Raw genomic sequence first — 57,671 nt, forward strand, 5'->3', positions numbered from 1 at the left:
ACAAAGCGTCCTTAGATCCTGACAAGGCCAAAGCACTAGAGGATATAAAGAGCAATATCTCGCAGACGCTATCCACGGCTTCCTCTGATGGCATCGTGCCTTATAGCAGCTCGCATTTAGAAGGGGCCGCCAGCGAGACCATTATTAGCGGAGGTCATAGTATCCAAGAGACCCCAGAGGCGGTGCTCACCTTACGTAAGATATTGCATCAGCATTTACGCCAGCATCCGCCGCAGCAGCGACAGCAAAATTAGCCACAACTGTAGCTGACTCATTGTTACCAGCGGCGCACCGAAACCTGCTCTACCTTAAGCGTATCAGCTATAGTGTGTGTCCGCTAATGTGCCCTCAATAGCCTGTTGTACCGGCTTAAAGCTACGTCTGTGCTCAGGCAATACACCCAAGCGAGCAATGGCTTCAACATGCGCTTTCGTAGGATAGCCTTTATGCCCCTCTAAGCCATAGCCTGGATATCGAGCCCCATCTGCAATGAGCTGTCTGTCGCGGTACACTTTGGCTAAGACACTGGCCGCGGCAATGGCGTTATGTCGTGCATCGCCTTTGACCCAAGCTTCAGCGCAGACCTTGACCATACCTGCTGGCTGTGTGACCGTCATATCTGCTAAGCAAATACCATGTGTTGCCAATCGCACCTCATCCAAATCAGGTACTTTATTGCCATCAATCAGCAATTTAAACCCGAGTGGTGTTGAGGGTGCAGTCGGCAATTCAGATGCATCACGCCACACTTTGGTAATCTCAACCATCAGCTGCTCACAAGCTACGCGCATCCCTAGTATAGTGGCTTGCAGGATATTAATCTCATCAATGACGCCAGCAGGCACTTCTACGATCAGATAAGCCAAAGCATGCTGCTTTACCGGTTCAAATAGCTTTTCTCGCTTACGCTCAGTCAGTTTTTTGGAATCGGTCAATATCGCAAGCGGTGTGTCTTGTAGTAAGCCTACCTCAGTCTCCCCAGACCAAGCTTTTGGCAATATCGCTGCTGCCACTACCACACTACCGTATAAAGGGCCACGACCGACCTCATCTACCCCTATTTCAAACTCAAACCCACCAGATTGACTCTGATTGTCTGGGCTAAATAACGCCTTGGTATTTATCCGCCCGCTTAAATGAAGCGGTGATGATAAAGGCAGCTCTAAGTTGGCTTGGGCCGTACCTGTGCTTTGCGAGGAAGAATAAATACTTTGTTCAATTACCATCATAACCACAACATCTTTTTATGAATTAATTTTTTGTCCGCTACGATAATGGCTGACCATTTAACCGCTGATTTTGATAATCATGCCAGGTGTTGATGACTGCTGACACTGGGGTTTGACTGCTTTGTTGCTTCAGCCAAGCGGTGGTCTGTGCTAAGCGATTAAGCTGCTCATCATAGACTCTGGTACGCATCAGGCGGGTTACTGCACGGCAAATACTGTCTCCTGTCGCTTGATCCTGAATAAGCTCAGGCACAATTTGCTCACCGGCCAAAATATTGGGCAGGGACACATAAGGCACCTTGACCAAACGACTGGCAATGGCATAGGTGAGTTTTTTCATTTGATACACCACCACCATCGGACGGTTAAGCAGCATAGCCTCTAAGGTAGCCGTACCAGAAGCCAGCACAATCATGTCGCACATAGCCATGATAGACTGACTAAAATCAGCCTTAGTCTGACTTTCATCATAGGCCACAGCCACTGCTGCCCGTAGCGACTCGTCTTGACGATCGATTAAATCTTGCACGATATATTGATGGTTTTTATCGACGGTCGGTATCACAAAGCATAAGTGCTCATCGACCATTAATAAGCGGGCCACAGCATCTAACATTAACGGCAAAATGGCATTAATCTCAGAGCGCCGAGAGCCTGGCATCAGGCAAATCATAAGACTGATATCCTCTTTACGCTCAGCAAAAAAGCTGTGCAGCTCAGAGTTATTCCACACCAACTCTCGGCGCTGCTCAAGTGTCGAAATCTCCACCAGCTCTCTGGGCAGATTATGCAGCAGCGGATGACCCACACAGATGGCCGGATGATTGTGACGCTGATATACCTCAAGCTCAAAAGGAAATAGACACAGCACCAAATGCGTGGCTTGCTTGATGGACTCAATACGAGACTCACGCCAAGCCCAAATTGAGGGGCTGACGTATTGCACACAAAATATACCTTTGGGCTTGAGCTTTTTGGCCACACGTAGGTTAAAATCTGGCGCATCAATACCAATAAACCAATCAATATTGGCGTGAGCAAATGCCTGAACCAACTCTTTACGCGCTTTGAGCAAATCAGGCAGCTGTGACAACACCTCCACCAGGCCCATCACCGCCAAGCGCTCTAATGGAAAAAGCGACTGCAGACCTTGCGCCTTCATTTTTGGTCCGCCCACACCTACCCAGACTACATTGTCATATAGGTTATTCATCTGCGCCATAAAATCTGCGCCCAAGCTGTCTCCTGAAGCCTCACCAGCCACAATACCAATCACCAGAGGCTTACTTAGTGATGCGTCAAAAGAGGATGTTGAGAGGGGCTGACTTGCAGCACTTGCTAGCATGGCAAACTCTACTTTTTTATCAAATGGACCTAGAAATAATCAGGGACAAACCCAGCAGCGCCCCTGTGTAAATATAGGCACCAGTATAACAAATTTTTGTCTTACCTATTCCTCATATAAAGCAATTAGCCACGCTTAGCACTTGTCAATCTTGAATTAACCCCCCATAATAAAGTTAAGACGATAAATAGGTGTTGCCTTAATTTGTGATAAATATCCACAGCTTACTGCCCATCTGAGCTTTGTGCTACAGTAAGACGGTAGAGCAAACTTATTTATTCCAATTAAGCCCTTTGATTTATATTTGTTAAGTCATATTTCACATTCAAACCGTTATTCTTGTAACGTTATACCAATAATTAATTTAGCAACTATTTTAACAATACTCTAAACTAGGCAAACCGATTATGACCACAACATCGACTACCCACACAGCAGACATTGACGACGTGAATATTGAACAGTTTATCCCGCTAATTACACCCGCCAGTCTTAAAGCTGAGTATCCTTTATCAGAAGCCGCCTATAACACTGTACTTACCGGCCGTACCACCATCCAAAATATCCTTGATGGTACTGACAAACGCCTGTTAGTTGTTGTGGGTCCCTGCTCTATTCATGATGTCAAAGCGGCTCATGAGTATGCAGATAAGCTGGTGAAGCTGGCCGATGAGTTAAAAGACAGCATCTATATTGTGATGCGTGTTTATTTTGAAAAACCGCGCACCACTGTGGGCTGGAAAGGCCTAATTAATGACCCTGACATGAATGACAGCTTTGATATCGAAAAAGGTCTGCGTATGGCACGCAAGCTGTTATTAGACTTAAATGAAAAAGGGCTACCTTGTGCCACAGAAGCGTTAGACCCCAACACCCCGCAGTATATGCAAGACTTAATCAGTTGGTCGGCCATTGGTGCGCGCACCACAGAGAGTCAAACTCACCGTGAAATGAGCTCAGGCTTATCATGTCCTGTGGGCTTCAAAAACGGTACCGATGGCGGTATGACAGTCGCTGTCAATGCCATGAACGCTGTAAAATCTGGTCACAACTTCTTAGGCCTATCCAGCGATGGCCAAGTGTGTATCATTAAGTCAAAAGGTAACCCTTACGCGCACGTGGTACTGCGCGGCGGTAATGGCAAACCTAACTATGACCAGTCCTCGGTTGAACAGGCTGAGAACGAGCTTGAAAAAGGCAATGCTATGGTCAAGATTATGATTGACTCAAGCCATGCCAATTCAGGTAAAGACCCATACTTACAACCCATGGTTATCCAAAACGTGGCTGAGCAAATCAAAAATGGTAATAAATCGATTATGGGCCTGATGATTGAAAGTCACTTAAAAGGTGGTAATCAAAAGCTCACCAGCGACCCAAGTCAGCTTGAATACGGTAAGTCTATCACTGATGGCTGCTTGGACTGGGACAGTACGGTTGCCTCTTTACGCAACCTGCGTAACACCATTAAAGAGGTCCTACCTTCACGCTAACAGCAGACTAAGATTAAAAAAAACGCCTAACTTGATGTTAGGCGTTTTTATTTGCAGATAACGATAAATGACACATAACAGCGTGTATGATGCTGCTCTAGCCGGCCTTAAGTAAGGTCTGCAAACTTTCGGTGACATTCTTAGATTTGATCTGGCTGCTAAGCTGCTGTAGCTGCTGCTTGGCTTGCTCACGCATCGGCTCAGCGAGGGTGTACCAGCGCGATAAAGCTTGTAATAGACGAGAAGCCAATACTGGGTTTGTCTCATCAAGCTTTCTAACGACAGAGATATACAGCTGCACCCCTTGCGGCGTCCATAGCTTGGTCGGCTGAGCGGCAAAGCTACCTACCACAGCACGAATTCTATTGGGCGTACCCCAGTCAAAGTCCTTACGCTCAATCAAGCCGGCAACTTCTGCCACACTGGCATTGTCATCACTGGCCTGTACGCTAAACCACAAGTCCATCACCAAGGCTTCTTGATTAAAGCGCTGATAAAAGTCGGCTAACATCTCAGCTTTATCAGGGTGCTGGTGATTGACCATCGCACTTAGGGCACCCAAGCGTTCGGTCATACAGCGTGCATTATCATACTGAGCTTTTGCCCAGTCATGGGCCTCATTTATACCTGCGGTAAGTGCCATATCCAGCACCACATTACGTAGTGCCCGTTGGCCACGCGCCTCTGGCGTATCTTGGTACTGCGTAATAGGCAGCTGCTCATAAATCTGTGTCCACTGCGCCTTCAGAATATCAGCCAATTGCTGCTTTAAGCCTTGCCATTTTTGTTTCATTTGCTCAGGCTTATAGTTGGTATTGACCGCGGTGGCAAGCTCACGCTCAGCAGGAATGTCCAAAATTCTTGCCGCCAGCATGGCATCAGTCTGAGCCAAGCTTAAAAAGGCCTTTTTCACCGCCTCCAGATAAACCGCAGGGTCTTTTTGATTCAATAAAATCTGATTGACCAATGCCTGAGCACTTTGCCACTGGTTAAAGCCATTGGTCTCATGGGCCAACAAGAAGGCCAAATCCTCGTCACTGTGCTCAAAGCGCATTTGTACCGGTGCACTAAAGTCACGCAGTAATGATAAGACAGGCTCAGCGCCATCCACCGTAGCTAGGTTGTCAAACACAAACTGCTGGCTGTCCTCATCGAGCATCAAGAGACGCTCTGCAATGATGGCGCCCGTGCGTTTATCAAACACCGCAGCGTTGATAGGAATCGGCAAAGCTTTTGGGGCATCGTACCCCTCTACTTGACGAGTCTTCTGCGAGAGGCTAACGGTCAGCTTGCCCAGTTGGGTCTGCTCATCGTATTGATAATTTTGATGGCCACTCACCTCAGGGGTGCCGGGCTGGGTGTACCAGTCGATAAAGTGCTCAACCGATTTACCTTGTGCGCTTAACGCCGATAGCCAGTCCTCAACAGTCACTGCTTGACCATCATAACGCTCAAAGTAAGTATCTGTACCCTGACGGTATTTTTCACCTAAGGTATTGGCCAACATACGCACCACTTCAGCGCCTTTTTCGTACACAGTTGACGTATAAAAATTATTAATCTCAACAAAGCTGCTCGGACGAGGCGGATGCGCCAGTGGGCCTGCATCTTCACTGAACTGATGGGCACGCAACATAGACACATCATCGATACGCTGCACTGCTGGCGACTGATGATCTGCTGAGAATGACTGATCGCGAAAGACGGTCAAGCCCTCTTTTAAACACAATTGGAACCAATCCCGGCAAGTGACTCGGTTGCCGGTCCAGTTATGAAAATACTCATGCGCAATAATCGATTTCACGCTAAAACTGCGCGCATCTGTGGTCGTCTCAGGACTCGACAGCACACAAGAGGTGTTAAAGATGTTTAGACCTTTATTCTCCATCGCACCCATATTGAACTGGCTCACCGCAACAATCATATAGCGGTCTAAATCATACGCTCGGCCGTAATTTTCTTCATCCCACTGCATAGAGTCTTTTAATGCCTGCATCGCCACATGACATTTATCGATATCATGTGCTTTGGCATAAATCTCAAGCTTGACTTCACGGTCTTCGATGGTGGTATAGCGGTCTTCTAATACTGCCAAGTCAGCAAACACACAGGCAAATAAATAGCTTGGCTTTTTGCTGGTATCATGCCAAACGGCATAGTGACGCGAGCTGTCCTCTGCCACTTCACCTGACTCAATTAAGTCGCCGTTAGCCAGTAAGGTGGGGAACTTTTTGTCCGCCTCCAATCGAGTGGTAAATACCGACAGCACATCAGGGCGGTCAGGGTAATAAGTAATCTTGCGAAATCCTTCAGGCTCACACTGAGTCACGAACATCACATCATCGCCCTCGCCGGCAATATACAAGCCTTCAAGCTCGGTGTTTTTTTGTGGTTGATGACGAACGCTTATCTTAACCACAGCGGTATCCGGCGCATTGGCAATCACCAGCTGGGTATCATCTAACTGATACTCTGATGGCTGCAATGGCTGATCATTAATACTAATAGCCGTTAAGCTCATATTTTGACCAAATAAAACCAAATCACCTTGGTGTTGGCGACTCATATTCAGCACACTGTCTACGGTGGCATGATCCTCAAACAGCTTAATATTTAAGTGTACAGAATCCACAGCGAAGCTTGGCGGGGTATAGTCTTTGAGATAAATCTTGTTGACACTACTACTCATAAGGTTCTCTTTTTTTTAATTGCAATGATCAAGAGGCAGGGATTGTTGACTGTTCAATGCGATGTAATCGCTCATTGAATACTTAGCAAGCCACAGTTAAGCGTTGCATTTATAGCCATAAGGCTTATATTGTAACACTCAGCATATTTTCAAGCTTATTGTAATAGACTGCGGCCACCCTACCCAAGTTTTTAAAAGGTTTTAAAGAGTTTTTATGATGTCAGCCCCAACTTCCCAGCTCGAAGCTTTGACCCAGCATATCGCTCAAATCATTACCCATTTAGTTGAGCAGCAGACCGTCGATAGTGATAACGCCTCAAACAAAACCGCAGCTGGTTTTGAGCTTTTATTAATCAGCAACACTGATCATACCAAGTCTGTGGCTAAAGCACTTGAGACAGGATTTAAAGATAAGCTTGATTTGGCGATTACCACCCATAGTCCCCAAGACTTTGTACAAATTAACTTTAATAAGCGCTATGATTTGGGCTGTTTTATTGAGGGGAGTTTAATTGACAATCAGCCATTGCAGCCATTAACCCCTCTAGACACCGATACCCTAAAACTCATCGCCACTCGATTAAGAGATTTGTTTGCTGAACAAAGCTTGCTGTTTTTAGCCGTCAGCGGCCACTGTGGTGGGCCGGATAAATCTGATGGTGTCACTGATAAGTTTAGCCTTAATGATTTGGGCTATACCTTACTGCCTATTACTGAGTCCGCTGACTGTAATAGCCACTGCTGGCAATTTAATTTGTATGATTACAAACGCCAGCCGGATTGGCTAAATGCCAGATTCTGGGCCAACCCAGAAAACTTTGACAAATACCGCTGGTAAAGCAGGCCTAATACGGATAATGAGAAGAATTGCGTAGCGAATCATCCCGCACTGCTATAAAATGCTTGTTATCTTTATTAAACTTTGTCACTATTCTAATCTGTCTAATATCACTTTACAGTAAGACTACTTACATAAAATAACATCTTCTGTGAAATGTGCTATATTTGCAATAACGAACTATAGGCTTATTCAAGCTACCAAACACTCATAAATCATGACTTAACGGCAGTGATGCCATTGCCAGTACCCATGAGTATTTAAAAAATGAGTATTTAAAAATTAGGTGTGCAACGATTTAATAACTAACGCAATGAGTGGCCTTAAATCATAGCAGGCTATGTTTAGTGCCCCATTTTGAGTAATCTGAGGAAAAAATATGTATTCAACGCTTAAAATTTCAGCCATTAGCCTAGTGTCTGCCGCCCTATTGGTTACCACCGGCTGTGCCAGCAAGTCTAACACTTCAGAGTTCGTGGTAGCGCCTATGGCTGTACCTGGTAACGCTGCTTATCAAACTGGGCCACTGGTCACCAACTCGGAACAAGTCCAAGCCGATGCTCAAAACGTGCGTAGCGTCGTACGCTTTGCTTTTGATAGCTACGACATTGATGCAGAAGCGGCCAATATCTTAGATGAGCAAGTCGCTTTCTTATCAAGCCATCCAGATGCCAGAGTATTGGTCGCAGGCCATACCGATGAGCGCGGCAGTAGCGAATACAACCACGCTTTGGGTGAGCGCCGTGCACAAGCCGTTAGAAGCTACCTAGCTTCAAAAGGCATTATGGATGCACGCGTTGAAACCATCAGTTACGGCGAAGATCGTCCTGTGGCTGCAGGTTCTGATGAAGCCTCTTACAGCCAAAACCGCCGTGCTGAGCTGTCTTACTAAGCTAAGAACCCCGCTAGTCACTGTCACTTATTAAGTTAGCAGCCTAGCCGGTAACCAGTAAGTAAGTAAGTAAGTAAGTAAGTAAGTAAATAAATGACCAAATAAATAACCAAATAAGCAAGTCACTTAACCGTTATAGTGGCCAATAAACATAAACCCAGCTTTTGCTGGGTTTATGTTTATTGACAGCTACAGAACTTCGTATCCGCTATCCCACCTTTTTTATAAATAAGATAAGACAGTTTAAATTAATGCCATCTAATACCTTTTATGACAAACCGAGCTTAGCCTTATATGACACACAATTTTGGGGCATTAATCTCCAAGGCCAGCCTTGCGCAGTCGATGATAAAAAAGCCTGTGTCTGGATAGCCAGCTCTTTTTTTGATGCGACACTCTCAAGCGCCTCTTATAACCATCTATCAAAGCCCTCTGAAAAGACCACCTTGCATACGCTACAAAAACAGGCCGTGCGTCAGCTGTTTCATAAGCTACTTAACCAATTGTCTATTGCTAATGAATGTGTCAATAATAAGATAGATAGGCAAACTACCGCTACTTGCAACTTAGGTATCGTAGATAACCGTGGTGCTATCCCTCCTCAAACCGCCTTAGATACAAAGCTCAGCTTAGATGAGTCACGCTATCCTTATCGGCTGCAGCCTTTAGGCCATACCCTAAGCTTTTCTCATTCTCAAAATACGGTGGCTTGTGCACTAAGTACTGTAGGGGCTATCGGCATAGATATCGAACAAAACCCCATACCCACCAAGATTGGTCAAAGATTTTTTTCACACGATGAGCAAAGCTGGCTGCAGCAGTTACCGATCACTGAGCAGCAGCAAGCGCTAAATCTATTATGGATGCTAAAAGAGGCTCACGGCAAATACCAAGTGGCGGCCAGTGCCACAACCGCAAATCTCATGCACGCTTTAGGCGCTGACTTATTATTGCCAGCTCAAGCTTTAATAGATATGGCACAGCCGCCCAACGCCTTGTCTCTAGCAAGTGTTCACCACGCCAGTAACAACTCTATCGAGTCTAGCCGGCAATATCTATATCATCCAAGACATGCTTGGGCGGTGGTATATGATATGGGTTCGGCCTCATAACGTTAATAAATTAAAGGCTTTAATAAATAACAAGCACAAAAAAACGACCCCGAGAGGTCGTTTTTTTATCGCCATAAGATAAGCAATTATTAGAAGCGGTAAGTTACACCAGCTTTAACGATTGGGTACCAGATGTTGTCATCTTCGATTTCTTTCTTAGCGGCTTCTTCTAACGCTACATCACCAGCACTAGATTTAACATCAGCTTTCATTTTACCCATGTAAGCTGCGCCTAGCTCGCCGAATAGACCCCAGTTTTGATTGATATTTGGACGGTAGCCAACAGTTAAGTATGGAGCAAGTTTGTTTTTGTTTTCAATTTCAACATCAACAGTTTCACCATTATTGATGGTGAACGATTCACCATCAATTTTAACTCGTGCGCTATCACCAGTAGGAGTTAAAGAAGCTTTAATTTTATTATCAGGAACTAAGATACCAGTACCCACTGTGAAGTTAGTAGCCCATGGACGTAAGTTTACACCGATGTATGGGTTGCTAGCGTCGATATCATATCTCATATCGCCTTCGAAGTTACCCCAACCGTCGCCTAATACTTTACCCCAGTTGATCCAAGAATCGCTAGCGTCTAAGTCTTTAGTACCGTCGTCGTTGTAACCGTTCCAACCTGCACTTAATTCAGTAGTTTCGTTTAGACCCCAAGCGATGTTAGCACCGTAACCTAAAGTACCAATCTCAGCACTTACAGCAGCTGGATGAACTGCAGTGTTGAATAAAGTTTTGCCAGTACCCACTAAAGCGCCTGTCGTGTTAGCGATAACACCAGCGTTTTGGTCATACTGATAACCAACTGGTTGCGCATCAGTAACTACTACGACGTCGTTACCAGCTTGAGTGTTGTCAACAACAACCGTGTTAGCAGCCATAGCTACTGATGAACCTAGTACTGCAGCAGTGATTGCTGTTAATTTAAAAAGTTTCATAACATCTCCAAAGTATAAACTTAAATGAACCGTAAATTAAGAGGCCACAATCTAAAAAGCAACTTAAGCCATCATCTATATTGGATCTGTGCAAATTCAAATATCAAATTTAAATACAATGCACAGTTCTATATAAATCACTTAAGTTGCTCGTCCATGAGACACCCTATTGAGGTTTTCGTATCAATATGCGCCTATTAAACACTTTTTTACAATTAAAGTCATCCCCCAAAAGTTACCTTTTAATAGAGATTCTGTAATTTTTACTTAAAGTTTGTAAGTGGACCTACTTATCTTGACGCCTAATTGGATGCTCTTTATTGAAAATAAATCACGCTCAAGGCACATCATTAATGCTAACACAGCAGATGACTTTGAGCCTCATTTCCATTACAATAGGCAGCTGCCGAGAGGTGTTGCGTCGGTTCAGCAAAATCAAGCGATATAGTATAGCATGTATTTTATTGTTGGTTAAGCTTTACTGTCAGGCTCGGTTAGCCCTTATTAAATAGCGTTACAAAAATAGATTGAATTGATAAACCAGTATTCTGCTGCTGACCCTGCGTTCGCAATAGATTAAGCTGATTTTACTAAATTCATACGCTTTGGTTGCTATTGGCAAACAACGACACCTGCGTTTTCTTCCCCTTAATTTTTTTATTTTCTACCAAGGAGCTCGAGATGGACGCAGTGTCTAACGTCGATTCAAAAACCAATTTAGAAAACTTCCATGACTATAAAGTCGCCGATATCAGCCTAGCCGATTACGGCCGCCGTGAGATTGCTTTAGCTGAAGCTGAAATGCCAGCCTTAATGGGCCTACGCAAGCGCTACAGCGAAGCACAGCCTCTAGCAGGTGCCAAGATTCTTGGTTGTATTCATATGACCATCCAAACCGCCGTACTGATCGAAACTTTAGTCGCTCTAGGTGCTGAAGTACGCTGGACATCATGTAATATCTTCTCAACTCAAGACCATGCAGCAGCGGCTATTGCGGCCAGCGGCGTACCGGTATTCGCTTGGAAAGGCGAAACTGAAGAAGAGTACGAGTGGTGCTTACGTCAACAATTATTTGTCGGCGGTGAAGACAGCGGCCAGCTTTGGGATGCCAACTTAATCTTAGATGATGGCGGTGACCTAACAGCGCTGATTCACAACGACTACCCACAAATGCTTGAGACCATCAATGGTATCTCAGAAGAGACCACCACTGGGGTACATCGCCTAATCGATATGCTTAATAAAGGCACTCTAAAAGTACCTGCCATTAACGTAAACGATGCGGTTACTAAGTCTAAAAACGACAACAAATATGGTTGCCGTCATAGCTTAAACGATGCCATCAAACGTGCCACTGATATGTTACTTGCCGGCCGCCGTGCTCTGGTAATCGGCTATGGCGATGTGGGTAAAGGCTCAGCGCAAAGCTTACGTCAAGAAGGCATGATTGTACGTGTCTCAGAAGTAGACCCTATCTGTGCTATGCAGGCCTGTATGGACGGCTATGAGTTAGTATCTCCCTATATTGATGGTAAAAACACTGATTCAGCAGAAGGCATCAACACTCGCCTATTACAAGACACCGACCTTATTGTCACCACGACAGGTAACTATCATGTGTGTGATAAGCACATGCTTGCTGCTCTAAAATCAGGCGCTGTGGTCTGTAATATCGGTCATTTCGACACTGAAATTGACACTCAGTTCATGCGTGATACTTGGAACTGGGTAGAAATCAAACCACAAGTTCACCAAGTGTATCGCTCAGAAGATCAAAGCGATTACCTCATCTTATTGGCAGAAGGCCGCCTAGTAAACCTAGGTAACGCCACCGGTCACCCATCACGTGTCATGGACGGCTCATTTGCCAACCAAGTCTTGGCTCAAATGTACTTACACCAAGAAAAATTCTCTGAGCTACCCGCTGATGAGCGCGCTAAGGGTCTATACGTAAAAGTATTACCAAAAAAACTTGATGAGGAAGTAGCCGCCGCTATGGTAGCTGGCTTCAATGGCGTTATGACCCAACTAACCCCAGAGCAAGCAGAGTATCTAGGTGTGCCGGTTGAAGGTCCATTTAAAGCTGATGACTATAAGTACTAACCTTAAACCTTTTTAGTATTTAGCGTTAGACAGTAGACGGGTTACATTAAGGGCTGAGAAATGAATAATTTCTCAGCCTCTTATTAAGGCCCTCTTTATTTTATTAAGGCGCTGTATATTTTTTATCAAGGACAGGACATGAATAAGCCAAGATTCTCGTTTGAGTTTTTCCCCACCAAGACCAGTGAGGGCGTAGAAAAGCTCTGCCAAACTTTTGATGCTTTAAATGAATTGGCGCCCAGTTACTTTTCAGTCACCTATGGTGCTGGCGGTACCACGCGTAACCGTACCTTAGGTATCGTAGAGACGCTACAAAATCGCGCCAACACGCCTATTGCCCCGCACATCTCCTGTATTGGTGATGACAAAGTACAGATCTCAGAGTTATTAGACTTCTATAAATCCATCGGCATCAACCGTATGGTTGCGCTACGCGGTGATTTGCCTTCTGGCCAAGTGGGCATGGGTGAGCTGCCTTTTGCAGTAGACTTAGTGCGTCATATCCGTGAACACAGTGCTGACCATTTTCATATTGAAGTTGCCGCTTATCCCGAAATGCATCCTCAAGCCAAAAGCTTCGACTTTGACATTCAAAACTTGGTGAATAAATTTAATGCAGGCGCAAACTCAGCCATTACTCAGTTTTTTTATAACGCTGAGAGCTATTTATACCTACGTGATGCGCTAGAAAAGCGCGGCGTAGATACTGACAAACACAACCTTGTGGCCGGCATCATGCCCATCATTAACGCCAGCAATCTGATTCGCTTTGCTGACAGCTGCGGCGCTGATATCCCTCGCTATATTCGTAAGCAATTGGCTGACTATGGCGATGACCGCAAGGCCATTCGTGAATTTGGCTTTGAGGTGGTACACCGCTTATGCGAAATCTTAATCTCTGAAGGCGTTCCTGCCCTTCATTTTTATAGTATGAACCGAGTGGAACCCAATAAGCGTCTCGTTGAATCTTTAGGGCTATCTTCTGTCAGCACACAGGCTTAATCAAATGCGTCGTTTTTTTTACAACTCAAGCTTGCACCATACCGCATCTATTGAGGCTTTGCATCAACGGCCATTAGGCGACTCACTATGCTTAACCGATGACATTTATCACCATTGGTGCCGAGTGCTACGTGCCAAAGTTGGTGAGCAAAGCTGGATATTTGACGGGCTTGGTGGTCAAAGCTTGGTTGAGCTTGAAAGCATTGATAAAAAATCAGCCACAGTCAAGATTATCCATCAAGATACTGCTGAAAATACTTGCAACTATCATAGCACCATAGCCTTGGTCATGAGCCGTGGGGATAGAATGGATTATGCCATTCAAAAAGCCACTGAACTTGGGGCAACCACCATTCAGCTACTGACCAGCCAGCATGGCGAAGTACGCCTCAAAGCCAATCAGGTGGACAAAAAGCTCAGTCACTGGCAGCAAGTGGCGTTATCCGCCAGTGAGCAGTGCCGGCTCAATCGCCCCACCTTAATCCTGTCTCCACTGAGTATTGAGCAGTGGCTTCAAGGTGAGATGGGTGCGGTACATCACATGGTGCAGCACTTATATGACGCAGACTATTATCAGTCGTATCTACAGCAGCCTATCCTACCTTTGGTATTGGCGGTGCCCAGTCAACAAGAACAACAAACCCTAGATGTTAACGCTCAAATAACCGATCACTTTGCCTCGGCTAATATAAAGGGCACTAACCCTGACTCTACGGCAGCCTGCCTCCCCCGCTTTGACATTCTCATTGGCGCAGAAGGCGGCTTATCTGAGGCTGAATATCAATTGGCACGCAATACCGGCTACTTGCCGTGGCAGCTGGGCAACCGTGTCCTACGCACCGAGACTGCTCCTGTGGTGGCACTGGCCACGTTGATGTACATCAGTACCAACGCCGCCCAGAACTAACTTGCAGAGCTAACTTTAAGTGACTTGCTGTCGCTTCGACAATAGTGGCCTATTTATCACAGCTCTATTGGTTTTCTTTGTCACTTCTGCTCAGTCTTACTGCTCATTATCCCGCCCTATTCCTATCCTTATTCTTATCCTGACACTTCTATATTTCATTGCTGCATTTGGCCTCGCCGCTTAATAAGACGGGGTCAAAACAGGTGCTCACCCCTGTTTTTATATACAGAATTTACTGTTTTTTTGGATGTAAAAACCATTCGATGGCTAATTCAATATATTTTTTGTGACCCATAAGTCTGTGCAACTGCTTGTAAAATAACGGCTTAGCATCTATCTTTTACCTGAAAAGTTTTTATCAGTGATAGCGATAGCCATAGCTTATATTTAGCAGTTATAGTCTTTACTTATAATTTTGTCTCTGCCTATCTGTGGCTGCTGACATTGATAGTTAACAAATTATATAGCTTGTACCCCAAATCATTTTTTATTGATATACCTACCCGGTCTTCAACTGTACTTATTTAAGTGCCCGCTGGTCAGATAAGCCAAAGCGTTAGTGCAAACAATATGATTTGTTCAGTCTAAACCTCTAGGTTTTCAACCAAACTATTATCATTTAAGGATAGCCTCATGCAATATAAAGCCCCTCTTCGTGACATGCAGTTTGTTTTACATGAGCTTTTAGACAGCACTGCACATTACCAAAGCTTAGCGCCATACCAAGAGGTAGAGCGTGACATTATTGACAGTTATATTGAAGCGGCTGCCAGCTTTGCTGAAAACGAAATTGCCCCTTTAAACCGCAGCGGTGACGAAGAAGGTTGTCAATTCAACAATGGCGAGGTAACTACACCTAAAGGCTTTAAAGAAGCTTATAAACAATACTGTGAGCTAGGCTTTGCAGCGCTTGCTGCTGAAGAAGAATTTGGCGGTCAAGGCATGCCGTTCTCCTTAGGTACTGTGGTTAACGAAATCATGGGCTCAGCCAACTGGTCATTCTCAATGTATCCTGGCCTATCTCATGGCGCGATTGCCACACTTGAGCACCACGGTACGGATGAGCAAAAAGCCATTTACTTAGAAAAAATGGTCACCGGTGAATGGTCAGGCACCATGTGTCTCACCGAAGCGCATGCCGGCTCTGACTTAGGTATTATCCGTACAAAAGCAGAACCTAAAGGCGATGGTACTTATGCCATTACCGGTCAAAAAATCTTCATCTCAGCCGGTGAGCATGATATGACTGATAACATCATTCATATTGTATTGGCCCGTTTACCAGGCGCCCCTGAAGGCACCAAAGGCATCTCACTATTTATCGTACCAAAAGTGAACGTTAACGCTGACGGCAGCTTAGCGGAGTGCAACCAAGTCACTTGTGGCTCAATTGAACACAAAATGGGTATCAAAGCTTCTGCCACCTGTGTGATGAACTTCGATGGTGCGACCGGTTACTTAATTGGCCCAGAAAACCGTGGCCTAAACTGTATGTTTACCTTTATGAACGTGGCGCGTATCGGTACCGCCGTTCAAGGTCTGACTGCATCAGAAGTGGCATTCCAAGGCTCGCTAGAATATGCCAAAGAGCGTCTGGCCATGCGTTCACTATCTGGTGCTAAAGCGCCAGAGAAAGTAGCCGATCCTATTATCGTGCATCCGGCTGTTCGCAACATGCTATTGACCGAAAAAGCCTTCGCTGAAGGTGGACGCGCCTTAGTTTATTATTTGGCCATGTTTGCTGATACTGTGGCCAAAGGCACAGGCGAAGAGCAGCAGTACGCGGATCAAATGCTGTCTTTATTGACGCCAATTGCCAAAGCATTCTTAACAGAAACTGGCTATGAAGCTGCCAACCATGGCGTTCAAGTATATGGTGGTCATGGCTTTATCCGCGAATGGGGTATGGAGCAAAACGTACGTGATACCCGTATTGCATGCTTATATGAAGGCACCACTGAAATCCAATCTTTAGACCTATTGGGCCGTAAAGTATTGGGCTCACAAGGTAAGATGCTGGCCAACTTTACCAAAGTTATCCATAAATTCTGTCAAGAACATCAAGACAATGAAGCGATGGCTGAATTCATTGCCCCTCTTGAAAAGCTAAATACTGAGTGGGCTGAATTAACGGCTCGTATTGGTGAGCAAGCGACCAAAAACCCAGATTCAGTAGGTGCCGCTGCCGTAGACTACATGTACTTCAGTGGCTATGTGACCCTAGCTTACTTATGGGCACGTATGGTTGCTGTGTCTCAAAAAGCATTAGCTGATGGCACCACAGAAACCGGTTTTTATGATGCGAAAATCAAAACCGCTCACTTCTACTACAGCAAGTTATTACCACGCACTCGCACTTACGTAGCCCGTATCGAGTCAGGCGCTGAGCCTTACATGAGCATGGATGTGGATCAGTTTGTTTTTTAATAAACTACTTCTATGATTAGGTACTCATAGCCGCTATATAGCTAGGCCAATAAGTGCTACTCTTGAGACAGTAGCACTTATTTTGCCCGCCCTATCGGTATCAGTCTATGTGCTGCTCTCTGTACTACAACATCAGCGACTCTTAAAAGTCGGTCTGTCAAAGCTGACTGTACAAAAATTTGTATCTATAAGTGACCAAACCGTATTCAAGCTTTGTTATAAGCTAAACTTAGCTCAGTACAATTCTAAAAATATTAAAGGACTTTTTATGGCTATTTATAATCCCCCCTTAGATGAAATGCGTTTTATGCTAAACGACGTTTTTGACGTTGAAAAATTTTGGCAAGCGAACGAAAACCTAGCTCACGTTGATATGGATACTGTCAACATGGTGCTAGAGGAGATGGCTAAGCTAACAAAAAACGTATTGTTGCCGCTTAATCGCACCGGTGATGAAGAAGGTGCTACTTACCAAGGTGATGGCGTGGTTACCACACCTACCGGCTTCAAAGATGCTTTTAAGCAGTATGCAGAAGCCGGCTGGATTGGTCTGGGCGGTGACCCTGAATACGGCGGTCAAGGCTTCCCTAAAATGGTGACCATGTTAACTGAAGAAATGGTTTTCACCGTCAACCAAGCTTTCGCTCTTTATCCTAACTTATCTGTTGGTGCAACCCTTTGTCTATTAGCATCAGCTTCTGAAGAACAAAAGCAAACCTATCTTGAAAAAATGTACTCAGGCCAATGGGCCGGCACGATGTGCTTAACTGAGCCGCATGCTGGTACTGACTTGGGCATCATCAAGACCAAAGCTACCCCTAATGAGGATGGCAGCTACGCTATCTCTGGTACCAAAATCTTCATTACAGGCGGTGAGCATGACCTTACTGAGAACATCATCCACTTAGTATTGGCCAAAACCCCCAATGCCCCAGAAGGGTCTAAAGGCATCTCTTTATTCGTCGTGCCTAAATTCATTGTGAATGCAGACGGTAGCTTGGGTGAGCGTAACGCATTGGCCGCAGGCTCTATCGAACACAAAATGGGTATCAAAGGCTCAGCCACTTGTGTGATGAACTTTGATGGCGCTAAAGGCTGGATGGTTGGTGAAGAAAACACAGGCCTTGCCTCTATGTTCGTTATGATGAACTATGAGCGTGTGACTATGGGCTTACAAGGCTTAGGTGGCACTGAGCTTGCCTATCAAAATGCAGCAGCTTATGCTCTAGATCGTGGCCAAGGTCGTAGTGACACTCAAATCCAAAGCCCTGAGAAGCCTGCTGATGCGATTATTCACCATGCAGATGTCCGCCGTATGTTGTTAAATGCACGTGCTAATGCTGAAGCGTCACGCTGCTTTGCCATGTATGTCGCAAAACAGTTGGATGAATCTAAATTTAGCATTGACCCTGAAAATGCCAAAGCAGCCGCAGCGCGCGTTGCCTTATTAACCCCTATCGCTAAAGCTTTCTTAACTGACAAAGCGTTAGAGGCTACGGTAGATTGCCAGCAAGTATTTGGTGGTCATGGTTATATTCGTGAATGGGGCATGGAACAGATTGTCCGTGATACCCGTATCTCTCAAATCTACGAGGGTGCTAACGGTATTCAGGCTCTGGATTTATTAGGTCGTAAGATTGCGCGCAACAACGGTCAGTATCTTGAGAATTTCTTAGCCGAAATCCGTGACTTTGTGGCCAACATGAAAGCTGACCACGAAATCAAGCAAGCCACGCTAAATGCTGCTGAAACCATTGAAGAGCTAACTAAGACAGTACTGACCAACATTAGCACGCGTAAGAGCGAAATCAACGGCTGTGCGGTAGACTATCTACACGCTATGGGTTATCTGTGCTACGCCTTTATGTTTGCTATGATGGTTGAAGCTGCTCATGACAAAGAAGGTGAGTTCTACGCCAACAAGCTAAAACTGGCCACCTATTTTGTCGGCCGTATCTTGCCACGTATCAAAGCACACGCAGATATGGTAAAAACGGGCAGCGATCCTATCATGGACTTTGACTTAGACTATTTTGAACAAAATATTAGCTAATTATTTAATACAGCTTTAATTTTCTTAAAATAAGCTATAATTAACCCTCAAATTAGCAAGAAGACAGCTCTCGTAGCTGTCTTTTTTGTCGTAGTGTGTTGCGGTTTTTTTGGTAATAAAAAGTTGCAATAAGTTTGTTGATTTAGCGGGTTGCGACGGGCTATATGTCATTAAAGTTATTGTAATTTTTAGGACTTTAAGATACCTTCACTCTATCTGATCGAATAAGGGTAACTAAGTGGCAGAATTAAAAGATATTTTGCATAAAATAAATGCACTAAGCGACACCCCTGAGCCTTATGTGCTCAAAAGATTAATTGATACTTTGCGAGTATCAGAGACCGAATATAAAGACAACCCAGCCTGTATTAATGACCAGATTCGAGCGCTGAATGAGCTGCTACGTAAGCATCCAGAATACGCCAATGGCTTGGCCATATTCGTGTTGACCTTACTAAATAAATACCACCGCATGTCGCTATTTACCGATACTGGTATCTTATCAGATCAAACCTTCTCCAATAGCCTTATGCGCTTAATTGGCCACCGCTTTGTGCCCCTGCTTCCAGAAGATGATTCTATTGTTGAGCTTGTGGCTTATTTATTCGATGGCAAACACGATGAGCGTTGGCTTGCCAGCATCGACAGCCGGCTATGGGATGAGCTGGTCGACTTGGTGATGGTCGATGACGCACACTCTGACTTGGTTGCTACCGCAAAAAACAATATCTTAAATGCCATGGTCATTTTATCTTACCGCGTGAGTGGCATAGGCCTGCACCCTGATTTAATGAAGGCCTATCCGCAGATGCTCGACTATTCTGCTGCCTTTGTGGCACAAAACCAAGAGGCGGTATTGTTTGCCAATGAGTATCGAGAAGCGCATCAATTAGACAACTACAAAGATGTGACACCGCGGCAGCAAATTGACCCTGCCCCACTATTGGTGATGCTTGAGCAGTGCGATAATATCGTGAGTACGGTACGTAAGCGTATTTATAAGACAGGTATCTCAATTCGCTTGACCAATATGCTGCTGCGCCTTGAGCAAAGCCTAAAAAGAATGCGCATCTTAAGTGAGCTGCTCGCTGATAATCACAAAAATCGTGACCGCGCCATCATTGAGCTGGCACAAGCCATTATCGTCAGTGTCAAACGCCGCTACAGCATTGGTTATTTAATCAATAACAACACCAAGCTATTGTCACGCAAAATCACTGAAAATTCGGGTCGTGTCGGTGAGCACTACATCAGCACCGACAAATCCGGTTATAAAAAAATGTTTAAGATGGCGGCGGTTGGGGGCTTTATCATTGCCTTTATGGCCACCATAAAAATCCTGTCTTACGACCTAGATTTGGCGCCTATGAGCCGAGCTTTTGTGAACAGTATGATTTACGGCCTCGGCTTCGTGTTTATTCATATTATTCACGGTACGGTGGCTACCAAGCAGCCTGCCATGACCGCAGCCGCTATTGCCTCTACCATCTCTGACAGCTCGGGCAAGAAGTCGCATCAATTGGCCAAGCTATCAGAGCTGATGGTTGACATCATACGTACCCAATTTATCGCCATCATGGGTAACGTCCTTATTGCCATGCCACTGGCGCTCATTATCTCCTTTGTTTGGCTACAAGTCAGTGGTGAGCCGATGATTGGTGGCGATAAGGCAGAACACTTATTGCATGATTTAGACCCTTTTCATTCCTTAGCTATTTTTCATGCTGCCATCGCTGGGGTGTTCTTATTTATGTCCGGCCTGATCGCCGGTTATTATGACAATTTGGCTTTATTTAACAATATCGGTGAGCGTATCAGCCGTCATAAGTTATTGCTTAAGTTTTTGCCAAAACACTCAGTTGAGCGCTTAGGGGTTTTTGTCGAAAACAACTTAGGCGCCATTATGGGCAATTTCTTATTTGGTGTGTTTTTAGGCAGTACTGCCACCGTCGGCTTTATCTTTGGTATGCCGCTTGATATTCGCCATATTGCCTTTGCATCAGCTAACTTCTCACACGGAATGTTCAATATTCCAGCCGATGACTTTGGGTTTGGTCTGGTGATCATTTCACTACTTGGGGTGGTTTTAATCGGTATTACCAACTTATTGGTCAGTTTCTCGCTGGCTATGATTGTGGCCTTACGCTCTAAAGGCGTTGAAGTGGTCGAGTGGAAGACGCTAAGTAAGCTGATGTATACCCATCTGTTTACCCAGCCCCGTGATTTCTTTTTACCGCGTCCTGAGCCGATGAAATATGCCAAAATCGACAGCCAAGGCTATATGATTCATGAAGATACCAATAAGACTCAAAAAAACAAGCTATTTCCCAAACACTTCGCCGTGCGTCGTCTGTCAAGTGTACGCATCATGCCTGAGGGCGTCGGTATCGATGCCAAGCGCTTAGAGGAAGCCGCTCAAAAAAATGAGTTCCAACAAAAGCTGGATCATATCGGTGATCAGCCGCCCACAATTGACAAAAAAGTGGTGGTACTTGATGATGCTGAGTTTGAACTGGTGAGCGCAGAAAGCTTAGGCGAGGTCACAGAGGTTATGACGCCTATTGGCGAGACCGAAGATATAGACCCTGCTGCCCCAGAAAAACAGGACAAAACCAAAAATGCCAAAACGCCCTTACCTAAGCCCAAAAACCCTCCCAAACTGCCTGAGTAATTCGCAAGTTTGGGGGCATGAGTATCACTGCTAACTGTGGTTATTTATGTCCTACAAACCCTACACAATACCTTGTGCTGCTTGGGCTACTATAGTCTGACCTATTGGGTGTAAAACATCTTCTATGATCCGTCACATAAGACACCATGCGATACTGTGTGTCTTTAGCGATGACACCCAGCATAAATTCACTATAAAAAAGGGAGGGCAAGATGGCCCGTTTACAAGACAAAGTTATTATTATTACTGGTGCAGCACAAGGTATGGGCGAGACCCATGCTCGCCTGTGTCTGACAGAGGGCGCAAAAGTGGTTCTCACCGATATTAATGCCGAAAAAGGGCAAGCATTGGCCGCTAAGCTTGGTGATAAGGCACTATTTATTAAGCATGATGTGACCGATGAAGAGGATTGGCAGCACGTTGTGAGCACCACAGAAGCGCATTTTGGCCCCGTTGATGTCTTGGTTAATAATGCCGGTATTACTATGGCAAAGTCGCTATTAGACACCTCATTAGATGAATACCGCCGTATTCTTGAGATCAACCAAGTCTCGGTATTTTTAGGTATGAAATCTGTGGTACCTTCAATGAAAAAGAGCGAGCATGGCTCTATTATTAACATCTCTTCTATTAATGGATTGGTCGGTGGTGCTATCGGCTATACCGACTCTAAGTTTGCCGTGCGCGGTATGAGTAAGGCGGCCGCTTTAGAGCTGGCGCAGTATGGCATCCGAGTCAACTCCGTGCATCCTGGAGTGATTGCCACCCCTATGATTATGCAAGGCGACACCAAGACAGCCGTAGAGAATTTCGCAAAAAGCATCCCTCTAAAACGGGTGGCTCAGCCTGAAGAGGTCAGCGCCATGGTACTGTTCTTAGCCTCCGATGACTCTAGTTACTCCACCGGATCAGAGTTCATCGTCGATGGTGGCTTAACTGCTCAGTAAATACTCAGCAGCGCCTTAAGTGACCTAAGCTGTGTTTTGGTCAAAAAAATACGATATTATCAACTAAGATAACATCGTATTTTTTATGCCTGTCATTGACTAAAGATAAGCTTAGGTCTGGCATTTACCCCTTGTGTGCTGCAGTCCCTAGTCTTTAGGGCAGCGCTCAGAGGCACTAAATATCTTGCCATCTTCTAAGCGATAAGCCACCAAGCAATTGCCCCACACGCAGCCACCATCTAAAGCTCTGGCACTAGGCAAATCCACCTCGGCCTTTAACGCTGCCCAGTGACCGAACAATATCTTACGCTCACGTGGCACTTGCCACTCAAACCAAGGCCGAAAATCAGCAGGCATCTCATCGGTTAAGCTTGACTTAAAGTTAAACTCAAGCGCACCATCTTTTTTGCACAGACGCATTCTTGTGAAGTAGTTGGTAATGGCGCGAATACGAGTAAAGCCATTAAGGTGCTCTGACCACTCATCGGCCTCACCACTATAAAGCTTAGGCAACACTCGGTTTAATTGAAACAAGCTACTAGACAGCTGCGTTTCGACTTCACGGGCATAGCGTTTGGCCTGTTTGATACTCCAGTGTGGTGGGATACCGGCATGCACCATCACTGTGTGCTCGTTTGGACAAAGCAGCAGCGGCTGGCGACGCAGCCAATTTAACAACTCGTCACAATCAGGTGCATTAATAATATCTTCAGTTTTGTCCTTCTTTTTTAAAGGTGCAAAACCACGCCAAACCGCAATTAAGTTGATATCGTGATTGCCCAGTACCGTGGCAGCAGCGCCCTGCTCACACAGATTTTTGACATGGCGCAAAGTTGACAATGAGTCCTCGCCACGTGCCACCAAATCGCCGACAAACCATAGCTTGTCTTGCTTTGGGTCAAAATCTATCTTATCTAACAACTCAAGATAAGCGGCATAACACCCTTGTAGGTCTCCGATTACGTACTCGGCTCGGTACTTCATAGCATCACTCTATATTAATTGATAGTATTTACTCTTATTGCAGGTGAGTTTTTATAGCAGACACTCTGTGAACCGCTTGTTTTGTTTATTGGACATAAAACACGATAAGCATCTATCAGCCAGCCTACAGCTGCTCTTGCTCTGCTTGCTTAGCAATCACCAAGTTACTGAGCGCCACAAAATCATTCACATCCAAAGTTTCAGGACGCGCATTGCCATCAATGCCTATGCTCGCCAGATCCTCATCGGTCAACGTGGGCATGAGTGAGGACTGTTTAAAAATAGCACGCAAGGTTTTGCGGCGATGATTAAAGGTTTCGCGCACCACCAAAGCGAACAGTTTTTCATCGTCAGCTTGCACCGGCTTCACCTGATGTGGGCGCAGACGGAACACAGCACTGGTCACTTTTGGTGGCGGATTAAAGGCGCCTCTGGGTACCGTTAATAAATATTGGGTGTCACAAAAATACTGCATGATTACCGATAAACGGCCATATATTTTACTGCCCACTTCTGCGGTAATGCGCTCCACCACCTCTTTTTGTAGCATAAAATGCATGTCTTCAATAATATCGGCATACTCAAGCAAGGTGAACAACAAGGGCGTTGAGATATTGTAGGGCAAGTTACCGACCACACGCAGTTTTTTTGGAGTTTCACTGTCAGCATCATACAAGCTATGGTAATCAAATTGCATCGCATTGGCATTCACGATGGTGAAATTTGGATGACTGTTGGCCCCAATACGGATGCGTAAACTGCCTGCCAAGTCACGATCAAGCTCAATGACGGTCATCGCATCAACTTGCTCTAGCAGCGGCTCAGTTAAAGCGCCCATCCCTGGTCCAATCTCAACCAAGTTATCATCACGATTAAGCCCAATAGCGTCAACAATTTCACTGATAATACTGGCATCATGCAAGAAGTTTTGCCCAAAGCGTTTGCGAGGCTGGTGCTTGGCTGCCCGCTGCAGGGTATTGTGTAACGGATGTTTTGTAGTGTCTGATTGCGTCATAAGTCGATATTTATCAATTAAAAAAGGATTTAGTGTAGCATAATTTGCAGTGCTAAAGCGTGAGCTTGTGGCTAAAAAGCTCAGCTTACTTCTGCTGTGAGTGGACCATTGCCTCAGCCATGATAAGCGCTTGCCACAAGCTGCTGCTACTTGGCTGAACATCACTTGTGGCCGAATTGCCTGCCAAATCAAGTGCGGTACCATGATCCACCGAGGTACGGATATAAGGTAGGCCTAAAGTTAAATTCACCGTATCTCCAAAGCCGTGCGACTTTAACACCGGCAACCCTTGATCATGATACATGGCAATCAACGCATCACAATCTTGTAAGTGACGGGTGGTAAATAAAGTATCTGCAGGCATGGCCAGTGAAATATTCGCCCCTTGCTGCTGAAACTCACGCAGCACCGGATTAATAATATCCATCTCCTCAGTGCCCAGATGGCCGTCTTCTCCTGCATGTGGATTAAGGCCACAGACTAAAATCTTAGGATTTGGCAGGCCAAACTTTTGGCGCAAATCATTCAAAACAATGCGCACTGTCTGACGCACATTGTCTGCCGTTATGGCATCAGCCACTTGTCTTAGGGGCATATGAATGGTGACCAAGGCTACTTTCATGGCACTATTGGCCAGCATCATTACCACTTTTTGGCAGCCACTTTTTTGCATAAAAAACTCAGTATGGCCGGTGAACATACCGCCATCTTCTAAGGTAATACCGGCATCTATTAGCACCGATTTTTGCAGTGGCCCGGTGACAATGGCACTGGTAGCCCCTGACGCTGCCCATTGATGCGCAATTTGTAACTGCTGAACCACCATGGCGGCGTTATTGACATTAAGTTGTCCGGCCACCACAGGCTCAGCACAGCCCACGTGCAGCAAATAAAACTGCGGTAAAGCGTTGCCTTTTGTCTGCCCTGATATCTGCTGCAAGTCATTTACCGACTCAATCCGCTGCCAAAGCGGCCCGCTTAGCTTAGAGACACCGCTACCATAAATAAGCTCAAAGCGCTGCTGTAAGGCGGACTCATCAGCCAACACGATTAACGGATAGCTCAGCTCGCCTAATTTTTGCTGCATGGCCAATTGTAATAGGATGTCCATCCCTATCCCCGCTGGCTCGCCTGTGGTAACCACCAACGAGGCACTGCTAGGTTTGATATTGATAGAGGAGGTTTTGGTCAGCGGATAAGTTGTGCTCATAAAGGTGGCCTTAATGGTCATCGCATGGATGACATATAGTGATGGTTTTTATATTTGCTGTTAAATGCTGCCAGATGGTTTTAAGCCGTGGCGGTATTAAATTTAGAGTGGGTTTTTGGCTAAAACAATTGTTAATTGTGCCTCATTTTTTAAAATAGCAACCCTTTTATGATAACAAAATCTGGCCTGAACCAAGCTTCAATGTGATAAACTTCTAGCCCTAATATACAGCAGCAAAGACAGCAGTGCCGTCATCAAGGCTTGTGTTAATCTAGCCTACTGCCTCAAAAGCATATATTAGCTTAGCCCTTTAAATATAGAGCAATACCCACCATATACCACTCTATCTTCTATTAAAATTATAATGTTTATTGCGTAAAGCCTCACTGTCCCTTAGCTTCTTGCCAGCCCAACATGGCCAAGCTTATTTATATTGTAGCCCCCTGATAAAGACCCGAAAATTATGGCCGATAGCAAAAAGAAAACCGCCCCACAACAGAACAATGATGTTGGCTTAACTGATCTACTTAGCCAGCAGCCACCCCATAATATTGATATCGAAAAAGCGTTGATTGCCTCTTTAATGAGCATTGAGGAATCTTTTGATAAGATTTCTGACATCGTCTCAAAAGATGACTTCTACGCAGGCCGCCATCAGCATATTTTTGCCGCCATTTCGCATTTGGCATTAATTAATGAGCCTTACGACACAGTCATGGTGCATGACTGGCTAAGCTCCCAAAAACTGCTCAAGCAAGCTGGCGGCGAAAGCTATCTGGCAGATATCTTAACCCAAAGCCCCGGCACCTTATTTAACCTAACTGCCTATGCACAGCGGGTGCGTGAGCTGTCTACTTTACGCCAATTAATAACCACTGGCAATGAGATGCTAGCACTCGCCTATGACCCACGTGAGCGCGGGGTGAGTGAAATTCTTGACACAGTAGAGTCTAAAATCTTCGCCATTAATGAGCAGCACAACAAGCGGGCTGAGCAGCGAGGCCCGGTGGATATCGGCTCAGTACTGGTCAACGTCGTCGAACAAATGGATGAGCTTAAAAACAATCCAGACGGTATGATTGGTCTTAAAACCCCCTTTACTGAGCTCAACAACAAGACCCAAGGCCTACAACCTGGGGATCTTATTATCGTCGCCGCCCGTCCTTCTATGGGTAAGACTACCTTTGCGATGAACTTAGCCGAAGGTGTGCTTTTCCACGAAAACCTACCCGTGGTGGTGTTCTCAATGGAGATGCCAGCTGAATCTATTGTGATGCGTTTGCTGTCCTCTTGGGGTCAGATTAACCAAACCAGTCTGCGCTCTGCCCAAATGAATGAGGATGAATGGGCACGCATGATGAATGCTATTACCCATTTGCAAGACAAAAACCTATACATCGATGACAGTACCGCCCTTCCGCCCTCTGAGCTGCGGTCACGTTGTCGCCGTATTGCCAAAAACCATGATGGCAAAATGGGTATGGTGGTGGTTGATTATCTACAATTGATGAAAGTACCCAGCTTAAGCGGCAACCGTGTGGAAGAGATTTCTGAGATTTCTCGAAGCTTAAAAGCTTTAGCCCGTGAATTAAACTGCCCAGTGATTGCCTTATCACAGCTGAACCGAAGCTTAGAGAACCGTCCTAATAAACGCCCTATCATGTCTGACTTGCGTGAATCAGGCGCCATTGAGCAAGATGCGGATTTAATTACTTTCATCTATCGCGATGAGGTTTATAATGAGAACTCAGATTTAAAGGGTGTGGCAGAGATTATTATCGGCAAACAGCGTAACGGCCCTATTGGTACCGTTCGCCTTGCCTTTGAAGGTCAATATACTCGCTTTATTAATCTAACGCCGGATCATTATATGGCCGATGCCAGCTTCGAAAATGATGAGTAGTCGTTAGCCGCCTATACAGATCTGACTCATCGTGTTGATGGGTTTTCCTTGAGCTACTTAACGTATTGTTTAGTAGCTCCTTTTTGTTTTTAACGTTCAAAACCTTAATCTAAGAGAGTTTAAAACCAAGTTATGTTTCATTTTTTAAACGATTATAGCGAAAGCGCCCACCCTGACATCATCACTGCCATGCACGATGCCCACTTACAACAACATAAAGGCTATGGCTTCGATGAGTACTCTGAGCGGGTACGCGACCAAATAAAAGCACAGCTGTCTGATCCAGATATTGCCATTCACTTTGGTATCACAGGCACTCAGGCCAACTTGGTATGCATCGATGCCATGCTGACCCCTATTGATGGCATCATTGCCTGTGATACCGGCCATATTGCGGTCAATGAGGCCGGCGCTATTGAGGCGACAGGACACAAAGTTATTTTGGCGGAGTCTAAAGATGGCAAATTGACCATAGAGGCCTTAGATAAGGTGCGAGTTCGCCACAGTTTCACGCCGCATGTCGTGCGTGCCAAAGCCGTCTATATCTCCAACACCACAGAGCTTGGTACCGTATATAGTTATCATGAGCTTAAGGCCATCTCAGATTATTGCCGCAAGCATGATATGTATCTATTTATGGATGGGGCACGGTTGGGTGCTGCCATTGCCAGTAGCCATGCTAATCCTAATGATAAGGACATGAGTATCGCTGATTATGCCCAGCTAACCGATATATTTTGGTTCGGTGGCACTAAGATGGGGGCTATGTTCGGTGAGATTTTGATCATTCCTAATAAAAAAATCGCCACCGATTTTAATATTTACCTAAAGCGTCATGGCGGCTTAATGGCCAAAGGCTATCTTCTGGCGTTACAATTTGAGGTATTGTTAAAAGACAACAAATATCTTGAGCTGTGCCATCATGCCAACACTATGGCCAAAAAGTTAGCGGAAGGCATCCAATCTTGTGGCATTGAGCTATTTGTTCCTGCTCAAAGTAACCAAGTATTTGCACTTATGCCGCAGGCGCTGATTGCCACCTTAAAAAATGACTTCGAATTTTATGAATGGGAGCAGCTAGATAACGGCTTTAGTATCGCCCGCTTGGTCACCTCTTGGGCCACACCTGAGATTCAAGTGGATCGATTCGTACAACTGTTACAAAAGGCCACCTCGAATAACTAAATCTTGCTATGAACGCAACCAATTGTTTTTGTATGATTAAGTAGAAACCTGTATAACATATAAGTGCTGCATTAGGGCACTGAGCATAGCCTTAGTGGCTTTGTAAGTGCCCATTTATCATCAACAAATTTGGTTTGCCAAACTTGGCTGACTCGTTATTTTTTCTTAAATTCGTCAGGAGGTCGCTTATGACCCAGTCTCAAGATATCGTGCTGTATCGCGTTGATAATCACATTGCTACCCTTACCTTAAACGACCCAAAAAGCCTTAACGCATTTAGTACCCCGCTAAAAAATGCTGTCATACAAAGTCTAGAAGAGGCGAATAATGATGAGCAGGTACGTGTCATTATTTTACAAGGCTCAGGTGGCAACTTCTCTAGTGGCGGCGATATCAAAGAGATGATCTCTGAAGGCCTTGATAAAGAGACGCTCTCAAATAAATTGGCAGCCATGGTCACCGGTGCCGGTGAAGTAAGTTTGCTGCTGCGTAAAATCCATAAACCTATTATTGCTAAGCTAGAAGGTGCGGTGGCAGGCGCGGGTATGAACTTGGCCTTAACCTGTGACTTTCGTATCACAGCAGACAATGCCAAATTTGTCCAAGCCTTCGTCCATATTGGCTTGGTGCCAGATGCCGGCGGCGTGTACTTATTAAATCAGCTGGTGGGGCCAGCTAAGACCACTGAGCTTGTCATGCTGGGTGATAAGATTACTGCCAAAGACATGGCGGATTTAAATTTAGTCAATGACGTGGTCAGCGCCGATGAGCTGGATGATGCCGTGTTAAAGCTTGCCAATCGCCTATGCGCCCTGCCTAGCAAGGCATTAGAGACTATGAAGCATCTGCTTAACACCCACGCTTATATGGGTCTTAATGAAGCCTTAGATATGGAAGTGCATCAGCAAGCTAGACTGGCCAAAACGGATGACTTCATCGAAGGTATCACGGCTTTTATCGAAAAGCGTAAGCCGGTTTATAATCAGTCGTGTGATTCTTGACCGAGCTGTTAAGCGATAGCTAAAGCAGTAAAAATAGCCGTTAAAAAAGTCACCGATTAATCGGTGACTTTTTACTGTCTGCACCTGCAAAATTACGACTGACTCAATGGATTATTGCGATATTATTGAGCCGCACGATAAGCATCCAGTGCTGCTTTTAAGCGCTTAATTCCTTCAATAATCTGCTCATCATCTAAGCTTGTGAAGTTTAGACGCATATAGTCTTTATATTCTCCTGACAATGAGAAGGCTTCACCTGGCACGTAAGCGACATTATTATCAATGGCATATTTAAGCAGATCCATCACGGCCACGCCCGGTACACGTACCCAGATAAACATACCGCCATTGGCTGGTGCCATCTCAACCTCATCGCCTAAATAAGTATGAATGGCCTCTACCATGCATGATTTCTTAGCAGAATAGGTCTGGCGAATGACATCAATATGGGCATCTAAGTCATTGGTGGTGACATACTGATACAGCAGCTCCTGCACAAAGGAGTTAGTGTGCAAGTCAGCTGCTTGCTTGGCGATGACCATTTTAGCCAACACAGGCTTAGGTGCAATTACCCATCCCAATCTAAATCCGGGGACAAATACTTTAGAGAACGAGCCCATATACACTACATGCTCAGGGGCCAGTGCATAAATCGGACGAGTAGTCATACCTTGAGTATTTGGATCATCAAACAATAAGGCGCCATAAGGGTCATCTTCTAGCATCAGCTTGCCGCTATCTTGTAAGATATCGGCCACTTGCTGACGCTTATCAGCAGAATAAGTTAAACCCGTTGGGTTTTGGAAGTTTGGAATACCATAAAAAAACTTACTGTCTGACTGCATCATGGTAGTGCGAAACTGATCGGTATCTATTCCATCCTCTAACAGTTCAACTTCTTTAAACTCAGGCTGGTACATACGAAAAGCTTGGATTGCCCCAAGATAGGTCGGCGCCTCCATTACCACGCCATCTTGTGGGTTGATATAGATTTTGCCAAATAAATCTAGTGCTTGCTGTGAGCCGGACACAATCATCACTTGATCTGCATCGACTTGTACATCATGAGCATCTGAGAAACGCTTAGCAATCCACTGGCGCAGGCCTAAGTGACCTTCAGTGGTGGTATACTGAAAGATACCATTGTCTTGGCGGTCAAACATGGCATTGCTGGCATCTTTGATGGTCTGATGTGGGAACAAGGTAGGATCTGGTAAACCACCGGCGAAGGAGATAATCTCTGGTTTAACCGTTAACTTTAATATTTCGCGGATAAATGAGGGTTTTAATCCGTTAATCACCTCTGAAAACTCGTACTGCATATCGCTCTCTTTTTATAACAAGTTGGGTTGACTGGCGTAGATGGGCTTATAATTGCTAGCGTGCTTTTTTGGGCCAGTATTTGACGTAAATTATTATCATAAGCCAGTATATAGAACCCGCCATTCATACGTCTAGCAGCAATTGTAACCGCTACAGCTAAAGCCAACTCCCCTTATTAAGTTCTGCTGTCTAAAGCGGATGCTTAGATGAGCGGCAGTTCACACTATTGAGGCACTGCAAACAAAAAACTGCTATCTAGACGAGCAAAAAAAGGCCCCGCATCCTAAGGATACGGGGCCTTTTTGTTTAACGACGTTTTGCTTAATAACGAAGCGTTTTTCAGGTCATATTATGACAATTGCGCCACGTTAATTTTATCCGCCTCTTCGGTATACTCTTCCATACGGTCGAAGTTCATGTAACGATATACTTCACCGCCCATGCTGTTTAGCATGCCAGCGTACTGCTGATACTCTTCGTTAGTTGGCAGCTTACCAAGTACCGCAGCAACTGCCGCAAGCTCAGCTGAAGCTAGGTATACGTTAGCGCCTTGGCCCAAACGGTTCGGGAAGTTACGAGTTGAGGTAGATACCGCTGTAGAGTTTGGTGCAATACGTGCTTGGTTACCCATACATAGCGAACAACCTGGCATCTCAGTACGTGCGCCGGCTTGTGCGTAAGTATTGTAGTAGCCCTCTTCCATTAGCTGGCGTGCATCCATCTTAGTGGGTGGTGCAATCCATAGACGAGTTTTCAGGCTACCTGCTGGTACTTCTTGTAGCAGTTTACCTGCCGCACGGAAGTGACCGATGTTGGTCATACAAGAACCGATGAATACTTCATCAATCTTGTCGCCAGCGACGTCAGATAAAGTCTTGGCATCATCTGGATCGTTCGGGCAGCACAGTACAGGCTCTTTGATTTGGCTCATATCGATGGTCATATCGATGGCGTATTCAGCATCAGCATCAGCACGCATCAAGCTTGGGTTCTTCAACCACTCGTGCATCGCTTCGATACGACGGCTTAGCGTACGAGCATCGCCGTAGCCTTCAGCAATCATCCACTTAAGAAGCGTGATGTTTGAGTTTAGGTACTCAGTAACTGACTCTTCAGATAAAGTGATGGTACAACCCGCTGCACTACGCTCAGCTGAGGCGTCTGATAGTTCGAACGCTTGCTCTACCGTTAAGTCTTCTAGACCTTCAATCTCTAAGATACGGCCGTTAAACTCGTTGATTTTACCTTTCTTATCAACGGTTAAATAACCTTCTTTGATCGCTTGTAATGGGATCGCGTGTACTAGGTCACGTAGGGTGATACCAGGCTGACGCTCACCAACGAAGCGAACACGGACAGACTCAGGCATATCTAGTGGCATAACACCCGTCGCTGCTGCGAAAGCTACCAAGCCAGAACCTGCTGGGAATGAGATACCCATTGGGAAACGAGTATGCGAGTCACCACCGGTACCAACAGTATCTGGAAGAAGCATACGGTTTAACCATGAGTGGATGATACCGTCACCTGGACGTAAGCTGACACCGCCGCGGTTCATGATGAAATCTGGTAGTGTGTGCTGAGTTTCAACGTCAACTGGCTTAGGATAAGCGGCTGTGTGACAGAAAGACTGCATCACTAGATCTGCTTGGAAACCTAAGCAAGCTAAGTCTTTTAACTCATCACGAGTCATAGGACCAGTGGTATCTTGCGAACCAACCGTGGTCATCTTAGGCTCACAGTACATACCTGGACGTACACCTTCCATACCACATGCTTTACCAACCATCTTCTGAGCTAAAGTAAAGCCTTTATCAGATGACGCAGGCTGCTCAGGTTTTGCAAATACGTCTGAATGCTCAAGACCCATGTATTCACGAGCGCGGTTGGTTAAGGCGCGGCCCACGATTAATGGAATACGACCACCGGCACGAACTTCATCTAGTAAGGTATTTGAGTTTAGTTTGAAGGTTGATAGTACTTCATCTGAGTCATGCTTAGTGATTTTACCCTCATAAGGATAAACATCAAATACATCGCCCATATTGATGTTATCAACAGCTACATTTTCAATCGGTAGTGCACCTGAGTCTTCCATCGTGTTATAGAAGATAGGCGCAATTTTGCCACCCAATACCAGACCGCCAGCACGTTTGTTTGGCACGTTAGGAATATCATCGCCCATTAACCAAAGTACTGAGTTGGTAGCAGATTTACGGCTAGAACCGGTACCCACAACGTCACCCACATACGCTAGAGGGAAGCCTTTTTCTTTTAGTGCTTCAATCTGCTTCATTGGACCACGTACGCCCTCTTCATCAGCAGTGATGCCGTCACGAGAGTTTTTGTGCATAGCCAATGAGTGAAGTGGAATATCCGGACGGCTCCACGCATCCTGTGCTGGAGACAAATCATCTGTGTTAGTTTCGCCCGTTACTTTGAACGCCGTATAAGTCGATTTTTGTGGTACTTCAGGACGGTTTAAGAACCATTCAGCGTCAGCCCATGACTGAACCACTTCTTTGGCTTTAGCGTTACCCGCTTCTGCTTTTTCGGTCACATCATTGAAAGCATCGAATACCAATAGGGTTTTCTTTAGAGCTTCTGCTGCGTTCTCAGCCACTTCAGCATCATCTAGCGCTTCAACTAAAGGCAATACGTTATAACCGCCTTGCATAGTGCCTAAGATATCTACTGCTTTTTGCTTAGTGATTAATGGTGAGGTTGCTTCGCCTTTTACGATCGCTGCTAAAAAGGCCGCTTTTACATAAGCTGCTTGGTCAACACCGGCAGGTACACGGTTAACCAAAAGGTCCATCAAAAACTCTTCTTCACCGGCTGGTGGGTTTTTTAATAGCTCAACTAAATCGGCAGTCTGATGCTCAGATAGTGGTAGGGGTACTGTACCAAGTTGGGCACGTTCTTCGACATGTTTACGATAGGCGTCTAACACAATAAGCGTCCTCTTTCATTATTTTATGCAGGCTAGGTTGCTTCCACTTGGGATGGGTCACTATTGTCGATTTGCTTAGCTATAAATTTGCATAACTATAAATAGCCAATAGTGAAATTTTTGTGGTGGCTTCCGGCACCTTGCAGGTGGGTTTAACTTTCGCCACTAATATAGCCTAAAATGGTCAAAAAGTTAATCACCAAACGTCACAGGCTAGGTTTTTTAAGGCCATATCCAATATTTATTTTAAAAATACCTACTATAGTTCAAGGCGCACAGCCCATATTATAATTTCAGCGCTCAGCAGCTCACTATTGAGCACGCATAGCCCCTATTAATTTTAGGTAAGCACAGTAAAATAAGAGACCATTGTCATTCATATCATGCCCCAAACCTTGAGCTTGCTCACAAAAAAGAACGGCTTATTTTTGACAAATCTAGGCCGTCCGCAGCGAAGCCCACTGTTTTTTATATTTTTTATATTTTGTTTTTTATATTTTTTTAACCGTAGATTTAGGAGTATCAGTGATGTCAAAAAGCGATCTTTATAAAAACGGCCTAGAAGTTCGTACCCAAGTGATGGGTAAAGCGCATGTCAAACGCTCTTTAGAGACTGCCACCCCGTTCACTCAGCCACTTCAAGACTGGATTATCGAACATGCTTGGGGCAGCACTTGGCAAGATGATGACATACTGCCGCGTAAGTATCGCTCCTTAATTACCCTGGCTTTTTTAATTGCCCAAAGAAGTCCGCAAGAGCTTAAGGGTCACGTTCGAGGTGCTATTAATAATGGCGCAACCGTTGCCGAAATCCGTGAAGTACTCATGCACAGCTTACCTTACTGCGGCGCGCCGACCACCCAAGAGGCGTTCCGAGCCGCCATTGATGCCCTAACCGAGCTTGGCATTGACTTACAAGATCCACTTTAATTAAAAATTAAGGCTGACTAACTTAAGGTTATTTTGCTGTTGTTATCGGGTTGAATTCTCCGCGTTTAACCTAATATCTGCTATAATAAGCGCAATAATTTTTATAATTTGACCCACCAACAAACCCTAATACTATCAAGGGTTAGGACAAAAGCTGATTATGACAACTACAGTAGAAACCTTCGTGCCGGAAGCACCACCTAAACCAAAAAAAGCCATTAAAGGCGAAAAGCTACGTGGCTATGACAAGGTGGCTCGAATCCCAATTAAAGTCATTCCAACGGTTGAAGCGCCTAAAAAACCAGATTGGATTCGCGTTAAGATGTCTTCACCTGCTGAGGTCGATCGCATCAAAAAAACCTTGCGAAAACAAAAGCTGTACACCGTTTGTGAGGAAGCCGCTTGCCCTAACCTGCCGCAATGCTTTGGGGATGGTACCGCCACCTTTATGATTATGGGTGATATTTGTACCCGACGCTGCCCATTTTGTGATGTGGCGCACGGTCGTCCTAATGAGCTTGATAAAGATGAGCCTCGCCATACTGCTGAGACCATTCAAGGCTTGGGACTTAAATATGCGGTGATTACTTCTGTCGACCGTGATGATTTAAAAGATGGCGGCGCTCAGCATTTTGTGGATGTCATCAATGAGTCAAAAGCGTTAAGCCCAAACTGCTTAATTGAAATCTTAGTGCCAGATTTCCGTGGTCGTATGGATGTGGCATTAGACTTGTTAACCGAAACCGCGCCTGATGTGTTTAACCACAATATCGAAACAGTGCCTCGCTTGTACAAAGCGTTCCGCCCGGGCTCAGATTATCAGCACTCACTAGACTTACTTAAACAGTATAAAGCGCGTCGTCCTGATATCGCTACCAAATGCGGCTTTATGGTTGGCCTAGGCGAAACTGAAGAAGAAGTATACGCTCTACTTGATGATCTAAAAGCACACGATGTGGATATGATTACCATTGGCCAGTACTTGCAGCCGAGTAAAAACCATGCCCCTGTCGATCGTTATGTCCATCCTGATGAGTTCCAGCGCTATATGGATTATGGCAAAAAAATCGGCTTCTTTAGCATTTGGGCCGGCCCTATGGTTCGCTCAAGCTATTTTGCTGATCGTCAGTATTATGGTGAAGACTGCCCTGCCCCAATTCGCAGCAAAAAAGCTTTAGAAGCTGAGGGTAAGCTTGGCTGTTAAGCGCTATTTTAATTCGTAAAATACCATCAAATAAAAAGGAGGCCTAACTCATGGGCCTCCTTTTTATGATCTTTTATTTAATATATTGCAATAACTATCAAGCCAAGACAATTTATACCTAACTAAATTGTAGTCACCTCAATGGGCTTATTATTAGACTTATTGGCTTTTATATTAAACGCCATAATACCAAATACAAGCACGCCACCAATAATATCAGTTATGGTTTCAGGATAAATAAGAAGCAATGCACCTGACGCTAAAATTATACGTGTAACTGGGTTCATCAAACCTTTAAAGTAACCCTCAACTGCGGCACTAAGCCCAATAATCCCTGTGATAGAAGTCAACGCGACAATGGCAATATCCATTATTGGAGGCAATGGAAACTCTTTGGCTGTCACAGCCAGACCAGTCGGGTCAATCATTAGCATGGTTGGATTATAAATAAACATAAATGGCACAATAAATCCAGCAAGCGCCAGCTTTAAAGATTGAAAGCCCGTCTTCATCGGATCACCGCCCGCTATACCTGCACCAGCAAATGCGGCTAAACACACAGGCGGCGTTATATTAGCAAAAATGCCGAAATAGAACACAAACATGTGTGCCGATAAAATAGGAATATCAAAGCCTGCTAAGGCAGGCGCTGCCATCGTGGCTGTAATAATATAGGCAGGAATAGAAGGCAACCCCATACCTAGCACCATAGAAGCTAACATAGTAAGTATTAATGTTAGTAGTAACGAGCCTGCCCCTAAAGTAACAATAGAGGAGGTCATTACTGTGCCAAAACTGGTTAAACTGACCACCCCAATGATGACACCCACTACTGCACAAGCCGCCATAACTGCAAGAGATTGACGTGCTCCATCTTCTAAGGCACCTAAGATGTCTTTGATACCCATACGTGTCTCTGGTCGTAACATACTAATTAATACAGTAAATCCTATAGTATAGGCAGCAGCATAACCCACAGGCACATTTTTCATTAACAGCACAATTAAAAATACGATAGGTAACAGCATATGACCTCGAACTTTCATCACTTCCTTAATTCGAGGTAAACTCTCTTTAGCAATACCCTTTAAATCGCGGCGCCCTGCTCTAAAATGAACCTGAGCAATGACTCCGAGATAATAAAGTACAGCAGGCAATAAAGCGGCTAAAGCAATTGTGCCATATTTTACACCAGTGGTTTCTGCCATAATAAAAGCACTTGCGCCCATAATGGGTGGTAAAATCTGTCCTCCTACTGAAGCACTGGCTTCTACTGCACCAGCAAAATCTCTGTGATAGCCCACCTTCTTCATTAATGGGATAGTAAACGCCCCGGTGCTTACGACATTGGATAAAGCTGAGCCATTAATACTGCCCATAAAGCCGCTTGAGAGGACAGCAACTTTGGCCGGACCACCTTGCTTGTGCCCAGCTAAAGCTAATGCTAAGTCGTTAAACAGCTGTCCCATGCCAGATCTTGCTAAAAAAGCACCGAATAATATAAATAAGAAAATAAAGGTGACTGAGGCGCCAATGGCTGTTGAATACAAACCTTCCGTCTTTAGAAATAACTGACCAAATATATCTCCCATATCGTACGGCCGGGTTAGTAACCTATCTGGCATAAAATCTAAATGGCTAACAAAAGGGTAGATTAAGAAGATACTCGCTAAAATAGGTAATATCCAACCTGTAATACGTCTACTTCCTTCTAATACACAAATAACGGTAATAATAGAAAATATAATATCAACTTGGTTGGCCATCCCTCCTCTAGAGGTTACAATATCTTGATAAGCATAAAGTAGATACGCTATGCCAGATAATGACAACAGCATCCATATCCAGTCATACCAAGCTACTTTTGCTCTACTGCTCGACTTACTGGCTGGAAAAATTAGAAATATCAATCCAAAACCGACACCCACGTGTACCGCTCTTTGAAGCAGCGCAGGCATTGGGTTAAAAGTAATATATAGATGAAATAATGAGTAGAAAATGCAGATAGCTGCTATAAAGTACTTAATGGGTCCTTCGGCTATATGACGAGTAATTGACTCTCTATCATATTTTTCTAATATTTGCTTATTTACCTGCTCACTATTTTGTGCTTCCTTGTGAGTAGTCATGACAATCATCCTTTTTTAATATATCAATCACACTATAGCTTTTTGGAGCAATAATCACCTCTGAATAATCTGGTACCCATTGATAGATTAATAAATTGTGCTCAGCGTAATGCAGTTCGCCTTTAGTTAATCTAGAAACGACCCAATTGAGCTGTGTAAACTTCCTGTTAATTTTATATCCAACAAAACCTGGTCTACTTTGTGTTTCGACCTCTTCAGTAGAAGGCGTACCTGCCCCGAAAGCCTTAAAATATGTTTTTGTTAATAATAAATAATTAGACTTATTTTGATACCACTCCTCCCACCCTTGTTTTTCAACGGAATGTATCCATCGCAGCTGAAATTCAGGCTCGGTAAAGTAGCAAACTCTGCCTTGGGTGCTAACCTCAGTGACATTCTGACGCCAAAAAAAAATAAAAAATGCAGAGGCAATTGATAATACAACTGCCCCTGCAATCAGCAACCAATGTCTTGTATTATTTACTTGCTTGCTCATCATAGAACTTTTTAGCCCCTGGATGAATAGGTGCAACCATACCTTTTTGAGCGTCTGCTAAGCTAATCGCAGAGGCGGCCTGATGCGCATTTTTTAGTCCGTCTAGATTGTCAAATAATGCTTTAGTTAACTTATAACCATCTTCTTCTGATAAATCAGAACTGACCAAAAGTGCGTTCATAATAGCCACGGTTGGTACTGGCTTATCATTACCGTAAGTGCCTGCTGGAATTTCAAAAGTATTAAAATACGGCTTACGAGTCATAATTTCTTTAAGCTTATCTTGATCAACACTGACCATCTTCAAATCGAACCCTTGCTCAAGCTCCATGATCGAAGAGTTTGGTAAACCACTATTAAAGAAGGCCGCATCGATCTTACCCGCTTTCATAGCATCCGAAGCTTCTGCAAAGCTTAAGTAATCAACAGTGATATCATCATAGGTAATGCCGAACTCTTCTAAAAGAGTACGGGCATTGACTTCTGTACCTGAACCTTGATCGCCCACTGCAATACGTTTCCCTTTTAAATCTTCAATAGTATTAATACCTGAATTTTTTGCAGCAGCTACCTGCATCACGTTGGGGTATAAGACAGCAATCTGCTGAATATTGCTCACAGGTGCGCTAAAGTTATTAACACCTTCTATGGCATCTGTTACCACGTCACTCATGACGAACGCCATGTCTACTTTGCCTTGAGACAAAAGGTTAATGTTTTCTACAGAAGCCCCTGTGGTCTGAGTTTTGGAGTTCACACCGAAGGTCTTGGCATAGATTTCTGAAAGTGAAGTGCCGATAATATTATAAGGTCCGGAGGCGCCCCCCGTGGCAATTGTGACGAATTTGGTCTGCAACTTATCTGGAGCTGTTTCTGCTGCCGATTCAGTACTCTGTTCTTTAGTCTCATTTTTCTGATTAGAGCAAGCACTCATACCCAAGCTTACTAATAAAATAGCAGAAGCAATGAATGATTTTTTAGATAATGAGAGAAGAGATAGTTTTTGTGTCATTATTATGTCCTTTTTTTAGGCTAAAGGTGAACTGAAGATCACCCATCAACGTATTACACAAATTGTGCAATCCTTGTCATTGTTGTTTATCAGTAATATTTATATCATATATTCTAACATTTCGATACATCAGATAAGCAGACGACAGCATAACGCAATCACGCCATTTAAGTTATAATATCCACATAACCGACTACCTAGACAGTATCTTTTATACGGTTTATCAAAAAATTCGTCAAATATAGGTAGAAAGTCTCTCACATTCATAGCATTAAGCTAGAGTTGACTCCAAAACTATCATAACCATCTAAATAAATACCTTTTTAACAGATCAAAATTAATGCCTACTCATAAGGACCTTCCATGGCTAAGACCATTTTGTCTTCAGATCAAGCGCATACTCTACATCACACTTTATATGCACCTAAAAATAATGCCAAAGCCACTTTATTAATAGTCCATGGTATGACCGAGCACAGCGGTCGTTATGAGAAATTTGCTAAATATTTGGCCGATCAAGACATTGCCGTTTTAACCTACGATCAGTTGGGTCATGGCCGCAGCATCAATAATGCCGAAGAGCTGGGGTATTTTACCAAGTCATATCCGGTACAAACCGTGCTAAAAGATGCGGTCATTATGGCTGACCAGCTAAAGTCTCATTATCCTGATGTGCCCCATTTTATTATGGGTCATTCTATGGGCTCTTTTGTGGTGCGCAATGTGCTACAAGTGCACAGTAGTGAATTTGCTGGTGCCATAATCATGGGCAGCAGTGACTATAACCCCTTAATTAAGGTGGCATTACCCATCGCCAAAGTACTCAATCAGTTGCAGCCTAAACGCCCCAACCCCGTTTTAGCAACAGCAATGATTAAGCTGTTTAATGCCCAACTAAAAGACAAATCCTCAAGCTCACCCTTTGCTTGGCTGGCACGTAATCCTGAAGGGGTTGCTGAATATGAAAATGATCCACTTTGTGGTTTTTATTTTACCAATAATGGATTTTGGACTTTATTCAACTTAATGGATACCGGCCTTGACAAAAACTGGGCTGAAACCATAGACCATGATTTCCCTATGTTTTTTGTAAGTGGTGAAAATGATCCTGTGGGCAATATGGGAAAAGGTATTCGCAAACTGACCAAACGCTTAAAAAAACAAGGCTTCACTAAGATAAGTCGTCAAATATATCCGCTCATGCGCCATGAGCCGCTGCATGAAACAGACAAGCAAGACGTCTATGCAGAGCTTGCAAGTTGGTTAAATACACAGATAAGTCAGTCTTAAACTTTGACCGCTACTGTTAAGTGGTCTGATTTGCTAATAAGCAAAAAATTAGCGACAATAGCTTGAGCGTTATTTTCCGGTTTAATCGGACGCTTTGCACTTAAACCCTTTTATTTGGAACCCCTATGTCATTAGAACAAATTATTGAACAAGCCTTTGAAAAACGTGCCGAATATAGCCCCGCGACTATGCCACAAGAGGTAAAAGATGCGGTAAATAGCGTACTAGACCAACTTGATAACGGTAGCCTACGTGTCGCTGAAAAAAAAGACGGTGAATGGATCGTTAATCAGTGGGCCAAAAAAGCGGTACTTTTATCTTTTCGCTTGAACGATAACTACCCTATGCAAACCGGTGAGCACGTACAGTTTTATGATAAAGTTCCCACTAAGTTTGCTAACTGGACTGAGCAGCAATTCGTTGAAGCCGGCGTCCGTGTTGTACCACCAGCGGTAGCACGTCGTGGCTCATTTATCGCCAAAGGCGTGGTATTAATGCCAAGCTATACCAATATTGGTGCTTACGTGGATGAGGGCGCGATGATTGATACTTGGGCCACAGTGGGCTCATGCGCTCAAATCGGTAAAAACGTACACTTATCAGGCGGTGTCGGCATTGGTGGCGTATTAGAACCCCTACAAGCCAACCCTACTATCATTGAAGACAATTGCTTTATTGGTGCTCGCTCTGAGATTGTTGAAGGCGTTATTGTTGAAGAGGGCTCTGTTATCTCAATGGGTGTTTATATCGGCCAATCCACTAAGATTTATGACCGTGAAACTGGCGAAATTACTTATGGCCGCGTACCGGCCGGCTCTGTGGTAGTCTCAGGTAGCCTGCCCTCAAAAGACGGTTCACACAGCTTGTATTGTGCCGTTATCGTCAAAAAAGTCGATGCACAAACCCGTTCAAAAACCAGCATTAATGAGCTACTGCGTCTGGCTTAATGGCTTAGATACCTGATACCTCATGCCTGATACCTAAACGATACTTGCTGAGCGGTACTGACTGACTTCAGCCAGATAATGACAGTTACAACTGTTGGGTTTACCCCTACTTTACGAAAAGAATTAGCCTCATGGATTTAGATAAGGTGCTTAGATAACTCTAAGCACCTTTATTCATTTTTATCGATTCATCGCTTTATGGCGTGATTTGGCTGTTGTTAAATCATGCCACTTTCATCAAGGCACACATTATGACTCAAAATACACCGCTGCGTAGCCAAGCCATTCCTGTTACTGATCCAGAAGCCGGCTTACGCATGACTGAGATTTTCTACTCCCTGCAGGGTGAAGCGCTTACCGCAGGTCTACCCACAGTATTTGTACGCCTAACGGGCTGCCCATTGCGCTGCGTGTATTGTGACACCACCTACTCTTTCACAGGCGGTGAGCGTCTGTCTTTAGAGGCGATTATGGCCGATATCGCTCAGTACCCTTGTAAGCGCATCTGTCTAACCGGTGGCGAGCCGCTAGCCCAGCCCAATGCCATACCACTGATGCAAAGGCTGCTTGATGAGGGTTATGAGATTTCTTTAGAAACTGCTGGCGCTTTATCAGTGGCAGACGTGCCTGCTGCCGTCAGTAAGGTGATGGATATTAAGACGCCCAGTAGCGGTGAGTCGGATAAGAATCTATGGTCGAACTTAGAGTACTTAACCCAGCACGATCAGCTAAAATTTGTGATTATGAATCGCAGCGATTACGACTGGTCCAAACAAAAATTGGCCGAGCACAATCTGGATAAAGTGGTGGGCACTGTCTGGTTCTCCCCTATGTTTAATGTCCATGATGATGCTCAAGGCGATGTGGCAGCAGTAGATGTGCCCAATTTAGCGCGAGAACTTGCTGAATGGATATTGGCAGATGCCCTGCCAGTAAGACTTCAGTTACAGCTACACAAAATCATTTGGGCCGATGCCAAAGGCAAATAAATAAACAACCCACTACAGCCGAGCTACAAGGAGTTACTTATGGTCAGGCTGATTGTTATTACCTTAATCGCCAGTGCATTTTTTAGCTCAACTTATATTCTAAATGAGCTAATGAGCAATGTTGGCGGACATTGGTTTTGGTCCGCCAGTTTACGCTATTTATTTACCTTGCTTATTTTGACGCTTGTCATCGCAGCTCAACATGGTATGAGGCGTATTGGCGAGCTTTGGCGACTGTTTACCGATCACTGGATATTTTGGATACTCACCGGCAGTATTGGTTTTGGTGTTTTTTATGCTGGGCTATGTTATGCCGCAGATCATGTCAGTGGCTGGGTGGTTGCTGCTACCTTTATGTTCACTGTTGTGGCAAGCTTATTGGTACTTATGGCTTTTGGCCACCGCTTTCACAAAAAGCTTATTGCTTATGCTGCACTGCTTTTACTGGGTGTCATTCTAGTGAATCTCAGTGAAGCCCTGTCCGCTCCGGCAGGTATGATTATTGATATTCCGTTATCTCATGTTGTGCTTTATGGCGCCCTGCCTTGCCTTATCGCCTCTTTTAGTTACCCCATAGGCAGTCAATTGGTCTGGCAGGCCTCTTACAATGCTCGGGTTATTAACTCACAACGGGCCAACCAAGCCCAAAAAATTAGCCAGCTACAATTTTGGTCAGTGGACAGTGACTTTCAGCCTCTGACCACACTTGCGCCCAGAATTATCTCGCTAAATATGGCCGATTATTTTTATGAAAACAACTGTGTGATTGAGTCGCAGCCGCTACCGCAGTCAAAGCTGTCTCGAGCCATTAGTCTTATTCCAAGCATAGATACTAAGCTACTGCGCAACTCTTTTAACAAGGTTTGGCTAATGACGCTAGGCAGCGCTCCTTTTTGGTTTGTTTTAGCTGCCGTGGTACAGCCAAAGTTACCAGACATGCTTCAAATAACAAATACACTCGTGGTGGCTTTATTATCAGGAGTGATTGCGACTAGCCTGTTCTTGTTCGCGCGTGAGCGGGCTCAAACTTCCAGTGAAGTTGCGGGGGTGGATGCCACTCAGGCCAGCGAGGTGATCTTTGCCTTGATAGGCGGCATGGTATTTTTAAACAATCCCATGCCTTCTTTTATCGGGCTTACAGGTATAGCCGTTATTATGATAGGGTTGATTTTATTTGCAAAAAATGGATAAGCGCTGTGGCTTAAAGGCTTGTAGAATAGCTGCATCGCCGTTATTTACAACTTTTTTCCAGAAAATAGTGACAGCACATACTCCACATGGCGCTCTACTACTTGCTTAGAAAAAGGGTCTGTTGCTGATAATCTCTTAAATTGTAGGGCAAAGGTGAATATAGAATTTACTGCCCCTATAAATAAGTATCGAACGTGCAAGCTATCCCCTTCTGGCATTAAGCCCAGTTTTTGAGCCTGCTGTAATAGATCTAACTCAGAGTCAGCATAAGGACTGATATATTCATCAGTGAACCAATTTAATAACTCAGAGTCGCCATGATTGGCTTGAATCATAAAGCGATGAAAGTCCGGAAATTCTGCACTAAAGTTAATATAATGCTTGAGTAATTCTCGAACCACTTCAATTTGCTCAAGATGGCCAAGGCTTTGTCGGTACTTTTCTGACTCGCTTAGATAAGTGTCAAATATAGCAGCAGCTGCCGCTTTCCACAGATCTTCTTTGGTGCCGAAGTGATGAGTGATTAACGTATGATTCACTCCCGCTCTACTGGCAATGGCACGGGTTGATACACCCTCAAACCCAGCAGACGCAAACTCAGCAAGTGCCGCTTTAATGATTTTGCATTTGGTCTCACGTGAACGCTTTTGCTCTGAGCGTTTTTGCGGAGCACAGCTTACTTTTGAATTCATGGTCACTTCACCTCCAAGCGATAAGTGGACAGCAGGTTAGCAAATAAAAACGGATTAAAATCACCCAGATTGCTCTATCCTCTTATCCCTTTAAACCTCACTAATTACTGTATCTTAATGATTTAAAAATAAGTTTGTTTAAACCGAATAACCTTCACTATGTCATAGCGAAAATACGTATCCAAAAGTTAAGTTTATCATATCTAAACTTTATACGCTCTGAAGTGAAGCATGCTGAGACTAGATTGATGCTCAGACCATATTAAAGCACGCCGCCCCATGTAAAGCACTTTACTCAAAACCAATAAAACCCAAGCATTAAGCTCGGGTTTTATTAAATTTAACTTTAATTATACTTAAAAAAGTATACTTAAAATATTAGGTCATCAATAACAGACTGTAAGAAACGTCAATGATCTATGAGCAGCCTACTGTCTGAGTCTCTTCGACTCCCTTACTGATTAATAATGTCGACACCTTTAGGCGGTGTAAACTTAAACTGGCTGCTATTAATGCTTGGGTTAACTTTTACATTGCTAAATTTAATAGAGGTCACTTGGCCCAAAGAGTCATTAAGTACCATCATAATGGGTTTGCCACCATTGAAGCTCACTGCTAGACTGTTAAAGTTACTGCCGCTGGCTTTTGGATAAAGGACATAATAGTTCTTTTTGGCATCAGGCTGAGTGATTTTAAAGTTGCTGGCAATTTTACTTGGGTCGCCTGATAGCAGTAAAGCTGGGGTATTACCCAATTGCTGATCGGCATTTTGACGGGTCGCTTGCTGTAAGTCCTTGTCATATACCCACATGGCACTACCATCGGTCACGATTTGCTGTTCAAACGGTGAGGTGATGTTCCAGCGGAATTTATTTGGGCGTTGCAGACTCATATTACCTGAAAAAGTACCATTTTTTGCACTGAGGCCACTTTTGCCGCCATTGGCACCTTTAGTGGTCTGAGTGAAGTTTGCCGTCATGCTCTTAGTATTAGCCAATAGCGCGTTTAAACGCTTGGCTGCAGTTAAGTTATCCGCTGCTGTCGCCGCCTGTGCTGCTTGTGACACTGCCATCATCGGCATGCCAAAGATAAGTGCACCTGATAACGCGGTGCCCATCATATTTTTCATCATTTTTGTTGTTTTGTTTTTAGGATTCACTGAATTTTGCATGTTGTAAATTATCCTTCAAAAATTAAAGCAAGGGTTAAGTAATGACCGTAGCAACGTTAAATCACCACCGTCTTTATTATATTGATAGCTTATATACAAGAAGATGTATAACTTGATGGGTAGTGTGCCATTTCTTTTATTACCTGACTAGACGAAATTTGCAAATAAAACTGCTGGCTTGTTACACAGTTATGACTTGCTTTGGACAATCCGCGATTTTGTGACACACAAGGCTTTTTTGTTAACTTAGGTTGTGCTAATTGGTGGTTATTTTTTATGCAGTATGATCTATCCGCTTGATTTATCAGATGAATTTATACAATAAAAAAAAGCTCTGATATTGCTATCAGAGCTTTTTTGTGGGTAGTGAACTAAGCACTGCCCTATAAATTCGCAACCTAATTAGAGAAGTTCTACAAAATGGCAAAACCTTTATAATTAGGCGATCGTTATTTAGGCTTCTTGAACAGAAACGTAACGACGGTTGAATTTACCTTTAGTGTCGAACTTAACAACACCATCAGTTAAAGCGAATAGAGTATGGTCACGACCCATGCCTACGCCAGCGCCTGCGTGGAATTCAGTACCACGTTGACGAACGATGATATTACCTGCCACAACATCTTGACCACCAAATACTTTTACGCCAAGCATTTTTGGGTTAGAGTCACGACCGTTACGAGTTGAACCTGCGGCTTTTTTATGTGCCATGAGAAATCTCCTTACTGAGACTAATTTATAAAACTTTATTACTATAAGTCAGTTCATCTTAAAGCACTTCGATAAGTACTGTAAAATAATTAATGTTACTTAACGTGACTGACTATATAAGTGTAAAGGTGATTACCAGCTATTAAACATTAATCGCTTTGATTTTAAGAAGCGTGTACCACTGACGGTGGCCTTGCTCTTTGTGATAATGCTTACGACGCTTGTGCTTAACGATACGGATTTTTTTGCCGCGACCGTGCTCTACTACTTCAGCTTCAACGCTTGCGCCTTCAACAACTGGCTGACCAATTTTATAATCATCGCCATCAACAACCATTAATACGTCTTCAATTTTAATGGTCTCGCCTTTTTCAGCTTTAAGTAGCTCAACTTTTAGTAGTTCATCAACGTTTACACGATGCTGTTTACCACCACTTTTAATAACTGCGTACATCTTATGACTCCGTTTAACCCGTGTGCCGTGGTTATCAAGATACCAAAAGGTGTCTGTAATAACGCTTCAGCTTTTGCCTGATTTACGTACACGACAGGGAAAGTTACAGAAAATAGCTTTGCAACAATTTTACTTTTACGCTTTATAAGATCTGCCTACTAAGCACAAACCTTATTGAGTCATGAAAGCAAATACTGCATAAGCTTTGAATATGAAGACGGAATTCTACGCATTTATGGCTTAAATTGCAATAGATGATTGCAATTTAAGCCTATGTTATGATGTTGTTTTATACTGACTTTGGCTTAAGAGCCACTTTCAATGGCCATCTTGAGATAATTAAGGGTAAATAAGACAAACTCACAACCTTAAGACGATATTTTACCGTTACTGCACACAAAACTATATTACAATATCGCCACTTAAGATCGCTGCAAGCCATGTGCTTTAAATTGGCCATCTTACCCTGAGTATATAACACAATAAACTATCACGCATTTGTAGGTGACGTGCTGTTGGCTTGAGCTAATTATCTTTTATTATATCGTGTAGAGGTTAATGGCCTTTATATGAGTTAACTGTCTATATTAGCCTTATCTTATGCCTCACCTCTTTTTGACTTCAGTTGACAATGATATGACCACACCAAACACGCCCTCTTCAACCGATACCCCTGTTATTAAAAATGAAACTATTAAAGATGAAACGCTCGATTATGCCGATATCCAGCAAATTATCGCCGATGACTTCGCCATTATGGATAAGCAGGTCTTTGGTAGCTTAAATTCAAAAGTACAGCTGGTAATGAATGTCTCTCAGCATGTGATTAATGCCGGCGGTAAGCGCATGCGTCCATTGATTACCTTGTTGTGCTCAAGACTGTGTAAAGATGAGCAGTCTAAAGATGCGATGCATTTGGCTGCCATCACCGAGATGTTACACACAGCGACCTTAGTCCATGATGATGTGATTGATGAGTCAGGCATGCGTCGTGGCCGCCCTACTGCCAATGCCACTTGGGATAATCCTACTGCAGTCTTAGTGGGCGACTATCTTATTGCCCGCGCCTTTAACTTATTGGTGGGTTTTCAAAGCTTACCTTTATTACAGCTGTTCTCAGATGGCACCTGTGACATCGCTGAGGGTGAAGTGCTACAGCTACAACACCAGCACAATCCTGAAGCCACCGAAACAGATTATATGAACATCATTGACGGCAAAACCTCACGGCTATTTATGATGGCAACCGCGGGCGTGGCTATCTTGCAAGATAAACCTGAATTTATGCAGCCCTTTAGCGACTTCGGTCAGCATTTTGGTAATGCCTTTCAGATTATCGATGACGTCCTTGATTATAGTGGGGATAGCGAAGTTATGGGCAAAAACCTAGGCGATGACTTGGCTGAAGGTAAGCCCACACTACCTACCATCGTAGCACTGCGTCTCCTAAAACAAAGTAACGCTGCCGATTACGATAAGCTGCGTATCGCTGTTCAGACCGGTAAAGTTGAGGATGCCGCCAGCCTGATCAAATTAGTACAAGGCTCTGGCGCCTTAGAGTATTGCCGTAATCGTGCTTTGGAGGAGACCCGATTAGCCCAACAAGCCTTAGCGCAGCTGCCCGATAATGAGTACCGCAAAGGTCTGTGGCAATTAACTCAGCTTGCCAGCTCACGTTTGGCCTAGCGTCACCCATTGACATTTTATACTTAAATATAACCGGTACAAATATAACCGGCGCTTAATCCCCGCGTGGTTTAGCAGCAGCCTACCAGTAACTGATGGGCTGCTGCTTTTTTATTGGCTTTATTAACCCCGTTATAACTTTATTTGCTCATAAACACCATTTAAAGTTTGTTATACTTTACACTTGTAATATATAATAGGCCGCATAATTGGCTTAAATATCCCAATTGGTCAACCTATCTTCACCTCTTTTCGACCTTCCAAACAAGCACCCCACCTATCTTTACAGCATTTAGGTGGGTTTTATTATCCAAAAAATCAAAGTCTCAAAGTTTTTGGTAATGCGTGCTTATACTCAAAAAAAACTGCCAAATGAGAGGGTAAAATAGGTAGTTATGTATAGTTGCATAACGATTATCAGTCATAATTCTAAGTCGATATCGGCTGAGCCAAGGGATATTTACAAATTTAAAACAAGTGCCTTACTCATCATTGCTAAAGTACGTATAATTTGTAAACTTCCATTATTCTTAAGCGTAACAAGCTAGCAAATATTTGCTTGTGATGACCCACTATTTAAGGTTTTTTTACATGAAACACTCGCACCTTTTCATTGCTATTAGCTTAGCTGTATCTGGTTTATTTATTGCCGGTTGCGACAAAAAAGATGAGGCTGCAGATGCTGCCGCTTCTCAGCAGCAAATGCCGCCCGCTGTGGTCAATGTCATTCCTGTACAATTCCAAACAGTTCCTTTAGTTCAAGAATTCTCGGGTCGTACAGCGGCTTATGAGGTTGCCGATATCCGCCCTCAAGTTACTGGGGTGGTGGATGAAATCTTATTTCCGCAAGGCCGCATGGTCCAAAAGGGTCAGCCTCTATATAGAATCAGCCCAGAAAACTACCAATCTAGCGCCGGCGCCAATCAAGCCGCTGTACAACAGGCTCAGGCCAATGTAGAGACTGCTAAAGCAAGCTATAACAATGCTTTGGCCAATATTGAGTCACAAAAAGCATTGTTAGAACAAGCTCAAGCTGATGTGCGTCGCCTTAAACCCTTGGTTGCTCAGCAAGCCATTTCAGAGCAGCAGTACGAGCAAGCCATGACTCAGCTAAAAACAGCACAAGCAGGTCTAAATAGTGCTCAGGCGGCGGCTCAACAAGCCCAAGCCAATATCGCAAGCTCACAAGCTGCGGTAGCCACAGCGCAGGCTCAGTTATCGGGCAGTCAATTAGATATCAGCCGTACCATTGTACGCTCGCCCATTTCAGGCGTCACTGAGCGCTCGAGCGTCACCGCTGGTGCCTTGGTAAACGCCAACCAAGCCAATCCTTTGGTTACTGTCTCAAAAATCGATCCGATTTATGTTGATATCAGCCAGTCCTCTAGCGAGCTATTAAAGCTAAAACAACAGCAAGCTAAAGGCTCAATACAAGCTGGTACCAGCACCGTTGAGTTGGTATTTGAAGATGGATCGACGTATCCGGTGCGTGGCCAATTGTCACTGGCTGAAGCCAAGGTTGAGCAAGATACCGGGGCGGTCACCCTGCGTGCTATTTTCAAAAATGATAACTACATGCTGCTGCCAGGTATGTATGTAAAAGCCCGATTAATTCAAGGCTTGATTAATAACGCGGTGTTATTGCCACAAAGCGCTATTATGCGTACGCCAAAGGGTGAAACCCAGGTGTATATTGTTGATAAAAACAATAAGATTCAGGTTCGTAATGTCACTATCGACGGCACTTATCAAGGCCAGTGGATTGTGACTGACGGCCTGCAATCAGGGGATAATGTGGTGGCCATTGGTGGCGCCAAAGTTAAGCCTGAACAAGAGGTGGTCAGTAAGCCTTATGTACCGACCTCTAGCGAAGGCGGCGCAGCCCCTCAAGCAGGTGGCGCACCTAACCAAGGGCAAGCCCCCGCCGCCAAATCTGAAATGCCAAAAGGCCCTGTAGCCCCTCAAGCGCAAAAGTCGCCTGAAGATGACGCTGCAAAATAACTCAAAAATAGGCAGACTAGGAAGAAATCATGTCACGATATTTTATTAACCGCCCTATTTTTGCATGGGTAATTGCAATTTTAGTCATGCTATTGGGTGTTATTTCGGTCATTAATTTGCCGATTGAGCAATACCCGCGCATTGCACCGCCAACCATTAAGGTCAGCGCCACCTATCCAGGTGCTAACGCACAGACCGTAGAGGACTCTGTGGTGCAGATTATTGAGCAGCGCATGAAAGGTCTAGATGGATTGATGTATATGTCCTCTAGCTCCTCCTCAACCGGTTCAGGCTCAGTCACCTTAACCTTTGAAAACGGTACCGATCCAGATACCGCTCAGGTACAGGTACAAAACAAGCTACAAGCGGCCATGAGCTCGCTACCTGAAACAGTACAGCGTCAAGGGGTCAACGTTAACAAGTCCTCTAGCAGCTTCTTAATGGTACAAGCCTTCGTCTCTGAAGATGGCTCTATGGACCGCTCAGACATTGCTGACTATGTGGCTTCAAACGTGGTTGATCAGCTTAGCCGTGTGGAAGGTGTGGGTGACATTAACTTATTTGGCTCCTCTTATGCAATGCGTGTCTGGTTAGATCCTGCTCGCCTGCGTAGCTATAATTTAGTACCCTCAGATGTGGTCAATGCCATTCGAGCCCAAAACGCTCAGGTCTCTGCCGGTCAATTGGGTCAAGCCCCAGCCGATACTGACAAACAGGTCATTAACGCCACCGTCAGTGTACAAAGCTATCTAAAAACAGCTGAAGAATTCTCAAACATATTAGTGAAAACCGATGGCACAGGCGCACAAGTACGCTTAGGTGATGTGGCACGTGTCGAGATGGGCAGTGAAAACTACAGTGTCAATGCCTTATATAATGGTAAAGAAGCCGCTGGTTTGGGTATTTCATTAGCACCTGGCTCTAACGCACTGGCCACCCGTGAGCTTGTCGCTGAGCGTATGACGCAGCTTGAAGCCAACTTCCCTAAAGGCTTAACTGCCGTTGTACCTTATGACACCACCCCATTCGTTAAGCTGTCTATTGAACAAGTGGTTCATACCTTACTAGAAGCGATTGCTCTGGTATTTGTGGTGATGTTCTTGTTCTTACAAAACTGGCGTGCGACTATTATCCCAACGCTTGCAGTACCTGTTGTTTTGTTAGGTACTTTTGGTGTGCTGTATGTCGCAGGCTTTAGTATCAACGTATTGACCATGTTTGCCATGGTACTGTCCATCGGTCTACTGGTGGATGACGCGATTGTTGTTGTGGAGAACGTGGAGCGTATTTTAGAAGAAAACCCTGAGATATCAGTCAAAGATGCCACATTCCAATCCATGCGCGAAATTAGTAAAGTGGTTATTGGTATTGCGCTCATTCTATCTGCCGTTTTCGTACCTATGGCCTTCTTTGGTGGCTCAACAGGTGTGATTTATCGTCAGTTCTCAATCACTTTAATCACCAGTATGGTGCTGTCTGCCCTAGTGGCCTTAATATTTACTCCTGCATTATGTGTGACCTTACTTAAGCGTCAAAAAAATCATGGCGAGGAGAAAAAAGGTTTCTTTGGTTGGTTTAACCGCAGCTTTGACAAAACCAGTAAAGCCTATGAACGCTTTATCGGTAAGAGTATCAATCTAAAATGGCTATACTTAATAGGATATGCGGCAATCATTGGCCTTATGGCTGTGGTTTTCCTACGTATTCCTGGCTCATTTTTACCCGAAGAAGATCAGGGTATTATGATTACCTTAGTACAGCTGCCCTCAGGCTCAACGTTAGATGAGACCCAAGAAGTACTGGATAAAGTCAGGGGCTATTACGACAGTCAAGAAAAAGACAACGTCGCCTCTGTGTTTACAGTCGCCGGCTTTAGTTTTGCCGGTCAAGGTCAAAACATGGGTCTGGCCTTCGTGCGGTTAAGCGACTGGGCGAATCGTAAAGGGGAACAAAACAGTGCCCAAGCTGTGGCCGGACGTGCCATGGGCTATTTCTTTACCCAATTAAATGAAGCTCAAGTATATGCCATTGTTCCCCCTGCCATTACTGAGCTAGGTAACGCCAGTGGTTTTGACTTAATGCTACAAGATGTGGGTAACGTGGGTCATGACGGCTTATTAGCCGCACGTAACCAACTGCTGGGTATGGCGTCACAAAATGATCAAGTCGCTGGTGTTCGCCCTAATGGTCAAGAAGATGCGCCTCAGCTCAAAGTTAATATTGACCAAGAACAAGCGGCCGCTTACGGTCTGGCTATGAGCGACATTAACAGCTTACTATCTACAGCTTGGGGCTCATCTTATGTCAACGACTTCGTTGATAGAGGCCGTATCAAACGCGTCTTCGTTCAAGGTGAAGCTGACAGCCGTACCAACCCTGAAGACATTAACAAGTGGTATGTGCGTAACAAGACTGGTGATATGATTTCTATGGGCGGCTTCTCAAGCAGTGAGTGGCAAAATGCCTCACCTAGCTTAACGCGCTACAACAGCTTTCCTTCTATGAACATCCAAGGCAGCGCTGCACCAGGTTTAAGTACCGGTGAAGCCATGGCAGCTATGGAGGAGATGGTCAGCCAATTGCCACCAGGTGTGGGCTATGAATGGACTGGTATGTCACTTGAAGAGAAAAAATCAGGCGCTCAGGCACCGATGCTATATGCCTTGTCTATTCTTGTGGTGTTCTTATGTTTGGCCGCTTTGTACGAAAGCTGGTCCATCCCATTTGCAGTGCTGCTGGTTATTCCGCTTGGGGTGTTGGGTGCAGTCGTGCTAACTTGGTTTAGACAGTTTGCTAACGACATCTATCTACAAGTGGGTTTATTAACCGTGGTAGGTCTGTCTGCTAAGAACGCCATCTTGATTATTGAATTTGCTAAAGAGCACCAAGAGGAAGGCTACAGCTTACGTGAGGCGGTAATGACAGCAGCAAGACAACGTCTGCGTCCTATTATCATGACATCACTGGCTTTCGGTTTTGGTGTGGTTCCTTTATACTTAGCAACAGGTCCAGGTGCCGGTAGCCAAAACGCCATTGGTACCAGTGTGGTCGGTGGTGTGATTACCGCAACTTTATTAGGTATCTTCTTTATTCCTATGTTCTATGTGTGGGTACGCTCTGTATTTAAATATAAGCCTGAGGGTCCAAAAGATGGCTCAGGTGGCGCTGCTGCTCAGCCGCATGCGACAACCCCTGCTCTTTCAGCTAATGGCACAAGTGCAGCCTCTACCCCAGAAAATCTTGGAGACAACACTCAATGACGACCTCTGTAACCTTAATTCCTGATTCTAAAAGTCGAAGCGTGAGTGGTTCTGTTATGCATACCCGAAAAAAATGGTCCCGTTTGTTTGGTCTATCTGCTTTGACAGTCGCAATCAGCGCCTGTCAAAGTGTTCCACTGGCCGACACAAGCCCCACAGTAGCCCGCCCCAATATTCCTTTGAATCCGGGCGAAAACTATGAGCTTTATAGCAACAACCAAGTGCCTTCAAGCCTAGCGGCTGTACGTTGGCAGAGCTTTTATTCTGACCCTAAGCTAAAAGCGCTTATCCAAATGGGTCTGGATAATAACAAAGATGTTAAGCAAGCTGTCCTAGCTATTCAGAAGGCCCAAGCTCAGTACCGCATTACTGACAGTAATGATGCGCCTAACTTAGGTTTGAATGGAGATTACTCATACGGGGCAAGTAATGCTAGAGACCGTAACCCTAGTGACAGCTTTAATGTAGGCCTAGGTATGGCGGCTTATGAGCTTGATTTTTGGGGTAAAGTGGCAAGCTTAAAAGACCAAGCGCTGCAAAATTACCTCAGCACCACAGCCGCACGTGACACCGCTCAGGTCAGCTTGATTGCCAATATTGCCAAAAGCTATGTCAATTTAAGCTATCAGCAAAAGCAGCTAGAGCTTGCCATTAGTACATTGCAGACTCGAGAAGAGTCGCTACGCATTACGCAAGCCCGCTTGGCAGCTGGCATTGACTCAAAAGCGCCTTCGCTGCAAGCAGCTGCCTCTGCTGAGACGGCTCGTATTGCTGCACTAAATGCTCAAAGCGGCGTATTAAGAGCCAAAAATGCTTTGAAATTCTTGGTGGGTACCCAGATTAGCGAAGACATGATGCCAGATCCCGCTATTCCTTCGATTACTTCAAGCCAAGTATTAAGCGCAGGCTTGCCAAGTGACTTATTACGCTACCGCCCTGATGTCTTGCAAGCTGAATACAATCTAAAAGCGGCGGGGGCTAATATTGATGTGGCTCGATCTGCCTACTACCCTTCTATTAGTTTGACAGGCAACTTAGGCTACTCAAGTAGCGACTTATCTGACTTATTTAAGAGCAGTGCTGGCAGTTGGTCGTTTGGACCCTCTATTAGATTGCCTTTATTTGATGCCGGTCAGCGTGATGCCAACTATGAAGTGGCTCAAATTGAGCGTGATCAAGCCGTTGCCAATTACGAAAGTACAGTAGAGGCGGCGTTTAAAGAGGTCAACGATGTACTGGCAGATCGAGCGACATTAGATGCCAGAACTCAAGCAGAATATCGCTTACAAGAGAACTATCAAGGTTTATTTGATATCTCTGAAGCCCGCTTTAAGGCGCAAGTGGATGACTACTTAGCGGTACTAGATGCTCAGCGCTCACTGTTCTCCACTCAGCAGTCTATTTTGAACCTTGAGCAAGAGCGTCTAAATAACCAGATTGAGCTGTATCAAGTGTTAGGTGGCGGTGCCAACTTAGGTGCGGTGGCAGTACCTACCCCTAAATATCAAAACCTGGTCAATGTCCTTGATAATAAGACCAATAAGCAAAAAGCGGTCAATGCTGTTGAAGCCAGCAAAGGGCCAAGAATTGTCACCGCTCAAGAAGCTTACCTGCTTGAGCAGCAAAAGCCTGTGAAAGTTGTGGAACAAAAACAAGCAACCCCAGTGGATATAAACAACGACAACAACACCGATGCTTATATCTCTGTGGTAGAAACCACCACTGAGCCTGCTGACTCTAAAGTGGTTCAGCCTTAGTTCAGCATCAGTTCCGCATTAGATTCTGCCCTATAATACTGACAAAAAATGGCGCTATACATAGCGCCATTTTTTATGGGTGAAACATATGAACAAAAACGCTTAAGCTGGCTGTCATGACCCCGCAGCTTATCTTCTACTCTGGCAGGTCGTGACGAATGTGATCAGGGCTTAGGCCAAAAGAGAACACAAAAGTCGCCACAAGGCTGTTGACGACCACAAAAGGCACATCAAGGCTGGCATGACCCAGTACAAATCGCCCCAGTAATACAGAAATCAGCAGCATCAGGGCAAAAAACAGCGCTAAATACAGTCTAATTTTGGGATGTTTGAGCCCATAAGGCTGATTAGGTCTTGGCCCTTTTTCTAAAACATACAGCCTAATTGCCCAGCCGGCAGCATAGGCCAAAGCGCCCATCAATAAATAATTTAAAAAACCCATGGCTGAATTCCTACTCATGAAGCCGCCCCACCGATGCCATAGGCTCGATAAGGCTTAGCTTTGCCTACCTAACTTATCATCATTTTAAACAGCGAAGATACAAAAATAACGGCCAAGCTACTCAACCTTACCCGCTGGCCTAATGGTGATCTTGCCCACCTCTTCCATACCGGCTATATTGCTATGCGGATTGGACTGCATTTCTTGCGCTGGTGTGTCATCACAATCCACTTTATAAATGGTGTTTTGACCTTGCAAGATATAGCCCAAATACGGACTGTCTAATGAGGGGTCAATATTGACATAGGCCTGCTTGACATTCGCCATTACCAGCACTCTATCCGGACGACCTATCATGGCCATTAAGTCCTCAGGCTTGACAGGAAAATACTTATCTACCTGCTTTAAGGGCATTGGCTCAAGCGGCTCTGGATCATCCCATACTCTATTGGCAGATTTGGGCTCTTTCATTTGCATCACCAGCTTACCCGCTTGCTCGCTGACTTTAATTTGAGCTGGCTCTTCATGGCTGACGGTATAACAGCCTGCAAACAGCTCGGCATGCTTTTTGATAGAGGCAGCAGAGGTTACATCCTCTGCACTGTCCATGGTCTGACCCTCAGGGGCATCGTGACTGTCACAGCCTGCCAGCACCGCAGCGCCCGTTAGCAGTAAGGTAGAAGCTATATTGGATAAATTTAGTGATTTCAAAATAGTATTTCCAATCATAATAAAAGGGTCTAAGCCGTTAAGCAGATTGCCATTTTAACAAACTTACAGCCCTTCTGGGTACGCTTATCAAATATTAACTACGCCAGCTCAAATAGCGTCGCTATTTTTGTTATACTAAGGGCACAATTTGGGCAGCGCCTGCCTGATTTTTGGCTAATACGATTATTTTCCTATTGGCCGGTGACTACTTTTTTTGCCAATCTTATCTGCTGTGAGCTTTTATGTCTGTTTTGCATCCCAAACCCAATACCACCATAGCTTTTACTGACGGCGCTTGTAAGGGTAATCCTGGCCCTGGCGGCTGGGGTACATTGTTGGTGCTCAGCAGCGGAGAGCAAGTGGAGTATTTTG

General features: G+C 44.5%; 44 protein-coding genes (2 of these 44 cut by a window edge). 26 read left to right on the forward strand and 18 right to left on the reverse strand.

Annotated features, from left to right (window positions below; translation table 11 throughout):
- Window positions 1–254 carry the 3' portion of an esterase/lipase family protein gene (locus JMX92_RS00520; RefSeq protein WP_227675217.1) on the forward strand. The gene continues 2,266 nt to the left of window position 1, outside the view, so 254 of the gene's 2,520 nt are visible here — the last part of the coding sequence; its start codon lies beyond the left edge, outside the window; the stop codon is at window positions 252–254.
- 63 nt (window positions 255–317) lie between these two features.
- On the opposite strand, the gene JMX92_RS00525 is transcribed toward JMX92_RS00520, so the two are convergent.
- Window positions 318–1,229, reverse strand: a complete 912-nt coding sequence (locus JMX92_RS00525) for a ribonuclease HII (RefSeq protein WP_227675218.1) — start codon at window positions 1,227–1,229, stop codon at window positions 318–320.
- 37 nt (window positions 1,230–1,266) lie between these two features.
- Window positions 1,267–2,574, reverse strand: coding sequence for a lipid-A-disaccharide synthase (gene lpxB, locus JMX92_RS00530; RefSeq protein WP_110816416.1), 1,308 nt, complete (start codon window positions 2,572–2,574; stop codon window positions 1,267–1,269).
- Between the two features lie 407 nt (window positions 2,575–2,981).
- On the opposite strand from lpxB, the gene JMX92_RS00535 reads away from it, so the two are divergent.
- Window positions 2,982–4,067 (forward strand): 3-deoxy-7-phosphoheptulonate synthase, encoded by a 1,086-nt coding sequence (locus JMX92_RS00535; RefSeq protein WP_110816415.1) that lies wholly within the window; start codon window positions 2,982–2,984, stop codon window positions 4,065–4,067.
- Window positions 4,068–4,164: 97 nt separating this feature from the next.
- On the opposite strand, the gene pepN is transcribed toward JMX92_RS00535, so the two are convergent.
- Entirely contained in the window at window positions 4,165–6,756 is a 2,592-nt protein-coding gene (pepN, locus tag JMX92_RS00540) for an aminopeptidase N (protein WP_201543278.1), read from the reverse strand.
- Between the two features lie 214 nt (window positions 6,757–6,970).
- Here pepN and JMX92_RS00545 point away from each other — a divergent pair, with 214 nt between their 5' ends.
- The 3 genes from JMX92_RS00545 (at window position 6,971) to JMX92_RS00555 (ending at window position 9,598) form a co-directional block, all read left to right on the forward strand.
- Entirely contained in the window at window positions 6,971–7,594 is a 624-nt protein-coding gene (locus JMX92_RS00545) for a DUF6231 family protein (RefSeq protein WP_201543280.1), read from the forward strand.
- Window positions 7,595–7,973: 379 nt separating this feature from the next.
- Window positions 7,974–8,486 carry a peptidoglycan-associated lipoprotein Pal gene (gene pal, locus JMX92_RS00550; RefSeq protein ID WP_201543282.1) on the forward strand — a complete coding sequence of 171 codons (513 nt, stop codon included), beginning with the start codon at window positions 7,974–7,976 and terminating at the stop codon, window positions 8,484–8,486.
- 251 nt (window positions 8,487–8,737) lie between these two features.
- Entirely contained in the window at window positions 8,738–9,598 is an 861-nt protein-coding gene (locus tag JMX92_RS00555) for a 4'-phosphopantetheinyl transferase family protein (RefSeq protein ID WP_201543290.1), read from the forward strand.
- Window positions 9,599–9,687: 89 nt separating this feature from the next.
- Here the strand turns inward: JMX92_RS00555 and JMX92_RS00560 are convergent, their stop codons facing one another.
- On the reverse strand, window positions 9,688–10,542 hold the full coding sequence (locus JMX92_RS00560) for a hypothetical protein (protein ID WP_201543291.1): 855 nt from the start codon (window positions 10,540–10,542) through the stop codon (window positions 9,688–9,690).
- Window positions 10,543–11,223: 681 nt separating this feature from the next.
- Between JMX92_RS00560 and ahcY the strand changes: the two genes are divergently transcribed.
- The 7 genes from ahcY (at window position 11,224) to JMX92_RS00595 (ending at window position 22,652) form a co-directional block, all read left to right on the forward strand.
- A complete protein-coding gene (ahcY, locus tag JMX92_RS00565) occupies window positions 11,224–12,645 on the forward strand; it encodes an adenosylhomocysteinase (RefSeq protein ID WP_155586878.1) in 1,422 nt (473 codons plus the stop codon).
- A 138-nt stretch (window positions 12,646–12,783) separates the two neighbouring features.
- Window positions 12,784–13,647 (forward strand): methylenetetrahydrofolate reductase, encoded by an 864-nt coding sequence (locus JMX92_RS00570; RefSeq protein ID WP_011960184.1) that lies wholly within the window; start codon window positions 12,784–12,786, stop codon window positions 13,645–13,647.
- Window positions 13,648–13,651: 4 nt separating this feature from the next.
- Window positions 13,652–14,554: a 16S rRNA (uracil(1498)-N(3))-methyltransferase gene (locus JMX92_RS00575; protein WP_201543292.1), complete on the forward strand. Its 903-nt coding sequence runs from the start codon at window positions 13,652–13,654 to the stop codon at window positions 14,552–14,554.
- 633 nt (window positions 14,555–15,187) lie between these two features.
- Complete coding sequence (locus JMX92_RS00580; protein ID WP_201543293.1) at window positions 15,188–16,981, forward strand: acyl-CoA dehydrogenase C-terminal domain-containing protein; 1,794 nt, start codon at window positions 15,188–15,190, stop codon at window positions 16,979–16,981.
- 268 nt (window positions 16,982–17,249) lie between these two features.
- Complete coding sequence (locus JMX92_RS00585; RefSeq protein WP_011960181.1) at window positions 17,250–19,034, forward strand: acyl-CoA dehydrogenase C-terminal domain-containing protein; 1,785 nt, start codon at window positions 17,250–17,252, stop codon at window positions 19,032–19,034.
- A gap of 238 nt (window positions 19,035–19,272) precedes the next feature.
- Window positions 19,273–21,705 carry a site-specific recombinase gene (locus JMX92_RS00590; RefSeq protein WP_162522585.1) on the forward strand — a complete coding sequence of 811 codons (2,433 nt, stop codon included), beginning with the start codon at window positions 19,273–19,275 and terminating at the stop codon, window positions 21,703–21,705.
- Window positions 21,706–21,917: 212 nt separating this feature from the next.
- Window positions 21,918–22,652, forward strand: coding sequence for a glucose 1-dehydrogenase (locus tag JMX92_RS00595; protein WP_011960179.1), 735 nt, complete (start codon window positions 21,918–21,920; stop codon window positions 22,650–22,652).
- 147 nt (window positions 22,653–22,799) lie between these two features.
- Here JMX92_RS00595 and JMX92_RS00600 read toward each other — a convergent pair whose 3' ends face one another.
- The 3 genes from JMX92_RS00600 to pdxA form a co-directional block, all read right to left on the reverse strand.
- Complete coding sequence (locus tag JMX92_RS00600) at window positions 22,800–23,636, reverse strand: symmetrical bis(5'-nucleosyl)-tetraphosphatase (protein ID WP_110816404.1); 837 nt, start codon at window positions 23,634–23,636, stop codon at window positions 22,800–22,802.
- 124 nt (window positions 23,637–23,760) lie between these two features.
- Window positions 23,761–24,651: a 16S rRNA (adenine(1518)-N(6)/adenine(1519)-N(6))-dimethyltransferase RsmA gene (gene rsmA, locus JMX92_RS00605; RefSeq protein WP_110816403.1), complete on the reverse strand. Its 891-nt coding sequence runs from the start codon at window positions 24,649–24,651 to the stop codon at window positions 23,761–23,763.
- Between the two features lie 85 nt (window positions 24,652–24,736).
- Window positions 24,737–25,861, reverse strand: a complete 1,125-nt coding sequence (gene pdxA, locus JMX92_RS00610; protein ID WP_201543294.1) for a 4-hydroxythreonine-4-phosphate dehydrogenase PdxA — start codon at window positions 25,859–25,861, stop codon at window positions 24,737–24,739.
- Between the two features lie 463 nt (window positions 25,862–26,324).
- Here pdxA and dnaB point away from each other — a divergent pair, with 463 nt between their 5' ends.
- The 3 genes from dnaB (at window position 26,325) to JMX92_RS00625 (ending at window position 29,950) form a co-directional block, all read left to right on the forward strand.
- Window positions 26,325–27,764 (forward strand): replicative DNA helicase, encoded by a 1,440-nt coding sequence (gene dnaB, locus JMX92_RS00615; protein ID WP_011960175.1) that lies wholly within the window; start codon window positions 26,325–26,327, stop codon window positions 27,762–27,764.
- A 132-nt stretch (window positions 27,765–27,896) separates the two neighbouring features.
- Complete coding sequence (locus tag JMX92_RS00620) at window positions 27,897–28,949, forward strand: threonine aldolase family protein (protein WP_201543295.1); 1,053 nt, start codon at window positions 27,897–27,899, stop codon at window positions 28,947–28,949.
- A 188-nt stretch (window positions 28,950–29,137) separates the two neighbouring features.
- Window positions 29,138–29,950 (forward strand): enoyl-CoA hydratase/isomerase family protein, encoded by an 813-nt coding sequence (locus tag JMX92_RS00625; RefSeq protein ID WP_011960173.1) that lies wholly within the window; start codon window positions 29,138–29,140, stop codon window positions 29,948–29,950.
- A 122-nt stretch (window positions 29,951–30,072) separates the two neighbouring features.
- Here the strand turns inward: JMX92_RS00625 and JMX92_RS00630 are convergent, their stop codons facing one another.
- Window positions 30,073–31,272 (reverse strand): PLP-dependent aminotransferase family protein, encoded by a 1,200-nt coding sequence (locus JMX92_RS00630; protein ID WP_201543296.1) that lies wholly within the window; start codon window positions 31,270–31,272, stop codon window positions 30,073–30,075.
- 350 nt (window positions 31,273–31,622) lie between these two features.
- Window positions 31,623–34,226: a bifunctional aconitate hydratase 2/2-methylisocitrate dehydratase gene (gene acnB / locus JMX92_RS00635; RefSeq protein WP_201543297.1), complete on the reverse strand. Its 2,604-nt coding sequence runs from the start codon at window positions 34,224–34,226 to the stop codon at window positions 31,623–31,625.
- A gap of 528 nt (window positions 34,227–34,754) precedes the next feature.
- Between acnB and JMX92_RS00640 the strand changes: the two genes are divergently transcribed.
- Both JMX92_RS00640 and lipA read left to right on the forward strand, forming a co-directional pair.
- Window positions 34,755–35,156 (forward strand): carboxymuconolactone decarboxylase family protein, encoded by a 402-nt coding sequence (locus tag JMX92_RS00640; RefSeq protein WP_201543299.1) that lies wholly within the window; start codon window positions 34,755–34,757, stop codon window positions 35,154–35,156.
- A gap of 160 nt (window positions 35,157–35,316) precedes the next feature.
- Window positions 35,317–36,360: a lipoyl synthase gene (gene lipA, locus JMX92_RS00645; RefSeq protein ID WP_011960169.1), complete on the forward strand. Its 1,044-nt coding sequence runs from the start codon at window positions 35,317–35,319 to the stop codon at window positions 36,358–36,360.
- 122 nt (window positions 36,361–36,482) lie between these two features.
- Here the strand turns inward: lipA and JMX92_RS00650 are convergent, their stop codons facing one another.
- From JMX92_RS00650 to JMX92_RS00660, 3 genes are read right to left on the reverse strand one after another with little or no spacing between them, the layout of a single operon-like run.
- On the reverse strand, window positions 36,483–38,489 hold the full coding sequence (locus tag JMX92_RS00650; RefSeq protein ID WP_201543301.1) for a TRAP transporter permease: 2,007 nt from the start codon (window positions 38,487–38,489) through the stop codon (window positions 36,483–36,485).
- Window positions 38,461–38,988 carry a DUF1850 domain-containing protein gene (locus tag JMX92_RS00655; RefSeq protein WP_201543303.1) on the reverse strand — a complete coding sequence of 176 codons (528 nt, stop codon included), beginning with the start codon at window positions 38,986–38,988 and terminating at the stop codon, window positions 38,461–38,463. The genes JMX92_RS00650 and JMX92_RS00655 overlap by 29 nt, the downstream gene beginning before the upstream one ends.
- Window positions 38,966–39,919, reverse strand: a complete 954-nt coding sequence (locus JMX92_RS00660; protein WP_413786847.1) for a TAXI family TRAP transporter solute-binding subunit — start codon at window positions 39,917–39,919, stop codon at window positions 38,966–38,968. Before JMX92_RS00660 ends, JMX92_RS00655 begins: the two co-directional genes overlap by 23 nt.
- A gap of 441 nt (window positions 39,920–40,360) precedes the next feature.
- Between JMX92_RS00660 and JMX92_RS00665 the strand changes: the two genes are divergently transcribed.
- The 4 genes from JMX92_RS00665 (at window position 40,361) to JMX92_RS00680 (ending at window position 44,414) form a co-directional block, all read left to right on the forward strand.
- Complete coding sequence (locus JMX92_RS00665) at window positions 40,361–41,287, forward strand: alpha/beta fold hydrolase (protein WP_201543305.1); 927 nt, start codon at window positions 40,361–40,363, stop codon at window positions 41,285–41,287.
- Window positions 41,288–41,412: 125 nt separating this feature from the next.
- Complete coding sequence (gene dapD, locus JMX92_RS00670) at window positions 41,413–42,234, forward strand: 2,3,4,5-tetrahydropyridine-2,6-dicarboxylate N-succinyltransferase (RefSeq protein WP_011960167.1); 822 nt, start codon at window positions 41,413–41,415, stop codon at window positions 42,232–42,234.
- Between the two features lie 251 nt (window positions 42,235–42,485).
- Window positions 42,486–43,223: a 7-carboxy-7-deazaguanine synthase QueE gene (queE, locus tag JMX92_RS00675; RefSeq protein ID WP_110816396.1), complete on the forward strand. Its 738-nt coding sequence runs from the start codon at window positions 42,486–42,488 to the stop codon at window positions 43,221–43,223.
- 39 nt (window positions 43,224–43,262) lie between these two features.
- Window positions 43,263–44,414 carry a multidrug resistance efflux transporter family protein gene (locus tag JMX92_RS00680; RefSeq protein ID WP_011960165.1) on the forward strand — a complete coding sequence of 384 codons (1,152 nt, stop codon included), beginning with the start codon at window positions 43,263–43,265 and terminating at the stop codon, window positions 44,412–44,414.
- A gap of 44 nt (window positions 44,415–44,458) precedes the next feature.
- Here JMX92_RS00680 and JMX92_RS00685 read toward each other — a convergent pair whose 3' ends face one another.
- The 4 genes from JMX92_RS00685 to rplU all read right to left on the reverse strand — a co-directional run bounded on the left by JMX92_RS00685 (window position 44,459) and on the right by rplU (window position 47,442).
- A complete protein-coding gene (locus JMX92_RS00685; protein WP_201543308.1) occupies window positions 44,459–45,106 on the reverse strand; it encodes a TetR/AcrR family transcriptional regulator in 648 nt (215 codons plus the stop codon).
- Window positions 45,107–45,560: 454 nt separating this feature from the next.
- On the reverse strand, window positions 45,561–46,277 hold the full coding sequence (lolA, locus tag JMX92_RS00690) for an outer membrane lipoprotein chaperone LolA (protein ID WP_155586889.1): 717 nt from the start codon (window positions 46,275–46,277) through the stop codon (window positions 45,561–45,563).
- Window positions 46,278–46,730: 453 nt separating this feature from the next.
- Window positions 46,731–46,988 (reverse strand): 50S ribosomal protein L27, encoded by a 258-nt coding sequence (rpmA, locus tag JMX92_RS00695; RefSeq protein WP_011960162.1) that lies wholly within the window; start codon window positions 46,986–46,988, stop codon window positions 46,731–46,733.
- A gap of 142 nt (window positions 46,989–47,130) precedes the next feature.
- Window positions 47,131–47,442, reverse strand: coding sequence for a 50S ribosomal protein L21 (gene rplU / locus JMX92_RS00700; RefSeq protein WP_007393805.1), 312 nt, complete (start codon window positions 47,440–47,442; stop codon window positions 47,131–47,133).
- Window positions 47,443–48,198: 756 nt separating this feature from the next.
- Between rplU and JMX92_RS00705 the strand changes: the two genes are divergently transcribed.
- From JMX92_RS00705 to JMX92_RS00720, 4 genes are all read left to right on the forward strand, one after another.
- A complete protein-coding gene (locus tag JMX92_RS00705; protein ID WP_413786848.1) occupies window positions 48,199–49,128 on the forward strand; it encodes a polyprenyl synthetase family protein in 930 nt (309 codons plus the stop codon).
- Between the two features lie 591 nt (window positions 49,129–49,719).
- A complete protein-coding gene (locus tag JMX92_RS00710) occupies window positions 49,720–51,129 on the forward strand; it encodes an efflux RND transporter periplasmic adaptor subunit (protein WP_201543312.1) in 1,410 nt (469 codons plus the stop codon).
- A 29-nt stretch (window positions 51,130–51,158) separates the two neighbouring features.
- Window positions 51,159–54,389 carry an efflux RND transporter permease subunit gene (locus JMX92_RS00715; RefSeq protein WP_201543314.1) on the forward strand — a complete coding sequence of 1,077 codons (3,231 nt, stop codon included), beginning with the start codon at window positions 51,159–51,161 and terminating at the stop codon, window positions 54,387–54,389.
- Window positions 54,386–56,146, forward strand: a complete 1,761-nt coding sequence (locus JMX92_RS00720; protein WP_201543316.1) for an efflux transporter outer membrane subunit — start codon at window positions 54,386–54,388, stop codon at window positions 56,144–56,146. The genes JMX92_RS00715 and JMX92_RS00720 overlap by 4 nt, the downstream gene beginning before the upstream one ends.
- A 136-nt stretch (window positions 56,147–56,282) precedes the next feature.
- Here JMX92_RS00720 and JMX92_RS00725 read toward each other — a convergent pair whose 3' ends face one another.
- Window positions 56,283–56,606 carry a hypothetical protein gene (locus tag JMX92_RS00725; RefSeq protein WP_227535524.1) on the reverse strand — a complete coding sequence of 108 codons (324 nt, stop codon included), beginning with the start codon at window positions 56,604–56,606 and terminating at the stop codon, window positions 56,283–56,285.
- 99 nt (window positions 56,607–56,705) lie between these two features.
- Window positions 56,706–57,299 carry a hypothetical protein gene (locus tag JMX92_RS00730; RefSeq protein WP_227675219.1) on the reverse strand — a complete coding sequence of 198 codons (594 nt, stop codon included), beginning with the start codon at window positions 57,297–57,299 and terminating at the stop codon, window positions 56,706–56,708.
- Between the two features lie 242 nt (window positions 57,300–57,541).
- Between JMX92_RS00730 and rnhA the strand changes: the two genes are divergently transcribed.
- Window positions 57,542–57,671, forward strand: the 5' portion of a protein-coding gene (gene rnhA / locus JMX92_RS13740; RefSeq protein ID WP_041773298.1) for a ribonuclease HI. 347 nt of this gene lie beyond the right edge of the window; only the first 130 of its 477 coding nucleotides appear in the window; it begins with the start codon at window positions 57,542–57,544; the stop codon falls past the right edge of the window.

The sequence above is a fragment of the Psychrobacter sp. H7-1 genome (assembly GCF_904846585.1).
Taxonomy (GTDB): domain Bacteria; phylum Pseudomonadota; class Gammaproteobacteria; order Pseudomonadales; family Moraxellaceae; genus Psychrobacter; species Psychrobacter raelei.

Excerpts from the sequence above, each read along its gene's own strand:
- JMX92_RS00525 (WP_227675218.1), bottom strand. The coding sequence starts at position 1,229 with ATGATGGTAATTGAACAAAGTATTTATTCTTCCTCGCAAAGCACAGGT.
- lpxB (WP_110816416.1), bottom strand. The coding sequence starts at position 2,574 with ATGCTAGCAAGTGCTGCAAGTCAGCCCCTCTCAACATCCTCTTTTGAC.
- JMX92_RS00535 (WP_110816415.1), top strand. The coding sequence starts at position 2,982 with ATGACCACAACATCGACTACCCACACAGCAGACATTGACGACGTGAAT.
- pepN (WP_201543278.1), bottom strand. The coding sequence starts at position 6,756 with ATGAGTAGTAGTGTCAACAAGATTTATCTCAAAGACTATACCCCGCCA.
- JMX92_RS00545 (WP_201543280.1), top strand. The coding sequence starts at position 6,971 with ATGATGTCAGCCCCAACTTCCCAGCTCGAAGCTTTGACCCAGCATATC.
- pal (WP_201543282.1), top strand. The coding sequence starts at position 7,974 with ATGTATTCAACGCTTAAAATTTCAGCCATTAGCCTAGTGTCTGCCGCC.
- JMX92_RS00555 (WP_201543290.1), top strand. The coding sequence starts at position 8,738 with ATGCCATCTAATACCTTTTATGACAAACCGAGCTTAGCCTTATATGAC.
- JMX92_RS00560 (WP_201543291.1), bottom strand. The coding sequence starts at position 10,542 with ATGAAACTTTTTAAATTAACAGCAATCACTGCTGCAGTACTAGGTTCA.
- ahcY (WP_155586878.1), top strand. The coding sequence starts at position 11,224 with ATGGACGCAGTGTCTAACGTCGATTCAAAAACCAATTTAGAAAACTTC.
- JMX92_RS00570 (WP_011960184.1), top strand. The coding sequence starts at position 12,784 with ATGAATAAGCCAAGATTCTCGTTTGAGTTTTTCCCCACCAAGACCAGT.
- JMX92_RS00575 (WP_201543292.1), top strand. The coding sequence starts at position 13,652 with ATGCGTCGTTTTTTTTACAACTCAAGCTTGCACCATACCGCATCTATT.
- JMX92_RS00580 (WP_201543293.1), top strand. The coding sequence starts at position 15,188 with ATGCAATATAAAGCCCCTCTTCGTGACATGCAGTTTGTTTTACATGAG.
- JMX92_RS00585 (WP_011960181.1), top strand. The coding sequence starts at position 17,250 with ATGGCTATTTATAATCCCCCCTTAGATGAAATGCGTTTTATGCTAAAC.
- JMX92_RS00595 (WP_011960179.1), top strand. The coding sequence starts at position 21,918 with ATGGCCCGTTTACAAGACAAAGTTATTATTATTACTGGTGCAGCACAA.
- JMX92_RS00600 (WP_110816404.1), bottom strand. The coding sequence starts at position 23,636 with ATGAAGTACCGAGCCGAGTACGTAATCGGAGACCTACAAGGGTGTTAT.
- rsmA (WP_110816403.1), bottom strand. The coding sequence starts at position 24,651 with ATGACGCAATCAGACACTACAAAACATCCGTTACACAATACCCTGCAG.
- pdxA (WP_201543294.1), bottom strand. The coding sequence starts at position 25,861 with ATGAGCACAACTTATCCGCTGACCAAAACCTCCTCTATCAATATCAAA.
- dnaB (WP_011960175.1), top strand. The coding sequence starts at position 26,325 with ATGGCCGATAGCAAAAAGAAAACCGCCCCACAACAGAACAATGATGTT.
- JMX92_RS00620 (WP_201543295.1), top strand. The coding sequence starts at position 27,897 with ATGTTTCATTTTTTAAACGATTATAGCGAAAGCGCCCACCCTGACATC.
- JMX92_RS00625 (WP_011960173.1), top strand. The coding sequence starts at position 29,138 with ATGACCCAGTCTCAAGATATCGTGCTGTATCGCGTTGATAATCACATT.
- JMX92_RS00630 (WP_201543296.1), bottom strand. The coding sequence starts at position 31,272 with ATGCAGTACGAGTTTTCAGAGGTGATTAACGGATTAAAACCCTCATTT.
- JMX92_RS00640 (WP_201543299.1), top strand. The coding sequence starts at position 34,755 with ATGTCAAAAAGCGATCTTTATAAAAACGGCCTAGAAGTTCGTACCCAA.
- lipA (WP_011960169.1), top strand. The coding sequence starts at position 35,317 with ATGACAACTACAGTAGAAACCTTCGTGCCGGAAGCACCACCTAAACCA.
- JMX92_RS00650 (WP_201543301.1), bottom strand. The coding sequence starts at position 38,489 with ATGACTACTCACAAGGAAGCACAAAATAGTGAGCAGGTAAATAAGCAA.
- JMX92_RS00655 (WP_201543303.1), bottom strand. The coding sequence starts at position 38,988 with ATGATGAGCAAGCAAGTAAATAATACAAGACATTGGTTGCTGATTGCA.
- JMX92_RS00660 (WP_413786847.1), bottom strand. The coding sequence starts at position 39,919 with ATGAGTGCTTGCTCTAATCAGAAAAATGAGACTAAAGAACAGAGTACT.
- JMX92_RS00665 (WP_201543305.1), top strand. The coding sequence starts at position 40,361 with ATGGCTAAGACCATTTTGTCTTCAGATCAAGCGCATACTCTACATCAC.
- dapD (WP_011960167.1), top strand. The coding sequence starts at position 41,413 with ATGTCATTAGAACAAATTATTGAACAAGCCTTTGAAAAACGTGCCGAA.
- queE (WP_110816396.1), top strand. The coding sequence starts at position 42,486 with ATGACTCAAAATACACCGCTGCGTAGCCAAGCCATTCCTGTTACTGAT.
- JMX92_RS00680 (WP_011960165.1), top strand. The coding sequence starts at position 43,263 with ATGGTCAGGCTGATTGTTATTACCTTAATCGCCAGTGCATTTTTTAGC.
- JMX92_RS00685 (WP_201543308.1), bottom strand. The coding sequence starts at position 45,106 with ATGAATTCAAAAGTAAGCTGTGCTCCGCAAAAACGCTCAGAGCAAAAG.
- lolA (WP_155586889.1), bottom strand. The coding sequence starts at position 46,277 with ATGCAAAATTCAGTGAATCCTAAAAACAAAACAACAAAAATGATGAAA.
- rpmA (WP_011960162.1), bottom strand. The coding sequence starts at position 46,988 with ATGGCACATAAAAAAGCCGCAGGTTCAACTCGTAACGGTCGTGACTCT.
- rplU (WP_007393805.1), bottom strand. The coding sequence starts at position 47,442 with ATGTACGCAGTTATTAAAAGTGGTGGTAAACAGCATCGTGTAAACGTT.
- JMX92_RS00705 (WP_413786848.1), top strand. The coding sequence starts at position 48,199 with ATGGATAAGCAGGTCTTTGGTAGCTTAAATTCAAAAGTACAGCTGGTA.
- JMX92_RS00710 (WP_201543312.1), top strand. The coding sequence starts at position 49,720 with ATGAAACACTCGCACCTTTTCATTGCTATTAGCTTAGCTGTATCTGGT.
- JMX92_RS00715 (WP_201543314.1), top strand. The coding sequence starts at position 51,159 with ATGTCACGATATTTTATTAACCGCCCTATTTTTGCATGGGTAATTGCA.
- JMX92_RS00720 (WP_201543316.1), top strand. The coding sequence starts at position 54,386 with ATGACGACCTCTGTAACCTTAATTCCTGATTCTAAAAGTCGAAGCGTG.
- JMX92_RS00725 (WP_227535524.1), bottom strand. The coding sequence starts at position 56,606 with ATGAGTAGGAATTCAGCCATGGGTTTTTTAAATTATTTATTGATGGGC.